General features: G+C 69.2%; 43 protein-coding genes, 1 tRNA gene and 1 pseudogene (1 of these 45 running past the window's edge). 19 read left to right on the plus strand and 26 right to left on the minus strand.

Annotated features, from left to right (window positions below):
• Window positions 1-212, plus strand: a pseudogene (locus tag AC1DYK_RS02770) (methyl-accepting chemotaxis protein); the annotation flags it as partial.
• A 9-nt stretch (window positions 213-221) separates the two neighbouring features.
• Here the strand turns inward: AC1DYK_RS02770 and AC1DYK_RS02775 are convergent.
• From AC1DYK_RS02775 to AC1DYK_RS02790, 4 genes are all read right to left on the minus strand, one after another.
• Window positions 222-2687 carry a DUF6351 family protein gene (locus AC1DYK_RS02775; protein WP_478164865.1) on the minus strand — a complete coding sequence of 822 codons (2466 nt, stop codon included), beginning with the start codon at window positions 2685-2687 and terminating at the stop codon, window positions 222-224.
• Between the two features lie 300 nt (window positions 2688-2987).
• The gene (locus tag AC1DYK_RS02780; RefSeq protein WP_478164866.1) at window positions 2988-3914 is read right to left on the minus strand and encodes a DUF2950 domain-containing protein; all 927 of its coding nucleotides are present in this window, start codon (window positions 3912-3914) and stop codon (window positions 2988-2990) included.
• Window positions 3915-3927: 13 nt separating this feature from the next.
• Window positions 3928-5499 (minus strand): DUF3300 domain-containing protein, encoded by a 1572-nt coding sequence (locus AC1DYK_RS02785; RefSeq protein WP_478164867.1) that lies wholly within the window; start codon window positions 5497-5499, stop codon window positions 3928-3930.
• Between the two features lie 524 nt (window positions 5500-6023).
• A complete protein-coding gene (locus AC1DYK_RS02790; protein WP_478164868.1) occupies window positions 6024-6926 on the minus strand; it encodes a LysR family transcriptional regulator in 903 nt (300 codons plus the stop codon).
• A gap of 108 nt (window positions 6927-7034) precedes the next feature.
• Here AC1DYK_RS02790 and AC1DYK_RS02795 point away from each other — a divergent pair, with 108 nt between their 5' ends.
• From AC1DYK_RS02795 to mmsB, 4 genes are all read left to right on the plus strand, one after another.
• A complete protein-coding gene (locus AC1DYK_RS02795; RefSeq protein WP_478164869.1) occupies window positions 7035-8555 on the plus strand; it encodes a CoA-acylating methylmalonate-semialdehyde dehydrogenase in 1521 nt (506 codons plus the stop codon).
• 231 nt (window positions 8556-8786) lie between these two features.
• On the plus strand, window positions 8787-9941 hold the full coding sequence (locus AC1DYK_RS02800; RefSeq protein ID WP_478164870.1) for an acyl-CoA dehydrogenase family protein: 1155 nt from the start codon (window positions 8787-8789) through the stop codon (window positions 9939-9941).
• Window positions 9938-11053: an enoyl-CoA hydratase/isomerase family protein gene (locus AC1DYK_RS02805; protein WP_478164871.1), complete on the plus strand. Its 1116-nt coding sequence runs from the start codon at window positions 9938-9940 to the stop codon at window positions 11051-11053. The genes AC1DYK_RS02800 and AC1DYK_RS02805 overlap by 4 nt, the downstream gene beginning before the upstream one ends.
• A 37-nt stretch (window positions 11054-11090) precedes the next feature.
• Complete coding sequence (gene mmsB, locus AC1DYK_RS02810) at window positions 11091-11981, plus strand: 3-hydroxyisobutyrate dehydrogenase (protein WP_478164872.1); 891 nt, start codon at window positions 11091-11093, stop codon at window positions 11979-11981.
• A 50-nt stretch (window positions 11982-12031) separates the two neighbouring features.
• Here the strand turns inward: mmsB and AC1DYK_RS02815 are convergent, their stop codons facing one another.
• Window positions 12032-12724, minus strand: a complete 693-nt coding sequence (locus AC1DYK_RS02815) for a hypothetical protein (protein WP_478164873.1) — start codon at window positions 12722-12724, stop codon at window positions 12032-12034.
• A gap of 147 nt (window positions 12725-12871) precedes the next feature.
• Here AC1DYK_RS02815 and AC1DYK_RS02820 point away from each other — a divergent pair, with 147 nt between their 5' ends.
• Window positions 12872-14605 carry a dipeptidase gene (locus AC1DYK_RS02820; protein WP_478164874.1) on the plus strand — a complete coding sequence of 578 codons (1734 nt, stop codon included), beginning with the start codon at window positions 12872-12874 and terminating at the stop codon, window positions 14603-14605.
• 19 nt (window positions 14606-14624) lie between these two features.
• Here AC1DYK_RS02820 and AC1DYK_RS02825 read toward each other — a convergent pair whose 3' ends face one another.
• The 11 genes from AC1DYK_RS02825 to AC1DYK_RS02875 all read right to left on the minus strand — a co-directional run bounded on the left by AC1DYK_RS02825 (window position 14625) and on the right by AC1DYK_RS02875 (window position 28223).
• Window positions 14625-14945 (minus strand): chaperone modulator CbpM, encoded by a 321-nt coding sequence (locus AC1DYK_RS02825; protein ID WP_478164875.1) that lies wholly within the window; start codon window positions 14943-14945, stop codon window positions 14625-14627.
• Between the two features lie 5 nt (window positions 14946-14950).
• Window positions 14951-15910, minus strand: a complete 960-nt coding sequence (locus AC1DYK_RS02830; RefSeq protein ID WP_478164876.1) for a DnaJ C-terminal domain-containing protein — start codon at window positions 15908-15910, stop codon at window positions 14951-14953.
• Between the two features lie 21 nt (window positions 15911-15931).
• A complete protein-coding gene (locus AC1DYK_RS02835; RefSeq protein WP_478164877.1) occupies window positions 15932-16546 on the minus strand; it encodes a histidine phosphatase family protein in 615 nt (204 codons plus the stop codon).
• Window positions 16547-16571: 25 nt separating this feature from the next.
• Window positions 16572-18149 (minus strand): phospholipase D family protein, encoded by a 1578-nt coding sequence (locus AC1DYK_RS02840; RefSeq protein WP_478164878.1) that lies wholly within the window; start codon window positions 18147-18149, stop codon window positions 16572-16574.
• A 61-nt stretch (window positions 18150-18210) separates the two neighbouring features.
• Complete coding sequence (locus AC1DYK_RS02845) at window positions 18211-18849, minus strand: CDP-alcohol phosphatidyltransferase family protein (protein WP_478164879.1); 639 nt, start codon at window positions 18847-18849, stop codon at window positions 18211-18213.
• Between the two features lie 123 nt (window positions 18850-18972).
• Window positions 18973-21369: an acylase gene (locus AC1DYK_RS02850; RefSeq protein WP_478164880.1), complete on the minus strand. Its 2397-nt coding sequence runs from the start codon at window positions 21367-21369 to the stop codon at window positions 18973-18975.
• 76 nt (window positions 21370-21445) lie between these two features.
• A complete protein-coding gene (locus tag AC1DYK_RS02855) occupies window positions 21446-22204 on the minus strand; it encodes a glutamine amidotransferase (protein ID WP_478164881.1) in 759 nt (252 codons plus the stop codon).
• A gap of 51 nt (window positions 22205-22255) precedes the next feature.
• Complete coding sequence (locus AC1DYK_RS02860; RefSeq protein WP_478164882.1) at window positions 22256-23665, minus strand: GTPase/DUF3482 domain-containing protein; 1410 nt, start codon at window positions 23663-23665, stop codon at window positions 22256-22258.
• Entirely contained in the window at window positions 23662-25044 is a 1383-nt protein-coding gene (locus AC1DYK_RS02865; protein WP_478164883.1) for a DUF2868 domain-containing protein, read from the minus strand. Before AC1DYK_RS02865 ends, AC1DYK_RS02860 begins: the two co-directional genes overlap by 4 nt.
• A gap of 321 nt (window positions 25045-25365) precedes the next feature.
• Window positions 25366-27249, minus strand: a complete 1884-nt coding sequence (locus AC1DYK_RS02870) for an ABC transporter ATP-binding protein (RefSeq protein WP_478164884.1) — start codon at window positions 27247-27249, stop codon at window positions 25366-25368.
• Between the two features lie 86 nt (window positions 27250-27335).
• A complete protein-coding gene (locus AC1DYK_RS02875; protein ID WP_478164885.1) occupies window positions 27336-28223 on the minus strand; it encodes a LysR family transcriptional regulator in 888 nt (295 codons plus the stop codon).
• Window positions 28224-28314: 91 nt separating this feature from the next.
• Between AC1DYK_RS02875 and AC1DYK_RS02880 the strand changes: the two genes are divergently transcribed.
• A complete protein-coding gene (locus AC1DYK_RS02880) occupies window positions 28315-29136 on the plus strand; it encodes a DODA-type extradiol aromatic ring-opening family dioxygenase (RefSeq protein WP_478164886.1) in 822 nt (273 codons plus the stop codon).
• Between the two features lie 30 nt (window positions 29137-29166).
• Window positions 29167-30045 (plus strand): alpha/beta fold hydrolase, encoded by an 879-nt coding sequence (locus AC1DYK_RS02885; protein WP_478164887.1) that lies wholly within the window; start codon window positions 29167-29169, stop codon window positions 30043-30045.
• Window positions 30046-30060: 15 nt separating this feature from the next.
• Here the strand turns inward: AC1DYK_RS02885 and AC1DYK_RS02890 are convergent, their stop codons facing one another.
• Window positions 30061-30996, minus strand: coding sequence for an aldo/keto reductase (locus tag AC1DYK_RS02890; protein ID WP_478164888.1), 936 nt, complete (start codon window positions 30994-30996; stop codon window positions 30061-30063).
• 154 nt (window positions 30997-31150) lie between these two features.
• Here AC1DYK_RS02890 and imuA point away from each other — a divergent pair, with 154 nt between their 5' ends.
• The 3 genes from imuA to AC1DYK_RS02905 all read left to right on the plus strand — a co-directional run bounded on the left by imuA (window position 31151) and on the right by AC1DYK_RS02905 (window position 36968).
• Window positions 31151-31948 (plus strand): translesion DNA synthesis-associated protein ImuA, encoded by a 798-nt coding sequence (imuA, locus tag AC1DYK_RS02895; RefSeq protein WP_478164889.1) that lies wholly within the window; start codon window positions 31151-31153, stop codon window positions 31946-31948.
• A 187-nt stretch (window positions 31949-32135) separates the two neighbouring features.
• Window positions 32136-33416, plus strand: coding sequence for a Y-family DNA polymerase (locus AC1DYK_RS02900; RefSeq protein WP_478164890.1), 1281 nt, complete (start codon window positions 32136-32138; stop codon window positions 33414-33416).
• 276 nt (window positions 33417-33692) lie between these two features.
• Complete coding sequence (locus AC1DYK_RS02905; protein WP_478164891.1) at window positions 33693-36968, plus strand: error-prone DNA polymerase; 3276 nt, start codon at window positions 33693-33695, stop codon at window positions 36966-36968.
• Here the strand turns inward: AC1DYK_RS02905 and AC1DYK_RS02910 are convergent.
• From AC1DYK_RS02910 to AC1DYK_RS02920, 3 genes are read right to left on the minus strand one after another with little or no spacing between them, the layout of a single operon-like run.
• Window positions 36965-37978 carry a S1C family serine protease gene (locus AC1DYK_RS02910; RefSeq protein WP_478164892.1) on the minus strand — a complete coding sequence of 338 codons (1014 nt, stop codon included), beginning with the start codon at window positions 37976-37978 and terminating at the stop codon, window positions 36965-36967. The genes AC1DYK_RS02905 and AC1DYK_RS02910 overlap by 4 nt on opposite strands.
• A 7-nt stretch (window positions 37979-37985) precedes the next feature.
• Window positions 37986-38363: a response regulator transcription factor gene (locus AC1DYK_RS02915; RefSeq protein WP_478164893.1), complete on the minus strand. Its 378-nt coding sequence runs from the start codon at window positions 38361-38363 to the stop codon at window positions 37986-37988.
• Window positions 38360-39241 (minus strand): S1C family serine protease, encoded by an 882-nt coding sequence (locus tag AC1DYK_RS02920; RefSeq protein ID WP_478164894.1) that lies wholly within the window; start codon window positions 39239-39241, stop codon window positions 38360-38362. The genes AC1DYK_RS02915 and AC1DYK_RS02920 overlap by 4 nt, the downstream gene beginning before the upstream one ends.
• Before the next feature lie 194 nt (window positions 39242-39435).
• On the opposite strand from AC1DYK_RS02920, the gene AC1DYK_RS02925 reads away from it, so the two are divergent.
• A complete protein-coding gene (locus AC1DYK_RS02925) occupies window positions 39436-39630 on the plus strand; it encodes a hypothetical protein (RefSeq protein ID WP_478164895.1) in 195 nt (64 codons plus the stop codon).
• A 66-nt stretch (window positions 39631-39696) separates the two neighbouring features.
• Window positions 39697-40611 carry a hypothetical protein gene (locus AC1DYK_RS02930; RefSeq protein ID WP_478089114.1) on the plus strand — a complete coding sequence of 305 codons (915 nt, stop codon included), beginning with the start codon at window positions 39697-39699 and terminating at the stop codon, window positions 40609-40611.
• A gap of 41 nt (window positions 40612-40652) precedes the next feature.
• Here the strand turns inward: AC1DYK_RS02930 and AC1DYK_RS02935 are convergent, their stop codons facing one another.
• From AC1DYK_RS02935 to AC1DYK_RS02945, 3 genes are all read right to left on the minus strand, one after another.
• Window positions 40653-41228, minus strand: coding sequence for a hypothetical protein (locus tag AC1DYK_RS02935; protein ID WP_478164896.1), 576 nt, complete (start codon window positions 41226-41228; stop codon window positions 40653-40655).
• Window positions 41209-41610, minus strand: a complete 402-nt coding sequence (locus AC1DYK_RS02940) for a GreA/GreB family elongation factor (protein WP_478089112.1) — start codon at window positions 41608-41610, stop codon at window positions 41209-41211. Before AC1DYK_RS02940 ends, AC1DYK_RS02935 begins: the two co-directional genes overlap by 20 nt.
• A gap of 329 nt (window positions 41611-41939) precedes the next feature.
• The gene (locus AC1DYK_RS02945; RefSeq protein ID WP_478164897.1) at window positions 41940-43061 is read right to left on the minus strand and encodes a glycosyltransferase; all 1122 of its coding nucleotides are present in this window, start codon (window positions 43059-43061) and stop codon (window positions 41940-41942) included.
• Between the two features lie 265 nt (window positions 43062-43326).
• Here AC1DYK_RS02945 and AC1DYK_RS02950 point away from each other — a divergent pair.
• Window positions 43327-43400 (plus strand) — tRNA-Gly (locus tag AC1DYK_RS02950).
• A 150-nt stretch (window positions 43401-43550) separates the two neighbouring features.
• Window positions 43551-44048: a hypothetical protein gene (locus AC1DYK_RS02955; protein ID WP_478164898.1), complete on the plus strand. Its 498-nt coding sequence runs from the start codon at window positions 43551-43553 to the stop codon at window positions 44046-44048.
• Window positions 44049-44508: 460 nt separating this feature from the next.
• On the opposite strand, the gene AC1DYK_RS02960 is transcribed toward AC1DYK_RS02955, so the two are convergent.
• Window positions 44509-46740 (minus strand): LTA synthase family protein, encoded by a 2232-nt coding sequence (locus AC1DYK_RS02960; protein ID WP_478164899.1) that lies wholly within the window; start codon window positions 46738-46740, stop codon window positions 44509-44511.
• Window positions 46741-46876: 136 nt separating this feature from the next.
• Here AC1DYK_RS02960 and AC1DYK_RS02965 point away from each other — a divergent pair, with 136 nt between their 5' ends.
• From AC1DYK_RS02965 to AC1DYK_RS02980, 4 genes are all read left to right on the plus strand, one after another.
• The gene (locus AC1DYK_RS02965) at window positions 46877-47860 is read left to right on the plus strand and encodes a response regulator (RefSeq protein ID WP_478164900.1); all 984 of its coding nucleotides are present in this window, start codon (window positions 46877-46879) and stop codon (window positions 47858-47860) included.
• A gap of 2 nt (window positions 47861-47862) precedes the next feature.
• A complete protein-coding gene (locus tag AC1DYK_RS02970; RefSeq protein WP_478164901.1) occupies window positions 47863-51999 on the plus strand; it encodes a CHASE domain-containing hybrid sensor histidine kinase/response regulator in 4137 nt (1378 codons plus the stop codon).
• An 89-nt stretch (window positions 52000-52088) separates the two neighbouring features.
• On the plus strand, window positions 52089-54713 hold the full coding sequence (gene alaS, locus AC1DYK_RS02975) for an alanine--tRNA ligase (protein ID WP_478164902.1): 2625 nt from the start codon (window positions 52089-52091) through the stop codon (window positions 54711-54713).
• A 35-nt stretch (window positions 54714-54748) separates the two neighbouring features.
• Window positions 54749-55732, plus strand: a complete 984-nt coding sequence (locus AC1DYK_RS02980; RefSeq protein WP_478165003.1) for a 2-dehydropantoate 2-reductase — start codon at window positions 54749-54751, stop codon at window positions 55730-55732.
• 136 nt (window positions 55733-55868) lie between these two features.
• On the opposite strand, the gene AC1DYK_RS02985 is transcribed toward AC1DYK_RS02980, so the two are convergent.
• The gene (locus AC1DYK_RS02985) at window positions 55869-56609 is read right to left on the minus strand and encodes a transporter substrate-binding domain-containing protein (protein WP_478164903.1); all 741 of its coding nucleotides are present in this window, start codon (window positions 56607-56609) and stop codon (window positions 55869-55871) included.
• 41 nt (window positions 56610-56650) lie between these two features.
• A protein-coding gene (gene tcuC / locus AC1DYK_RS02990) for a tricarballylate/proton symporter TcuC (protein WP_478164904.1) crosses the window boundary here: on the minus strand, window positions 56651-57671 show its 3' portion. It continues 287 nt past the right edge of the window; the window shows 1021 of its 1308 coding nt (coding positions 288-1308); the start codon falls outside the window, past its right edge; its stop codon occupies window positions 56651-56653.

The following is a 57671-nucleotide window of genomic DNA, read 5'->3' on the forward strand; positions in this document are numbered from 1 at the left end:
TGGGCGAGATCACCGCCGCCAGCCAGGAGCAGACCTCGGGCATCGAGCAGATCAACCAGGCCATCACGCAGATGGATCAGGTGACCCAGCAGAACGCCGCCCTGGTGGAAGAGGCCGCGGCCGCCGCCGCCTCGCTGCAGGAACAGGCGGGCAGCCTCTCGCGGGTCGTCGGCGTCTTCCAGCTGGGCGGTCCGCAACGCGCGCGTGCCTGACCCCCGCGCTCACCCGGCAGCGGGCCGCGCCTGGTCCGGTTGCGTGTAGTCGCACACCCCCTCGGGGAAAATGCGCCTGAGCTGCTCGACTTGCTGCGCACTGGGCGCCGAATTGCCATAGGTGCCGTCAGCCAGGGCCTGGTCCAGCGGCTTGAGGGCGCAGCGGTAGATGCCGCCCTCGATGGGCGCACCGGCCACGGTGCGCGACGTGCCGTAGAGCGGGAAGGCCTGCGTGCACGCGCCCGCGGGCTGGCTGTCCAGGATGCCGCCCCACACGCCGGCCCCCGCGCTCATGCGCTGGCCCTGCAGGTCGAAGCAGGCGTCCACCGCCTCGGCCGGCTTGTTGCCAGTGATGCCGCCCGCGGGGTTCCTGCGCATGTTCGCGAGCCACTCGTCCATCACGTCGAGTGCTTGCATCGACTGGCTGGCCTTGGGCGTGCCGGGCATGGTGTTGGTGAACCACACGACCAGGTTGTCGCTGTGGCCCATCTTCTGGAGCACGCGCCGGCGCACGGCGAAGGACTGGTGGCTGTTGTGCATGTCCAGCTCGCGCTCCATGTACTGGCGATGATCGATGGCCGGTACATCCAGGCGCCCCGTGAACACATGGCCCGAGGTGTAGGCCGCCCGCATCGCGATCGGGTCGCCCGCCGTGCGCGGCGCCGGCGCATCGGCCGCGGCCAGCCGCATGTTGCGCCGGCTCCAGGGGTCGAAATAGCCGGCCTGGGTCAGCGCCTTGCTGATCTCGGCCTGCGTCGTGCCGAAGAAGGGGAAGCCTTCCTGCACCATGGCGCTCGGATGCTTCCAGCCGCCCACGTGCCAGTTCAGGTGCACGAACTCGTCCATCGCGATGTGGCCCGCCAGCAAGGACTTGAGGCCGTACTGCACGCCCACGTTGTCCCAGGTCGGCCGGGCCGCGTCGTTGGCGTCCACGCCGTAGACGTTGCGCAGGTCGTCGTAGTGGGTCCAGCGGATGGCCGCGATGTCGCTCTGCGGCTCGTACAGCTGCTGGTTGGGCGCCTGGCCGTACCAGGGGTTCATCGACAGCGGCGTGAGGCCGCGCCAGGCCGGCACGCACTCGGTCGTGCCCTTGGCGGTGCTGTAGCCCAGCGCGATCTTCAGCGGCGCGAGCGCATCGTTCACGCGCGTGTTCGGCCCGCCGTCGGGGTTCTCCTCGGCATTCATGCCCACCAGCCAGCTGCGGTTCTTGGTCACGCGCCACTTGCCGTTGGCGCGGTCGGTCGCGTCCATGTAGTGCTCCAGCAGTTCGCAGTCGCCCACGTGGATGGTTTGCGTGACCATGTCGGGGTAGCTCTGTACGGGCAGCAGGCCGTCGAGCACGCCGGGGTTGTTCTGCGCGATCACGTACTGCTGGATCGCGCCGCCCGAGCCGCCCAGGCCGACGGTGTAGAGCGGCACGCCGTAGCGCTCGATGAAGCGCTCCTTGGTCATCATCGCGGTCTCGCCGGCCAGGTTCATGTTGTAGTGCGTGCCGGTGTTGTTGCCGCTGGAGTGCACGATGGCCCAGCCGCGGCCGAGCACGTCGAGGTTCATCGAGCCGCCATGCACCGTGCCCTGGCTGTGGCCGATGGCCACGCCGCCCTGGAACCAGTACAGCAGCTTGCCGTTCCACAGCGAGGTGTCGGTCTGCGTGCCGTTGTCGGCCGCCGGCATGGGCGCCAGCATCGCGATGCTGTAGAGGAAGCGGTTGATGCTGCCGATCTCGCGCCGCACGACGAAGTCCACCGTGCGCCCGTCCGCCAAGGTCGCCTGGGCCATGTCGGACGGCCGCGAGCCGTCGGCCGGCAGCGGCTTGAGCCCGCCCGCCGTGCTGCGGTACTGGTAGCTCACGAAGGTATCGATCGAGCAGTCGCGGCTGTAGCCCAGCAGGGTGCTCTGGGCATCGCGCACCGGGTAACCCGGCGGCGAGGCGCTGTCCACCCGCGGCTGCCTGCCCACCGCCCCCTGGATCGTGGTGCAGACGAAGGGCGTCTGCTGCGGCCCGGTGAACATCGGGCCCGTGATCGGGTGGTTGGTCAGGGTGAGTTGGTCGCGCGGCTGGCCATTGCCGCTCCGATGGCGGACTTCCAGCGTGTTGGCCCCCAGCTTCAGGCCGCCGATCACGCCTTCGAGGCCGGCCGCGGTTTCGGCGAGCGTCACATCGAGGCGCATGCCGTTGAGCCACAGCTCGAGCTGGTCGCGCAGGCCCGGCGCGGCGCGCACCTCGATGCGCGCATCGCCGCCCGAAACGTACTCGGGTGCGCTCGACAGCACGCGCAGGCGCACGCTGTTGCCGTTCTCCTTGTCGTTGGGCACCTTCGCCTGCTGCGCGGTGTCGCTCTCGGCGCTGACTTTCGCACTGCCCGTGCCGGCGCTGACGCCCGATCCGGAGCCTCCGCCACCGCTGCCCCCGCCGCAGGAAGCCAGCAGCACTGCACACGCGGCCCATGCGGCCGCCAGACCTTTGGATGTCATTGCGTCTCCTCGGGGCCCACAGGCCCTTGTTGTTGTTGTTGCCCCAGCCGGACGCGCCGGCCCTGAGCTGCGGATCGCCCGCGTACGGACGCGGCGGCGCAAAGATTAGACCTTTTTGCATCGCATGACCATAGGCCATAGGCGCTGGCTTCGAGGCCGTCCGACATCAGAGGCGACCATGAAACACCACCCACAGAGACGTTGACCCGCAACGCTTGACAACTTTTCGCCGGCACACACAAGGGAGCGGCGAATGACTCGGCTTCCAGGTGAAGAGGTATCGGGAACGCGAGCCCCTGATCAACCGCCAGGCGCGTCGACCTTGCGCCAGCTTGCATCCGGGTTGAAGCGCGTCATGGCCTGGGCAGCGGTCTCGCCGCCGGGGCCGAGGTCCTTCTCGTACACCACGCCGTCGTGGTTGACGATGAAACTCATCACGCCCGTGTCGCCGTAGCGGATCGGCCAGGCAATGAGGGCGAATCCGCCTCGCATGCGGTTGCCGATCACGTAGTCGTAGGCGCCACCCGGCGCGTCCTTGCCCTGGGCCTTGAGGATCTTGAAGTGGTAGCCGTGGTAGCCCTCGCCGCCTCTTTGCCCGGCATACAGAGGTCCGAGCGGGCTCAGGTCCTGACCGGTCGCGCCCGGCCAGTAGAGGCCGTCGTGGCTGCCGGGAGAGCTCACGAACTTCTGCGCGTACTCGAGCACGCTGTTGCCGTCGCGGTCCTGCTGCGCGTACTCCTTCTGGGCGTCGAAGTACGCCAGCGCGGCCTGCATCGCATGGAGCTCGTTGCGGCCGATGCGACGGGTGCGCATGGCATCGACGCCCGCTCTCGGGTCGAAGCGCCAGCCGGCGGCGCTCTTCACGATGGGCACGGGCAGTGTCCAGTCTCCGGGGCCGGCGGCGAGCAGCGCCTTGTCCGGCTGTTCGAGCACGACCTTGTGCTGCTTGGCCCATGCACCGAGGAATTCATAGACGTCATCCTGGTCGACGGTGCCCTCCGGCACGAAGCGCCGCCATTCGGGTCCGAGCACGCTGCGCAATGCCTCGACGTCGCTGCGCGACAGGGCATCGACGAAAGCCTGCGCCGCGGCATCGGGCGTGGGATAGGCCTTTTGCGCGAATGAAGCGACCGAGGCGAGCGACAGCGCCACGGAGGCCGCAAGCGTTTTCAGGGATAGGGCGGCGAAGGACATCGTCTGGACTCCCGAACAGGTGGATTGCGTCATGTGGGCCTCCCATTCAGCGACGACCGCCGCCGCCGCCGCCGCGCCCGCCGCCTCCGCCGCCGCCGCCGCCCATGCGGGCGCCGCCACCGCCACCGCCTCCGCCCATGCGTGCACCGCCGCCTCCGCCAGAACTCATGCGGGCGCTGCCTCCACCACCGCCCATGTGCGAACCGCCGCCACCCATCTGTGCCCCCCCGCCTCCGCCCCGGTTCTGTGACATGGACTGGCGACTCGCGTCGCCGCGACTGGCCTGCTGGCGGGTCTGGCCACCGACATCGCCCGAACCCCGCAATGCGTTGTCGCCGCCGCTGTGCTGCGTCCGCGACAGTCCCTGGTCGGCACCACCGCGCCCGCCCGCGCCGCCGCGGTCGCCTGCTCCGGCTCCTGCTCCTGCTCCTGCTCCTGCTCCTGCTCCTGCTCCTGCTCCTGCTCCGCCTCGATCGCCGGCCCGATCACCAGCGCGGTCACCGGCTCGGCTACCGGCCCGGTCGCCCGCGCGGTCACCGGGGCCCGCACCCGCTCGATCGCGGCCGGTGTCTCGCGCAGCCGCCTGCGCGCGCTCGCGAGTGCCCGGGTCGTTGCGCAACTGGTTTCGGCCCTGGGCCGGGTCCATCCCGCGCTGCTGCAACTGGGATTGCGCCTGCTGGCGCTGCGCGTCACGAGCAGCCGTATCGCGTCCGCGGAAATCGTTGCGCTGGTTCGCGCCGGCGACGTCCTTGCCGAACTGTTGCCGGCTTGCCGAGTCCCGGTAGGGAACGCCGCGCCGGTTGCCCGCGTTGTGCTGGAAGTTCGTCTGGTTCGCGGCGAGTTGCCGGTTGGTGTTCACGCTGTTGTAGCGGTTCACGTTGACGTTGACGTTGCCGCCTCCCCAGTTGCAGTTGCCCCAGAGCGCCGCCGTGGCGGCGACACCGATACCGAAGGCGATGCCCGTCGCCAGCGCCGCGCCGGGGTAGTAGCCGCCGTAGTAGCCATAGTAGTAAGGCGCAGGTGGGTAGTAGTAGGGCGGATAGGCCGGATAGGGCCAGGCGCCATACACCACGGTCGGGTCGTACGCCGGCACATACACCACCTCCGGGTTGGTGGGCTCGATCTTGATGATCGTCTGCTGCGTCTGGGGCTCCTGCTCGACGATCACCTTCTGCTGCTCGGTGCTCTTGAGGCTGCCTGTCTTCTGGGCCTGGCCGCGCAGTCGCTGGGCGGAGTCGAGAACGTCCTTGGACGAGGCGAGGAAGGCATCGCCCAGGTTTTGCACCCAATCAGGCTGATCGCCCATCGTCTGCAGCACCTGCGGGAATGCCACGAGCGACTGCACGCTCGGGTCCCAGGGCTGGTTCGCGACCATCTTCAGCGCCGCATCGCCCTTCTGGGTCGGATTCGCCTTCGACCATTTGGCCGCATCGGCGATGTCGGCCGGATAGGTCGAGGCCATCAGAACCTGCGACAGCAGTTCGTCCGGATACAGCGCGATGGGCGCCATCATCTGGTCGAGCTGCTCCCTGGAGAAGTTCGGCGGTGACTGCGCGCCCGTCAGAGCCGGGAGCAACGAAGCGGCGAGCATCACGGCACGCACGAATCGGATGGTCATTGCACGCATATCCCCTCCAGAGATCCAAGATGTTCGCTCTCGACCGAACCAGAAACGGTGAGAGGCCTCTGACACGACGCTGGGGAAAATTGTCTGCCCATCACGCATGCTTGTGAATTGACGTTTGTCAGTTCCTGGACCGGCGCCAGGCACATGGATCGGCCGGTGACGTGGCAATTCGCCTTGATCGACCCGAGTTTCCGGGCGGGCTTCGGCTTCGGCCCAAACCGCGGCCCTCGTACCTAAATGCAACGTCGGTATTTGCCCTCGCCCCTCTCGGCAAGCCGCTTGTGATCGATGAATCGCGGGCACTCACAAGGACCTGCAGCAAGCGCTGGCCTTTGCCGGCGAGGGCAAGGTGCATACCGTGTACAGCGAGGACCGTATCGAGAACATCAACCTGATCCTCGATCGCATGCGCAAGGGCGAAATCGAGGGTCGGGTGGTGCTACGGCTCACCGACGAGCCGTAGTGGCGCGCGCGCGCAAACGCATTGAGGATGCGCTGGGGGCCGCCGCAAGCCTTCAGCCCACCGACCCCGGCGGCATCAACACCTCCCGCTGCGCCACGACCGTCTCGCGCAGGAAATCCCACACCACCTTCATGCGCGCGAGATGCCGCGTCTCGGCCGGCACCGACATCCAGAAGGTGCGCGTGAAGCTGGCCTCGGCCGGCAGCAGCCGGCGCAGCGACTTGTCGCGGCCCGCGATGAAGGCCGGCAGCACCGCGATGCCGGCACCGGCCAGGGCGGCCTGGTGCTGCGCGAGGATGCTGGTGCTGCGCAGCGCGAAAGAATCGGGCTTGTAGAGCTCGTCGAGATACTGCAGCTCCTTGCTGAACAGCAGGTCGTCCACGTAGCTGATGAAGGTGTGGCCGCGCAGGTCTTCGCGGGTGCGGATCGCGCCGCGCCGCGCGAGGTAGTCCTTCGATGCGTAGAGGTGCAGCACGTAGTCGGTGAGCTTGGTCACCACCACGGGCCCGCGCGCCGGGCGTTCGAGCGAGATCACGATGTCGGCCTCGCGCCGCGACAGGTGCACCAGGCGCGGCATGGCGAGCAGGTCGATCACGAGCTTGGGGTGCGCTTGCGCAAACAGCGCCAGCTTCGGCGCCAGCACGACGGTGCCGAAGCCTTCGGTCGCGCCGATGCGCACCAGCCCCGACAGACCCTCTTGCGATCCCGGCGCGGCGCTCTCGACGGCCATGAAGGCGCTTTCCATCGATTCGACCTGCGGCTGCAGCCGCCGGCCGGCCTCGGTCAGGCGATGGCCGTCGGCTTCGCGCGAGAAGAGGGCGGTGCCGACCTGCTTTTCGAGCGCCTGGATGCGCCGCGCCACGGTCGTGTGGTCGACCGCGAGCCGGCGGGCCGCGCCCACCAGCGTGCCCGAGCGCGCCAGCTCGAGGAAAAAGCGCAGGTTGTCCCAATCCATGATCTGCAATTATGCAGATCGGAGGTGCGAATTTGTCTATTGCCATCGCAAAAGTGCAAAGCTAGCATCACCCTGCTGCACCCCTATTCCCCAAGGAGACAAGTTCACATGGACGCCACCACCACGCCCGCGACCCAGGTCGCCACCGTCAAGCTGCTCATCGGCGGCAAGTTCGTCGAGTCGAAGACCACCGAGTGGCGCGACATCGTCAATCCGGCCACGCAGGAAGTGCTCGCCAAGGTGCCGTTCGCGACGCCGGCCGAGGTCGATGCCGCGGTCGCTTCCGCCAAGGAGGCCTTCAAGACCTGGCGCAAGACGCCGATCGGCGCCCGCGCCCGCATCTTCCTCAAGTACCAGCAACTGATCCGCGAGAACATGGCCGAGCTGGCCGCGATCCTCACGGCCGAGCAGGGCAAGACCCTGCCGGATGCCGAGGGCGACGTGTTCCGCGGCCTCGAGGTGGTCGAGCACGCGGCCTCCATCGGCAACCTGCAGCTCGGCGAGCTGGCCAACAACGTCGCCAACGGCGTCGATACCTACACGCTGCTGCAGCCGCTCGGCGTCTGCGCCGGCATCACGCCGTTCAACTTCCCGGCCATGATCCCGCTGTGGATGTTCCCGATGGCGATCGTCACCGGCAACACCTTCGTGCTGAAGCCCTCCGAGCAGGACCCGATGGTCACGATGCGCCTGTGCGAACTCGCGCTCGAGGCCGGCATTCCGGCCGGCGTGCTCAACGTCGTGCACGGCGGCGAGGCGGTGGTCAACGCGATCTGCGATCACAAGGACATCAAGGCGATCTCGTTCGTCGGCTCGACCAAGGTCGGCACCCACGTCTACAACCGCGCCACGCTGGCCGGCAAGCGCGTGCAATGCATGATGGGCGCGAAGAACCACGCCATCGTGATGCCCGACGCCAACAAGGAGCAGACCCTCAACGCGATCGCCGGCGCGAGCTTCGGCGCCGCGGGCCAGCGCTGCATGGCGGTGTCGGTCGCGGTGCTGGTCGGCGAGGCCCAGAAGTGGGTGCCCGAACTGGTCGAGAAGGCCAAGACGCTGAAGATCGGCGCCGGCACCGAGAAGGGCGTCGACGTCGGCCCGCTGGTGTCCTGCGCGGCCTATGAGCGCGTCAACGGCCTGATCGAACGCGGCGTGGCCGACGGCGCAACGCTGGCGCTCGACGGCCGCAAGCCGACGGTGCCCGGCTTCGAGAAGGGCAACTTCGTCGGCCCGACGGTGTTCGCCGACGTCAAGCCCGGCATGGTCATCTACGAGCAGGAGATCTTCGGCCCGGTGCTGTGCCTGGCGAACGCCGACAGCATCGACGAGGCGATCGAGATGATCAACGCCAACCCGAACGGCAACGGCACCGCGATCTTCACGCAGTCGGGTGCTGCGGCGCGCCGGTTCCAGGAAGACATCGATGTCGGCCAGGTCGGCATCAACGTGCCGATCCCGGTGCCGGTGCCGATGTTCTCGTTCACGGGTTCGCGCGCGTCCAAGCTCGGCGACCTGGGCCCGTACGGCAAGCAGGTGATCATGTTCTACACGCAGACCAAGACGGTGACCGAACGCTGGTTCGACGACAGCACCGCCCACGGCCTCAACACCACGATCAGTCTCAAGTGAGCTTAAGCTCGCCCCCAGGTTGCCCGCACTTCGTGTCGGGCGCCCACCCCCTGCCGGGGGCAACACCAGCGGCCCGGCAAAGCCGGTTCCGCGGTGGCACTGTTGCTCCCCCCCAGGTTGGGCTCACTTCGTGTAGCCCGCCCACCCCCCTGCCGGGGGCAACACCAGCGGCCCGGCAAAGCCGGTTCCGCGGTGTTTCCCGATTAGGCTGTGAGCTTTTCGTCGGTTGCCATGAACTTTGAACTTTCGGAAGAGCAGCGCGCCTTTGCCCAGACGGCGCGCGACTTTGCACTGAACGAATTCGCGCCGCATGCGGCGCGCTGGGACGCCGAGGCGATCTTCCCCAGGGAAGCGATCGCCAAGGCCGGCGAGCTCGGCTTCTGCGGGCTCTATGCGCCCGAGAGCATCGACGGCCTGGCGCTGCCGCGCCTCGATGCGACGCTGGTGTTCGAGGAGATGGCCGCGGTCGACCCATCGACCACGGCCTTCATCACGATCCACAACATGGCGACCTGGATGCTCGGCACCTGGGGCGGTCCGGCCGTGCGCGAGCGTTGGGGCGCGGACCTGACCAGCGGGCGCAAGCTGGCCTCGTATTGCCTGACCGAGCCCGGCGCGGGATCGGACGCCGCATCGCTCAAGACGCGGGCTGAATTGCAGGGCGGGGAGTACGTCATCAACGGCGGCAAGGCCTTCATCTCGGGCGCCGGGTCGACTGATGTGCTGGTGCTGATGGCGCGCACCGGCGGCGGCGGCGCGGGCGGCATCTCGGCCCTGGCGGTGCCGGCCGATGCGCCCGGCATCCGCTACGGCAAGAAGGAGCACAAGATGGGCTGGAACAGCCAGCCCACGCGCACCATCGATTTCGACAACGTGCGGGTGCCGGCCGAGAACCTGCTGGGCAGCGAGGGCGAAGGCTTCCGCATCGCGATGAAGGGGCTCGACGGCGGGCGCATCAACATCGCGACCTGCTCGGTCGGTGCGGCGCAGGGCGCGCTCGACGCCGCCCGGCGCTACCTGCACGAGCGCCAGCAGTTCGGCAAGCCGCTCGCGAGCTTCCAGGCGTTGCAGTTCAAGCTGGCCGACATGGCGACCGAACTGGTGGCTGCACGCCAGATGGTGCGGCTGGCCGCGAGCAAGCTCGACGCCGGCCATGCCGACGCCAGCACCTATTGCGCGATGGCCAAGCGCTTCGCGACCGATGCGGGCTTCAATGTCTGCAACGACGCGCTGCAACTGCACGGCGGCTACGGCTACCTGAGCGAATTCCCGCTGGAGCGGCTGGTGCGCGACGCGCGCGTGCACCAGATCCTCGAAGGCACCAATGAAATCATGCGCGTGATCGTCGCGCGCAAACTTCTCGAAGGCGATTGCGATATCCGATGACTGACTCCGTCGTTCTCTTCAACGAAATCCAGGCCGCCAACGGCAAGCGCTTCGGCGTCGCCACACTCAACGCGCCGGCTTCGCTCAATTCGCTGTCCGTCGCGATGGTGCGTCTGCTGACGCCGAAACTGCGCGAATGGGCGGCCGATGCGAACATCGTCGGCGCGCTGCTCGATGCGGCCGGCGAAAAGGCCTTCTGCGCCGGCGGCGACCTGCGCCAGCTCTACCAGACGCTGCTGGACTGCGGCCCCGAGCGCAACGCGTACGCCGAGCGCTTCTTCGGCGAGGAATACGAGCTCGACGATCTGATCCACAACTTCCCGAAGCCCTTTCTCTGCTGGGGCCACGGCATCGTCATGGGCGGCGGCGTCGGCCTGATGGCCGGTGCCTCGCACCGCGTGGTCACGGCGCAGAGCCGCGTCGCGATGCCCGAGATCAACATCGGCCTGTACCCCGATGTCGGCGGCAGCTGGTTCCTGCGGCGCATGCCCGGGCGTGTCGGCCTGTTCCTCGCGCTGACCGCCGCCCCGCTCAATGCCGCGGACGCGCTCTTCTGCGGCCTGGCCGATCTGCTGGTGCCGCACGAGAACAAGGCGCAGGTGCTCGAGGCGATCGCCTCGGCCCCATGGCAGGCGGAATCGCAGGCCGACCGTGCCACGCTGTCCCGCGTGCTGGCGCAGGCCGGCGAGGGCGCCGCGTTGCCCGCCTCGAAGCTGCGCGAGCACTTCGACACGATCAATGCGCTGATGGCGGGCGACGACCTGCTCGACATCGCCAAGCGCCTGCGCCATCTGCAAAGCGACGACCCATGGCTGCAGACCGCGGCGAAGACCTTCGCCAAGGGCGCACCGAGTTCTGCGGCGCTGAGCTTCGCCCTGTGGCAGCGCGTGCAGCGCATGTCGCTGGCCGAGGTGTTCCGGCTCGAGTACTGGGCCTCGCTGGGTTTCTGTGCCCACAAGGATTTCGCCGAGGGCATCCGCGCCGTGCTGATCGACAAGGACCGCAACCCGAAGTGGAACCCCGCCACGCTCGAGGAGATCACGCCGGCCTTCGTCGAAGACCATCTGCGCCCGCGCGGCGAGATGGCGCCCGAGCTGGTCGGGTTGACCTGAAGACGAACACGCATTTCCACAAGAACGGAGACACGACATGAAGATTGCATTCATCGGCCTGGGCAACATGGGCGGCCCGATGGCCCTCAATCTGCAGAAGGCCGGCCATACGCTGAGCGCCTTCGACCTCTCTGCCGAGGCCTGCAAGAAGTTCGCGGCCGAGGGCCTGCCCATTGCCGCCTCGGCCGCCGCATCGGTGGCCGGCGCCGAGGTGGTGATCAGCATGCTGCCGGCCAGCGCGCACGTCGAAGGGCTCTACCTCGGCAGCGACGGCCTGCTCGACAAGATCGCCCCCGGCACGCTGGTGATCGACAGCAGCACCATCGCGGCCGCGACCTCGCGCAAGCTGGCCGAGGCGGGCGCCAAGCGCGGCGTGGCGGTGATCGATGCGCCGGTGTCGGGCGGCACCGGCGGCGCCATCGCGGGCACGCTGACCTTCATGGTCGGCGGTTCGGAGGCCGACCTCGAACGGGCCCGTCCGGTGCTCGAGAAGATGGGCGCCAACATCTTCCACGCGGGTGCCGCGGGCGCCGGCCAGACCGCCAAGATCTGCAACAACATGCTGCTCGGCATCCTGATGATCGGCACCTCCGAGGCCATCGCGCTGGGCGTCGCCAACGGGCTCGATCCGAAAGTGCTGTCGGAGATCATGCGGCGCAGCTCGGGCGGCAACTGGGCGCTCGAAAAGTACAACCCGCTGCCGGGCGTGATGGAAAACGCGCCGGCCTCCAAGGGCTATGCGGGCGGCTTCGGCACCGACCTGATGCTGAAGGACCTGGGCCTGGCGCAGGAGAACGCGGCCGCGGTGCGCGCTTCGACGCCGCTCGGCGGACTGGCGCGCAACCTGTATGCCGCGCACAGCCTCGGCGGCCATGGGGCGCTGGACTTCTCGAGCGTGATCAAGCTGGTGCAGGCGAAGCCGGCCTGAGCGGGCCCCCCGGCTCCCTCAAGCAGGGCCTGCAGGTCGGTGGCCGGACTTCAATAGCCCAGCGTCGGGTTGCGCCGGGCCTGGTCGCGCCGGCGATCCTCGCGCACGGCGTCGCAGCGCGGATGGCGCGTGTACGCCGGCTGGTCGCAATGCGCGGCCTCGCAGCGCGCGGCGGAGAAGAAGTTGAGGTTTTCGCAACCGCGCCGAGGATCGAGGCCCGCCCTGGGCGTCGGCATGGCGACGCGCGGCGGCTGGCGGTGCAGGGGCGGCGCGGGCGCTGTCGTCGGCGCGGCCGAGCCTGGCGGCGCTGCAGGCGGGTCGGCGCCCACCTCCGACTCGCCCGCCGCCAGCGACGATGGCAGCGGCACGGGTTCCGGACCCTGGGGGTCTTGCTGCCGCGCAGACGCCGCGGGCGCGGGTGGTGCGACCACGGCCTGCGCGGCGTCGGATGCGGGCGGCGGTGGGACCTTGCGCGTCACATGGGCGACCCAGCCCCCGAAGCCGAGCGCGGTGGCGAGCAGCAGCAGCCCGAGACCGATCCAGAAGCCACGCGATTCGTTCGGCTGCACCGCCCGATCCTGCCTGGCACTCGGCTCCGGCGAGCCGGTCAGCCTTTTCGGTCGCACGGCGTCCAGCAGGGAAGGCCCGGTGGCGGCGAAGCGGGGCAGCTTGCGGGCACAGCCGTGGCAGAAATTTGCGGCATCGCGGTTCTCGGTTTGGCAAGTGGCGCAGATCACCGGCATCGGAACTCCTCGGGTGGCGGGGGCAAGCCGTACTTTCCACATTCGGCCACTTGATGTCTGCCAGCCGGCGCCTACGTGGTCCGGCACGGCCGGTGCCGGCCGTAGACTTGCAAGCCTGTACCCCACCTTCGACTCCGGACCCTCGCCATGAACCGATCGACCCTTTGCGCCATCTCGATGGGCCTGGCGCTGGCCCTCGCTGCACCGGTGCTCGCCGACACCCTCAAGAAACCCCAGCTCGAGCGCCTCGCCGCGACCCAGCAGGCGGCGCCGTCGGCGAGCTTTCGCGCCTTCCTCGCGCAAGCCGCGAAGGCCGATCCCAAGCTCCGGCCGAGCATTGCAGCCTATGAAGCGAAGCGGCCGCTTTCGGGCGACGACCTGACGCAGATCGCGCGCCTGCTCGGCCTCTACAACCGGCTGCACAACCAGAAAGCCGTGCTCGCATCGATCGAGGCGATGGTGGCGATTCCGACCGTTCGCGACGACAAGGTGCCGCCGCACGAGAGCCCGCAGATCATCGAGTTCGGCCGCCTGATCGAGAAGATGGCCAAGGACTTCGGCCTGCAGTACCGCAATGTCGACAACCGGATCTTCGAGGTCAAGCTGCCGGGCCGCGGCCCCGACGAGTTCGGCATCCTGACCCACGCGGATGTCGTGCCGGCCGTGGCCGACGAGTGGGTGCTCGACGACGGCACCCGCCTCGACCCCTTCAAGATGACGCGCGTGGGCGACACGCTGTACGGTCGCGGCACCATCGACGACAAGGGTTCCATCGCCGCGGTGCTGTATGCGATGAAGGCGGTGAAGGAAAGCGGCCTGCCGCTGGCCCGCACCATCCGCCTGATGATCGAGACCACCGAGGAGACCGGCGGCGACGGCATGAAGTACTACCGGGCGAAGACGCCGCTGCCCGAATACAACATCGTGCTCGACAGCAAGTACCCGGCGGTGGTTGCCGAGAAGGGCTCGGGTGCCCTGAAGGTCTTCTTCCCGGTCGAGGAAGCGGACGGCAGCGGCGCGGCGCGCACGGCCATCACCGCGATGGCCGGCGCGTCGGCAGCCAATGCGGTGCCTCAGACCGCGACCGCCACGCTGAAGGGCGGCGATCTGGCGCAGGTGGCGACGAGGCTGGAATTCGTCAAGGGGCCTTTCCTGCAGAAGTATGAAAGCCAGGGCGGCAGGTTCGGCATCGACATCGCGAAGGGCGCCGACAGCATCGAGGTGAAGGTCACGGGCGTGTCGGCGCACGGCTCGCGCCCCGAGGAGGGCATCAACCCGCTGCCGCGGCTCGCGCTTTTCCTGCAGGAGTCCGGCGTCGTGACGGCGGGCAATCACTACACCAAGGCCGTCAGGTACCTGGTCGACCTCTATGGCACGGGCTACCTCGGCGAAAAGATGGGCGTGGGCTACAAGGACGACTTCATGGGGCCGCTCACGATGTCGCCCAACCTGATCCGCGAGAAGGACGGCAAGCTCGAAGTGACCGCCAATGTGCGGATGCCGCGCGGCAGCACGCCCGAGCAGCTGACCGCCAGCATCAAGGAAAAGATCAACGCCTGGGCCGCGGCGAGCCAGGCCCGGGCCGAGATCGACTACCAGCAGGGCGACTGGATGGCGCGCGACCCCAAGGGCGCGTGGCTGTCGACGCTGCTGAACATCTTCGGCGACACCACCGGCCTCGAAGCCCTTCCGGTGCCGACCGCGGGCAGCACCACCGCCAAGCTGATGCCCAACGCGATCAATTTCGGTCCGGCCATGCCGGGCAAGAAGTACACGGCGCACAACGCCAAGGAATACAAGGAGGTCGCGGACCTCGATGCGGACATGCAGATGTTCACCGAGATGCTGGTACGGATCGGGAACCTGAAGACGATGCAGTAGCCGGGCCGGGTGGGCGCCCTCAGATTTCGCGCCCCAGGCCCTGCGCGTGCAGCACGGCCTTCAGGCGCCGCACCTCGTGCTCCAGGTCGAGGATCAGCGCCGCCGCCTCGAGGCCGACGCCGAAGTCGCGCTCCAGCCGCCGGGCTTCGAGCGCGGATTGCAGGTCGCTGCCGTGGAAGCGCCAGTCGTCCGGTTGCTCGGCCGGCGTCCGCGATTCGATGATGCCGACCTCCACCAGTTGAACCACCCATTCGATCTGCGCGCCGCAGGCATGCGCGAGTTCGCTGGCGGCAAGGGGGTGCGAGGCGCTCAGGGTCGTGATGGACACAGAGGAAGTCATGATCGTCACACTCCGAGATGGCGGCGCGGATCGAAGGGCGCGGCCTGTGCGAGTTGCTCATAGGCCTTGCGCGCGGCCTCGGTGCTGGCCGGGGGCAAGGCGATCTCCAGCAGCAGATACAGATGGCCCGGCGGCTTGCCCGGCAGGCCGCGCTCCTTCAGGCGCAGCTTGAGTCCGTTGCGCGCATTGGGCGGCACCGTCACTTCGACCACGCCGCCGCCCGGCGTCGGCACCTTGACCTGCGCACCGAGCGCGCCTTCGGTCGGCGTGATCGGCAGCGTCATGTAGAGGTCGCGGTCCTCGATCCGGTACAGCTTGTGCGGCGCGATGCGCACTTCGAGATACAGGTCGCCCGCAGGCTCGCCGCCATGTCCGGGCATCCCCTGGCCGGCGAGGCGGATGTACTGGCCCGGGCGGACGCCGGCCGGGATCTTCACGCTGAGCGTGCGGGTCTTGAGTTGGGGGCGGCCATGGGCGTCGATCTCCTGCGAGCGCAGGGAGATCTCGCGCTCGGCGCCGTTGAGCGCATCCTCCAGCGTGATCTCGATCGCGGCGTGGTGGTCTTCGCCGCGCGCGCGGTAGTGGCGGCGCTCGGCGTCGCGACGCTCGGCGGCGCCGAACACCGACGAGAAGAACTCGCTGAAGTCCGCATGGTCGGCCGGGCCCTGGTTCGGGCCGCGATGGAACTCGAAGCCTTCGTCCCAGCCGGGCGGCGGCTGGAAGCTGCCGTCGGGACTGCCGCCGCGCGCCACGTGGTCGGCAAGCTGGTCGTAGGCGGCGCGCTTCTCCTTGTCGCGCAGCACGTCGTTGGCCTCGTTGACGTCGCGCATGCGCTGCTCGGCGTCGGCTTCCTTGCTGACATCCGGGTGGTACTTGCGCGCCAGCTTGCGGTAGGCCTTGCGCACCTCGTCCTCCGAGGCTCCGCGCTCGAGGCCGAGTGTCTTGTAGTAGTCCTTGAAGTCCATGGTGGATCCGCGAAGTGGGCTTCAGGCGATGGCGGCGTCGCCGTCGACCTGCTGCAGCAGTGATCTGACGCGCCATGCGGCGCCGTCCCGTTCGAAGCGCAGCGGCTGCGCGTTGCCCATCAGGCCCAGGTCGACCGGCACGCCGAGCAACGCCGCCAGCACGTAGAGCGAGCCGCCGTGCGCCACCACCAGCACCGGCGCCGGCTGCGCCAGCGCCTGTTCGAGCGCGGCGCGCTTTCGCTCGACGAACTCGGGCAGGGCCTCGCCGCCCTCGGGCGCGCAGGCCCAGTCGATGTGGGCGGAGGAACTGCCGATCAGCGCGCCGAAGTGGCGCTCGCGCAGCCCCTCATGCACCAGCGGCGCGATGCCGTGCGGTGCCGATACGGTGTGCGCGGTGGTCAGCGCGCGATGCACGTTGCTGCTGACGATGCTGCGGATCGGCTCGCCGGCCAGCAGCTCGGCGGCGCGTGCCGCCTGCTGCAGGCCCAGTGCGCTGAGCGGCTCGTCGGCCGCCTGGAAGATGCGGCGCGCATTGCACTCGGTCTGGCCGTGGCGCAGGAAGTAGAAGTGGTCGCAGGCCGGGGCGAGCGGATGCGCTTCGGCGAGGGTGGCGAGCAGGCGGAGGCCGGGATTCATCGATTTCGGGTCTCGGGGTGAAGGGTTACAGCAGCCACTCGAACGGCAGCGTCTCGAGCAGTTCGATCCACGCCCGCTTGAGCGCGCCGGCGCCGGGCTCGGTGGTGTAGCGGGTCTCGCCCTGCGGGGTGCGGTCGATCCATTCCATGCCATGCCCATCCGGCTGGATGCGCACTTCGTAGGCCTTGGCCGGGACCGCGGTGTCGAGTTGCTCGGCCAGTCGGCTCGAGAGTTGCGGGCTGTCGATGATCACGCCCATCTCGGTGTTGAGCCGCGCCGACCGCGGGTCGAGGTTGAAGGAGCCGACGAAGATCCGCTCGCGATCGACCGCGAAGGTCTTCGCGTGCAGGCTGGCGGCCGAACTGCCGGAGCTGCCGCTTCCCGGCAGGCCCCGGGCCTTGCTGTCTTCCTTGTCCGGCGGCGGCACCGCGTCACCGGGCTTCAGCTCGTAGACCCGGACGCCGCCTTCGAGCAGTTCCTTGCGGTACTTGGAGTAGCCGGCATGGACCGGGCTGACGTCGGTCGCCGCGAGCGAGTTGGTCAGCACGCGCACCTTCACGCCCGATCTGGCCATCGTCACCAGCGACCGGGTGCCGTCCTTGCCGGGCACGAAGTAGGGCGACACCAGGTCCAGCTCGCGCCTGGGATGGCCGAAGGCCGCCTCGAGCTGCGGCGACATCTGCAGGTCGCGGCGATGGGTCGGCTCCAGCACCTTGGCCGGGTTGTCGTGGATCACGTGCGCGGTGGTCCAGTCGAGCGTGAGCCGGCCATCGTCGAGTTCGCGCACCAGCGGGGTCTGGCGCACCGCCTCGCGGTAGCGCAGCGCCTGGGGGTCCTGGTGCAGGGTGTCCCATCCCGCCTGCAGTTCGGCGCGGGCGTTCGCGGGCGGCGGTGCGAGCAGGCGCGCGGCCGGGTAGGCCGAGGCGCTGTTCCAGTACAGGTCGAAGGCGCTGGAGACCTCGCGCACCACGGGCCCGACCGCCATCACGTCGAGGTCCTGGAAGCCCAGCTCCATGTTGGCGCCGAAGTACTCGTCGCCGATGTTGCGGCCGCCGACGATCGTCAGCTGGTTGTCGGCGGTGAAGGACTTGTTGTGCATGCGCCGGTTGACGCGCGAGAAATCGAAGGCGAAGTCGCTGACCCGGAAGCCCCGGTTCGCGAACGGATTGAAGAGGCGGATCTCGATGTTGGGATGGGCGTCGAGTGCGGCCAGGGTCGGGTCGAGCCCGCTGGTGTTGGCATCGTCGAGCAGGATGCGCACGCGCACGCCGCGCTCGGCGGCCTGCCAGACGGCCTGCCACATCAGCTTGCCGGTGATGTCGTTGCGCCAGATGTAGTACTGCAGGTCGAGGCTGCGATCCGCATGGCGCGCGAGCAGGATGCGGGCGGCGAAGGCATCTTCCGCCGCCGCCAGCGCATGGATGCCGGAGCGTCCGGGATGGGCCGACACGGCTGGGCCGAAGGCCTTGGCCAGTCGGGTGTCGCTCGTGCCGGCGACGGCCTGGGTCTCGGTCCGGTCGACGTTCGCGGGCAGGCTGGAACAGCCCGTGACGAGCAAGCCGAGGAGGAAGACGATGAGGACGCGTGATGCAAAGGTGGACACGGCGCGTTTCCCGCAAAGAGTTCGGCCATTCTAGGCAGATCGGGGCCGGGCCCTGGCGCCGCTACAGCTTGGGAATGTGCAGCGTCTTGCTGACCATCAGCGTGCCCGAGAGCCCGAACAGCAGGGCGAGCGGGTGCAGCATCCAGGGCCCGATCATCCAGGCGCCGCCCCAGATCGCATCGCCGATGCGGCCCTGCCAGGCGGCCAGCGCCAGCACGCCGACCAGGACCACGCTGGTCGGAATCGGCGTGCCCTCGAAGTACTTGACCTTGTCGGCGCCCTCGGAGAGCGCTTCGGCGGTGACGTTGTAGCGCGCCAGGCGGCTGACGCCGCAGCAGACGAAATAGATCAGCAGCACGCAGTCCCACCCGCCGTCCAGGCCGGCGGCGAAGGCCAGGGCGGCCGGCAGCACGCCGAAGGAGATCACGTCGGCCAGCGAGTCGAGTTCGCGGCCGAGCGCCGAATGGGTCTGCCGCCAGCGGGCGATGCGGCCGTCGAAGACGTCGAACACGAACGCGGCCGGCGCCAGCGCCGCCGCCCAGAGGAAGTGCGCGAGCGACTGGCTGCGCATGTAGGCCATCGCGAGAAAGATGGCGCCGACGCCGCAGGCCGCGTTGCCGAGCGTGAACGCATCGGCCAGGTGGAAGCCGCGGATCATCGAGAAGTGCTTGCGCGCGGGGGCGGGGGCTGGAGTGGGCATGGTGGCTTCCGTGGACAAACTGCGACGCACCCGAGCGTAACCGGGCGGACGCGGGAAGTTGCATTCCGATGCCGCGCGGGAGGCCGGTTTCGAAAGGCCCCTCCGCGCCCCGGTCTTGCGCGCTCAATAAGCCAGCTGCAGCGGCGCACCCACGCGCTGCGCCTCGATGTCGGCGCGGTGGAAGGGCAGCGGATGCCATTTCTTGGCCGAGAACAGCGGCAACTGGTCGTAGGCGTGCGGCGACGCCGGATCGCTGCTCTGGCCATAGGTCAGCAGGGCTTGCGCCACCGGGCCGCGCTCGTCGAAGCCCACGGTCTGGATGTAGCTGCTGCCGTAGTTGATGTTGTAGCCCTTCGGGTCGAGCGTGGCCTGGCCCTGGCTTTCCACCTTGTTGAGCACGCCTTCGAACTCGTCGCCGCCGGGGATCGTGACCTTCTGCCCGCGCACCATGCGCGCCTGCACCACGGCCAGCGGAGCGTCGACGGCGAAGCCGGCCACGCGCACGATGCCGACCGCATCGCCGAGCGCCTTGAAGACGGCATCGCGCGTGGCCGGCGTGGCCATGTCGAGGCCGCTGGGCGTGACCACCGGACGGGCCGGATCGAAGGGCACGCGCCAGACCTTCGGCACCTCCTTGGCCTTGCGCCAGAATTCGCGGAACAGCGGCGCGCCCTTGGAGGCGCTGTTGCTGGTCCGGTCCCAGGCCGCGAGCACGCGGCAGCCCTGCGCCTGGTCCGGCGTCAGCGCCGCGACGTTGGCGCCGCAGGCCGCGGCGAGATCGTCCATCACCAGCATGCCGGCGAGGTTCCTGTCGCGGAAGATCACGCTGCGCAGCTCGGCGCCGCCCATCTTGTTGCCCGCGAGGCCGTCGCTGCCGGCGAGCCGGCCCTCGATTTCCATGATGCCGCTGCGGGTGCGCAGCCGCTGCGCCGTGCCCGTGAAGCCGACCAGCGACGAGATGCCGGCCGGCGGCGCGATGCGCGGATTGCTGAGCCAGAAGCTGTCGTTGCTGTTCTGCACCCAGTCCGGCGTCACGATCACCGGCATGCGCGCCGGCGGGATCGCGCCTGGCATCGCGGCGGCGCGGTCGCGCGTCCAGGCGCAGGCCGAACGCGAGCCGTCGAGCACCGGCAGGCCGGCCGCGGCGAGCAGCGCAGCGGCGGCCGGCGACGGGGCGCAGGACTTGAGCAGTTCGGCCGACACGTCGGGCACCACGGACAGGTCGGCGTACATCGCATTGCCCTCGCGGTCGGCCGCCAGGGTGTTGATCCACGGAATGCCCTGGTTGCCCATCGCGGCGCGCAGCTCGGCCACGTTGTGCGCCAGCGCCATCTGCATCCAGCTCTGGGCCGAGCGCGTGTTGAGCGTGTTGACGTCGCGGATCGCGTAGGCCTTGGTGGCGCTCCAGTCGAGGCCGGCGCGCGGCATCGAGATGACCGGCCCCCACTCGGTGGCATAGAAGGTCTTCTGCGCCGGTGGCGTGCCGGCCTTGGCCGAAGCGGCCGGCAGCACGACAGTCTTGGCGGTCATCTTGCGCGGCTGGCCATCCACGATGTAGACGGTCGGGTCGGCCGGGTCGAGCTTCAGTTCATAGAGCGTGAAGCGCTTGCCGGTCGAGACGGTGTGGGTCCAGGCCACGTCCTTGTTGAAGCCGATCGACACCACCGGGCTCAGGCCGCCGGTCGCGCCCATCACGTCGAGCTTGCCCGGGATCGTGAGGTGCAGCTCCCAGAAGCGGTTGGTGCCGGTCCACGGGAAGTGCGGATTGCCCAGCAGCAGGCCGCGGCCGTCGGGCGTGGCGTTGCGGCCGAAGGCCCAGCCATTGGAGCCGAATTCGCCGCCTTCGGGATTGGCGTTGAAGCTGTGGCGCGAGATCTCCGCCACGGCCTGCGGCAGGTCGACCGGGGCGGTCGAGGTCTTGGTCCCCGGCGCCGGCGGCGCGGCGGCCAGCACCGCACCGGCCAGCGCGCCGATGCCGCCCTGGATCATCGACATCTCGGTGGTGCGCGCCAGGTCGGCCTGCGTCATCGGCCGCACCCAGGGCTTGCCGCGGCAGGCCTCGGGCAGGCCGTTCGGACCGGCGTCCTGCAGATAGCGGTTGTAGCCGGCGACATAGCCGCGCAGCGAGGCGCGCACGTCGGGCTTGAGATCGGCGGCGGCGCGTGCGAGCGCGGCGTCGTCCATGTGCGCGCGGATGAACAGGTCGATCTGCGCGTTCGGCGCGCGGCCCAGGCCGAGCTCGCCCGTGCCTTCGGCGCCGAGGAACTGCGAGCGCTCGCCGCGCACGGTCAGCAGGTGCTCGGCGGTCTGGCAGACGTTGTCCTGGGCATGGGCGTAGCCCACGCCGTAGGCGACGCCCTCGTAGTCGGGCGCGGTGATGTGGGCAATGCCATAGGTGGTGCGTTCGATCGTCACGCTGCGCGTGCCGGGGGCCGGCGTGCTGGCGCAGCCGGCGAGCAGGGCAGCGAGCGCGAGGGCAACGGCGCTGGAGGCGCCGGGAGCGCAGCGCGGACTTGTCATGGCATTCATGTATCGAGGCTTCGGAGTGGAAACGAGCCGTCGATTACATGTTGCGGGCCCCCGACCGCGATACGTGCTAACCCGGGGGCGCTGTCGCCAAGGCGTCGTGGGCTTCGGCGATGCGGGCGAAGCGGCCGAGCAACTGTGCCGCCGCCGCGGTGGCGGCCACGCGTTCGCGCAGCGCCGCCGGGTCGCTGCCTTCGGCGCGCAGCGTGTCGGCCAGATGGTCGACGTAGCCGCGCATGATCTCGGCGTCGAATTCGGGGTGGAACTGCAGGCCCCAGGCGTTCTCGCCGACCCGGAAGGCCTGGGTCGGCTCGAAGGCATTGCCAGCGAGCCGGACGGCGCCTTCGGGCAGCCGCAGCGCGCTTTGCCGATGCACGACCTGGGCCTCGAAGCGGGCCGGCAGGTCGTGCATCAGCGCATCGGCGGCGGCCTCGGGCCGGAGCTCGACTTCGACCGTGCCGATCTCCAGGCCGCCCGGGTGATCGCCGGCTTCGCCGCCCAGCGCATCGGCCAGCAACTGGTGGCCGAAGCAGACGCCCAGCACCGGCGTGCCGTGGCCGACCAGCTGTGCGAGCCAGGCGCCGGTGGCCTCGCTCCATGGCTCGCGGTGCGAGACCATCGCATGCGAGCCGGTCACGATGGCGCCCGAGATCTCGGTGGGCGCGGGCAGCGTGTCGCCGCGGCGCGGATCGAGCACCACCACCGGCAGCCGGGTGTCGCCGAGGCCGGCCGCCATCCAGTGTTCGAAGTCGCCGCGCTGTGCGCGCAGGGCGTCGAAGGTGTCGCCGACCTTGACGATCGCGAGCGGGCGAGGGGGGATGTTTTCCATCCCGCCATGATGCCGGATTCCGTCCGTGTGTCAGGTGGGCGGGCAGCGGCCTCAGCTGTTTTCCAGTGCCTCGATGGCGGGCGGAACGCGCCGCGCGACCGCCGCCACCAGGTCCTGCCGCTGCGGCGCCTCGCGCCAGCGCAGGCGCGTGCCGGTTTCCCATTCCGGGTGGCTGCGTGCCGGCTGCGCGGCGCGCACCAGGTCCGCGAGCGCGCGCTGGCCCGCCGCCGCCGGCTCCCTGGCGCCGGCGGCGATGCGGTCGACCGCGGCATGGCCGCGCTGCTCGAGCGCGCGCAGCAGTTGCAGCTGCCAGGCCGCGAGCACGAACAGCACGCGGTCCTCGACCGTCAGCTCGTGGAGGTCGCGCAGCTTGTTGGCCAGCTTGCGGCCCAACGGCCCCAGGCCCTGGGAGACCGCGCCACCGATGGCGCCGCCCAGCGCCGCGCCGGCGCCGAGCGAGAGGCCGGCCAGCGCGAGGTCCGCCACCACTCCGGCCGCGGCGCCCACCGCCACGCCCTTGCCGAGCAGGATCCCGGCATCCTTCATCGCCTCGGGATGGAAGAAGTCCATCGCCCACCGTCCTTCGACCAGCGGCAGCGGCGACTCGTCGGCGTCGCCTTCGCGAAAGCCATAGAGCGCCAGCAGGTCGTCGGCGCAGCGCTGCGCCTTGTCGAAGACGGTCTTCTGCAATGCGGCGATGAGCCGCTGCCGGGTCGGCGGGTCGGCGAACTCGCCGGCCGAAACGGTGCGTCGCATCGATGCGGCGTCGACCAGCAATTCGGCAATGCGCCGGCCCGCGGCGTCGCGGCGCTGCGCGAACTCGGCGTCGAGGAAGGCCGCCACCCGATCGAGTGCTGCCCGCCGGTCGCGCAGCAGGGTCGCGAGGTCGCGGTAAAGCTCGTGCTCGGCGCCGACGAAGGGGGCCGCCGCATCGAAGCGCACCACCACATGCAGCCCGTAGGCCGACAGCAGTTCCTTCCACGCCGCCTCGCGGCTGGCGCCATCGCGCACGAAGTTCAGCACCGGCAGCACCGGCCGCGCACAGGCGTTCAGCAGTTCGATCTCGGCGCGGAACTTGGGCAGCACCGGCTCGCGCGCATCGATCACCAGGAAGGCGGCGTCGACCTCGAGCAAGGCGCGCAGCACCTTCGCCTCCTGCTCGAACACGCCATGCGCTTCGGGGTCCTGCAGGAACAGGCGGATGCGCTCGGGCGGCGTCGCGGCCTTGTCGAGCGCATCGATGAGTTCGCGCAGCGCGACCGCATCCTCGAGCCCGGGGGTGTCGAAGAAGCGCACGGCCGCCGCGCCGTCGACTTGCAGGTCGACGGCTTCGACGTGCCGCGTGGTGCCGGGGCGCGCCGAGACCTCGCCGAAGTTCACCCGGCGCGTCAGCGTGCGCAGCAGCGAGGTCTTGCCGGCGTTGGCATGCCCGACCACGGCGATGCGGATCGGCGCCGTCATGCCCAGCCGTGCAGCACGGCCTCCGGTGCGGCGTCGGCGCACAGGCCGTCCAGGCCGACATCGGCCAGCCAGGCCTGCCAGCGCAGGCGGGCCGCATCGTCCGCCGCGGCGCCGAGCAACCACAGCCGGCATTCGCCGCACAGGGCCATCACCTCGCGCACGAAGCGCTCGGTGCCGCGGTCCGGGCTGGACGCCGCGCGGCAGCCGATGAGGACCCGGCGTGGCCGCAGACCGGCCAGTGTGTCGAGCAGTTCGCGCCGCTGGGCCGCACTGCCGTCGATCCGCAGCGCGCGCATGCCGGGGATGTCGAGTCCGGCGGGCGGCCAATGCTGTTCCGGGGTCAGTTCGAACCCGATCGCGACCAGGGTGTCGAGGGTGTCGCCGGCCGACAGGTGCGCCGGCGCGCCGTGAGGGATGCTGCCGGGGTCGGCATCGACGATCTGCCGCGGCTCGAGGGCCTCGAAGCGCGTCAGCAGCCGATGGAAGTAGGGCTCCGACAGATCGGGTCGCAACGCCTTCCGGCGTGCCAGCCAGACGGCCGCGCTGAGCAGCGCGCAGGCCAGCCGCGGCAGCAGTCCATAGACCACGATGCAGCCCGTGAGCCAGAGCGCCCAGGCGCGCTGGCCCGACGCCGCGGCGAGCGGCGACAGCACGGCTTGCGCATCAGGCACCGGGAAGCCCAGCCAGGCCGGCGCCCGCCCCAGCCACTGCACGCTGTGCACGAAGAAGGCCGGATCGAGGATGGTGGTCTCCCAGTTCAGCGTGTAGTTGCGGAATGCGAGCGCGAACAGCAGCGCCGCGAGCACCACGGCGAACGAGAGCGTCCAGACCGCATGGCTCACGAAGCCCAGGGCCCAGGGCAGCAGCCGGGCGCGGGCCAGCAGCCGTGTCGCGGCGCGCAGCAGCACCGGAGCCTGGCCGTGCTGGCCTCCGGCCACCCGGGTCGTGAGCGTGAGCCAGAACCAGCCGAAGGAGGCCCGGAAGGCGCCGAGCGGCACGACGAGCCCGACGAGCCACAGCAGCAATGTGAGCAGGTGCAGGCCCAGCAGGCTGGCCAGCGCCACCACGACGTTGATCCGCCGCTCGCCGCCGCCCAGCACGTTGCCCGCGATGCTGAGGCCGGCGACGACGACCAGCGCCACCAGGCCCAGCAGCACCCAGGGCGCCCAGGCGCGTGCGCGCGACAGCTCGCCCTGCAGCCCGACGCGCCGGCCCAGGATGCGCGCGCGCTCGGCGATGCGGCCCGCGGTGTCGGGTCGCAGGCTCATCGCCTCGCGCACGGCTTGCGCGTCGTCGAGCGGGCCGGACTCCTCGATCAGCTTCACCGCCTCGGTGATCGCCGCATCCTGCAGCGTAGAGTGGGGCGCAACAGGATTCAACGGCTTCCTTCATATCGGGGAACAGGTCCGGCGCACCGGGGGGAGCGCGAAATTATGCCCGGCGATGCCCAGCCCTCGCCCCATGAAGAACGGGGTCGCAAGCGACCCCGTGAACCGCCACAGGAGAGCGCAAGAGAGGAAGCGGCGTTTTCAGCGCAGACCGAAGAACGAGAGCACGGCAACCACGACGACGACCAGACCGACGATGTAGATGATGGAATTCACGGTGGAAACTCCTCTGGGTTGAAGACCCCTCCACTGTGCCGGTTCGCCGCGATGTCGATGTCGGCGGCCGTCACGGCCGGCTGTAGGACTCCCGAGTCAGACCGTCGACGGCTCCGCCGCCATCGCATCGCTTTCCTCGTCATCGTCATCGTCGCCGTCGCCCAGGAAGCCCCCGCTCTGGTGCGCCCAGAGCCGTGCGTAGAGCCCGCCCTTGGCCAGCAGCGTCCTGTGATCGCCTTCCTCGACCACCCGGCCGTTGTCGAGCACGATCAGCCGGTCCATTGCCGCGATGGTCGACAGCCGGTGCGCGATCGCGATCACCGTCTTGCCCTCCATCAGGCGGTAGAGGCTGGCCTGGATCGCGGCCTCGACTTCGGAGTCGAGCGCGCTGGTGGCTTCGTCCAGCAGCAGGATCGGCGCATCCTTCAGCATCACGCGGGCGATCGCGATGCGCTGGCGCTGGCCGCCCGAGAGCTTCACGCCGCGCTCGCCCACGTGCGCCTGGTAGCCGCGCCGGCCATTGGCGTCGCCCAGCGTCTGGATGAAGTCGTGCGCCTCGGCGCGCTCGGCGGCGGCGCGGATCGCGGCCTCGCCGGCATCGGGCCGGCCGTAGGCGATGTTGTCGGCCACCGAGCGATGCATCAGCGAGGTGTCCTGCGTCACCATGCCGATGTGCGCGCGCAGGCTGTCCTGCGTCACGTGGGCGATGTCCTGGCCGTCGATCAGGATGCGGCCGCTCTCCAGGTCGTGGAAGCGCAGCAGCAGGTTGACCAGCGTCGACTTGCCGGCCCCCGAGCGGCCGACCAGGCCGATCTTCTCGCCGGGCCTGACGGTGAGGCCCAGGCCGTCGATCACGCGGCGGCCGGCGTCGCCGTAGCGAAAGCTCGCATGGTCGAAGCGCACCTCGCCGCGCGGCACCACGAGCGTCTTCGCATCCGGTGCGTCGAGCACGGTGCGCGGCCGCGACAGCGTGTTCATGCCGTCCTGCACCGTGCCGATGTTCTCGAACAGGCTGGTCATCTCCCACATGATCCAGTGCGACATGCCCTGCAGCCGCAGCGCCATCGCGGTGGCGGCGGCCACCGCACCGACACCGACGGCGCCCTGCGACCAGAGCCACAGCGCCATGCCCGCCATGCCGGCGGTCAGGCCCATGCTGAGCGTGTGGTTGACGATCTCGAAGGCGCTCACGAGCCGCATCTGGGCATAGCCGGTGCCCATGAATTCCTTCATGGCCGAGCGCGCGAAGCCGGCCTCGCGCTGGGTGTGCGAGAACAGCTTGACGGTCGCGATGTTGGTGTAGGCGTCGGTGACGCGGCCGGTCATCGATGCGCGTGCGTCGGCCTGCGCCTTGCCCACTTTGCCCAGGCGCGGCACGAAGAAGACCAGCGAGCCGATGTAGAGCACCAGCCAGACCAGGAAGGGCAGCATCAGCTGGCGGTCGAGCACCGCCGCCAGCACGATCATGGTGGCGACGTAGACGACCATCGCGACCAGCACGTCGGCCAGCACGAAGATGGTCTCGCGCACCGCCAGCGCGGTCTGCATGACCTTGGCCGTGATGCGGCCCGCGAACTCGTCCTGGTAGAAGGCCATGCTCTGGCCGAGCATCAGGCGGTGGAAGTTCCAGCGCAGCCGCATCGGCAGGTTCACCGCCAGCGTCTGGTGCTTGACGATGGTCTGCAGCGCCACCACGCCGATGCTCGCGACGAGCGCGATGCCCAGCCACATCAGCGTGGTGCCGCGCTCTTCCCAGAGCCGCGCCGGCACCTGGCCGCCGAGCCAGTCGACGATGCGCCCGAGCATCGCGAACAGCAGCGCCTCGAAGGCCGACATCGCGGCCGTGAGCGCGGCCATGGCGGCGATCTTGCCGCGCAGGCCCTGGGTGCAGGCCCAGAGGAAGGCGAAGAGGCCGCGCGGCGGCAGCGCGGGTTCGGCGGCGGGATAGGCGGGAAGAAGTTTTTCGAAGTAACGGAACAAGCGGGGAGTCTCCAGTGAGGCGTCACTGTACCGGCGGGCAGGGCGTTGCGCACGGGCAAGGGTTTGCGGCGCGCCCTTCGCGCGGGCTAGGAGGCGCCCAGCCGCTCGCCGACGAAGTCGATGAAGCTGCGCAGCTTGGGCGCCATGTACTGCCGGCTGGTATAGACCGCGAACAGCGTCACCGCCGGGGCCGCGTAGTCCGGCACCAGCCGCACCAGCCGGCCCTGGGCCAGGTCCTCGTCGACCAGCCATTCGGGCAGGAAGGACATGCCGATGCCGGCCCGCACGGCATGCAGGGTCAGCGTGGTGTCGTCGGACCTCATCACCGGCTGCAACCGCAGCGGCGCCTGGCGGCCACGGCCATCCTTGAGTGCCAGGCCCTCGATGCTCACGTAGCTCGGCACGATGGCGTCGAGCTTCGCGAGGTCGGCGGGCACCGCGGGCATGCCGGCCCGCGCGATGCACTCCGGCGAAGCGACCAGATGGAACTGCAGCCGGCACAACGGCCGTGCGATCAGCGCCGGGGAGGGCTCCTGCGTGGCGCGCAGCGCGAGGTCGTAGCCGTCGGCCGCGAGATCGACCTTGCGGTTCTCCAGGTGCATGTCGACCAGCACCTCGGGGCAGCGTTCACGGTAGCCGGCCAACACGTCGGCGAAGCGCGGCGTGGCGCACCACACCGGCGCGCTGACCTTCAACTGGCCGCGCGGCGCGTCGTTCTTCTGGCCGATGGCGTTTTCCGCGGCATCGAGCAGATCCAGCGCGCGGCCGCTTTGCTCGTACCAGGCCCGGCCGGCCTCGGTCAGGCTCAGGTGCCGGCTCGAGCGATGCAGCAGGCGTGCGCCCAATGACTTTTCCAGCTGCGCCACATGCTTGCTGGCCATCGGCGCCGAGATCGCGAGCCGCTCGGCGGCGGCGACGAAGCTGCCCGACTCCACCACCTCCCTGAAGACGCGAAGACTGGTCAGGCGGTCCATCGATGATTTCCTCCTGGGAAATGAATCGATGAATCCTAGCCTATCGATTTCTTGAAGGGAAATCCTTAGACTGGCGCTCAAGGAGCATTCCATGAGCACCCTGTCCACACTGCCCACCTATTTCATCTCGCACGGCGGCGGGCCCTGGCCCTGGATGAAGAAGGAGATGGGCCATGCCTACGACCAGCTCGAAGCCGCCCTGGCCGACATGCCGCGCCAGATCGGCCGTACGCCGGCCGCCATCCTGATGGTGTCGGCGCATTGGGAAGAGCCCGCGTTCACCGTGATGGGCAACCCGCGCCCGCCGATGATCTACGACTACGGCGGCTTCCCGGCCCACACCTACCAGGTGCACTACGACGCGCCCGGCTCGCCCGAGCTCGCACGCCGCGTGCAGTCGCTGATCGAGGCGGCGGGCCTGCCCGCAGGGCTCGATGCCGAGCGCGGCTTCGACCATGGCACCTTCTCGCCGATGGCCGCGATCTATCCGAAGGCCCAGGTGCCGGTGGTGCAACTGTCGCTGCGGCGCGGGCTCGATCCGGCCGAGCACATCGCGCTCGGGCGAGCCATTGCCCCGCTGCGTGACGAGAACGTGCTGATCGTCGGCAGCGGCCTGAGCTATCACAACCTGCGCAACTTCGGTCCGCAGGCGCGCGATGTGTCGAAGGCCTTCGACGACTGGCTCGACGAGGCGGTGGTCGGCGCGGCGCCCGGCGATCGCATCGAGCAGCTGCTTCACTGGTCCGCTGCGCCCGCGGCGCGCATCGCGCATCCGCGCGAGGAGCACCTGATCCCGCTGATGGTCGCGGTCGGTGCCGCCGAAGGCGAGGCCGGCGAGCGCATCTATCACGAGGACGCGTTCATGGGGGGCATCTCGGTGTCGAGCTTCCGCTTCGGAAAGGCGCAGGCCTGAGCTTGGGCCACTGCGCGGCACAATCCACGGGTGCCTTATTTCTCGACCTTCGATCCCCAGGCCGAAGCCGACGCTCTCGGCCTGATCGCGCGCATCGACGCGCTGTCCACCCATCACGATGCCGTGCATGACGGCGTGCGCGTGCGCTGGCGACGCTTCGGCGACGATGCCACGCAGCCGCCGCTGGTGCTGCTGCATGGCGGCCATGGCAGCTGGATGCACTGGCTGCGCAACGTCGAGGCGCTGTCGGCCTCGCGCACGCTGTGGCTGCCCGACCTGCCGGGTTTCAATGAATCCGACGCGCCGCCCGAGCCGCCGGCCGGCCAGGCGGCGGTCGATCCATTGCTCGACGCGCTGTCCGGAACGCTGGCCAGCCTGGTCGGTGCGCAGGCCGAGATCGACCTTGGCGGCTTCTCGTTCGGCGGCCTGATCGCCGCCAGGTTCGGCCAGCGCCGCGGCCGCATCCGGCGCCTGGCGCTGATCGGCAGCGGCGGTCACGGCACGCTGCGGCGCATGACGGTGGAGATGGTCAACTGGCGCGCCGCCGAGGACCGCGACCAGGAGCGCGCCGCGCTGCTGCACAACCTTGCCGCGCTGATGCTGCACGACCGGGCCGCGATCGATGCGCTGGCCTTCGCGATCCACGATATCTCCTGCCACGGCACGCGTTTTCGCAGCAAGGAGGTCTCGCTGGCCGGTGGGCTGCAGGCCGCGCTGGATGCGATCGGCGGGCGCCAGTTGCTGTTGTGGGGCGAGCACGACGTGACCGCGCAGGCGCGGTCGGTGGTGGCGCAGCTCGCCGCGGATCATCCGGGGCGCGAAGGCGTGGTGATCGAGGGAGCCGGGCACTGGGCCCAGTTCGAGCGGGCGGACGAGGTCAACGCGGCGCTGCTGCGGTTTCTGGCTTAGGCCTGTTCACAGACCCTAGATCCGCAGCGAAGCTTCATGGCGCCGCCAGAAGGCCGCGTCCGGAAACGAACCCGCACCGGCTGCCGCGTTGTCCGCCATATGCACCGGCCGGCCGGTGCCGGGAATCGTGCAGGTCACGGCGGGGTGGCTCAGCACGAACTTGAGCAGCACCTGTGCCCAGCTCGTGCAGCCGATCTCGGCGGCCCAGCCGGGCAGGGGCTTGTCGCGCAGTTGGCGCAGCAGTCCGCCGCCGCCAAAGGGCAGGTTGCCGATCACGGCCACGCCGCGCTCGGCCGCCAGCGGCAGCAGGCGCTGGGCCGCCTCGCGCTGGTCGATCGAATAGTTGATCTGCAGGAAGTCGAGCTTCTCGGCACGCAGCACCGCCTCGACCTCGGCATGGGCCGACGCGGTGTAGTGCGTGATGCCGATGTAGCGCACGCGACCCTGGTCCTTCCAGCCGCGCAGGGTCTTGAGGTGGGTGCGCCAGTCGACCAGGTTGTGCACCTGCATCAGGTCGATGCGATCGGTGCGCAGGCGCTCGAAGGACTGCTCCATCTGCGCGATGCCGGCATCGCGGCCGGTCGTCCAGACCTTGGTGGCAAGGAAGGCCCTGGCGCGCTGGTTCGACGCCGCCAGCAGGTCGCCGGTCACGGCTTCGGAGCGGCCGTACATCGGCGAGCTGTCGAGCACCGTGCCGCCGGCGACGAACAAGGCATCGAGCACGCCCGCAAGGCGCTGGTATTCGGCGCTGCCGGCAGCGACGTCGAAGCCGATCCAGGTGCCGCAGCCGACCACGGGCAGGGCTTCGCGGGTGGCGGGGATGGGGCGGGTGTTCATGCGCTTGGCCTCCCGGGGTTGCGCTGCCGCGCGCATCGGCAATGTGGCGCAGAGCGATAGGGCGACGCCCAGGCGCAGCAACTGGCTGCGGGTGAGGGCGGGTGCGGTGGGCATGGAGGGCTCAGGTCAGGGCCGACATCTGTGAGGCAGATGGTGATCGATTGACTGGAAACTCGTGCCAATGCCCCTGCGCCCAGGTCGGCATGGAAATAAAAAACGCTGGCGGATCGCAAGAATACTGTATAAAAATACAGCCATTCGATCCATCATGGGCCTTCCTTCCCTCGACTCTTTTTCCTCTTCCGCGCGCCACAAGATGTGGCGCGGGGATGAGCTGGGCGTGGCCGACGCGCAGGTCGTCGGCACCGGCCATGCCGCGCTCGATGCGCAACTGCCCGGGGGCGGCTGGCCGGTCGGGGCGATGACCGAATTGCTGCAGTCTTCTCCCGAGGCGCATTCGTGGCAGCTGCTGCTGCCTGCGCTCGCACAAGCCGTGCAGGGAGGCACCGGCCCGGTGGCGCTGATCGGTGCGCCCCACGAGCCTTTCGGGCCCTCGCTGGCGGCGGGTGGCCTGCCAGTCGAATCGCTGTTGTGGATCCGCAGCGAGGCGTCGGCCGCGCGGCTCTGGGCCTGCGAACAGGCGCTGCGCTGCGCCGACGTCGCTGCCGTGCTGGCATGGCTGCCGCAGGCGCGGGTGGGCGAGTTGCGGCGGCTGCAATTGGCGGCGGCGCAGCACGAGTCGCTGCTGTTCGTGTTCCGGCCCGCGACGGCGGCTGCGTCCACCTCGCCGGCACGCTTGCGGCTGCAACTGGCCACCTGCGAGGACGACCCTGCGCAGATCGACGTCCACATCCTCAAGCGCCGCGGCCCGCCGTTGGCTTCGCCGATCCAGCTGCCGGCACGCAGCGACCGCATGACGGCGCTGCTCGCCGCGAGCCAGTTGCGGCGCAAGCTGCGTCGTCAGCAGGAGAGCGCGGCGCAGGCGCCGGCAGGTGCCAAGGTGGTGCGCCTCGAATTCCATCAGGAACAACGACATGCACTGGATCGCATTGCGATGGCAGCCTGAACTGGCCCCCACGCTCCCCACTTCGTATGGTTCGCTGCCCCCCGAGGGGGCCGCAGACCGCCTTGGGGCGGCCCGGCGCCGGTCTGAACTGGCCCCCACGCTCCCCACTTCGTGTGGTTCGCTGCCCCCCGAGGGGGCCGCAGACCGCCTTGGGGCGGCCCGGCGCCGGTCTGACCCCGAGGCCGAGGTGCAGCCTCCGTCCGCCGAGGCGCTCGGCTGGTGGGCCCTGCAGTTCACGCCGCGCGTCGCCTGGGTCGATGAAGCGCTGTTGCTCGAGGTGTCGGCTTGCGAGCGCTTGTGGGGCGGGCGGCTCGGCCTGATGCGCCAGATCGTGCACCTCAATCCTGCGGCGCCGGTGCGCGTGCGGCAGGCCCAGGGCGCGACCAGCCTGGTGGCGCTCGCGCGGCTGCGGATGTTCGCGTGCGGCCGGCAGCCTCCGGCCGAGCTGCCGGGGGGCTTGCCGCTCGACACGCTGAGCGCCGCGCGCGATCACCTCGACGTGCTGGCGCACCTCGGCTGCCGCACCTGGGGCGAGGTGGCGGCGCTGCCGCGCGGCGGCCTCACGCGCCGCTTCGGCAAGGACCTGCGCGCGGCGCTCGATGAGGCGTGGGGCTTGCGTCCCGAAAGCCATCGCTGGCTCACGCTGCCCGATGTGTTCGAGCAGAAGCTGGAGCTGCCGGCGCTGGCCGAGGGCGCCAGCGAACTCATGTGGTCGGCCAACCGCCTGCTCGCGGCGCTGCAGATCTGGCTGCGCGCGCGGCAGCGCGGCGCGGTGTCGCTCGAGCTGCAATGGACGCTCGACCTCAAGCGCTTCAATGGTGTCGACTTGCCGCCGCACCAGCAGATCACGGTCCGCACGGCCGAACCGACGCAGGACATGGCGCACCTGCGCCGCCTGATGGCCGAGCGGCTGGCGCTCACGACCCTGGCGGCGCCGGCGAGCTGGTTGCGCCTGCGCACGCTCGAAACCACGCCCTGGGCCGGTGCGAGCACGAGCTTCCTGCCCGAGGACAACCGCAAGGGCGACAAACTGCACGAACTGGTCGAGCGGCTCAGTGCCCGGCTCGGGGCGCAGCAGGTGCTGGTGTCCGCGGCGCAGGCCGATCACCGGGCGGAGCGCATGCAGGCGTGGCAACCGGCCTTGCAAAGGAAGACGGCCACGCCGCCATCGCCATCGCAGCAGCAGCCTGATGCGCTCTACCCCGCATGGCTGCTGCCCGAACCCCAGCGCCTCGAGATGGATGGCGAGCGCCCCTGCTACCGGGGGCCGCTGCGCAAACTGATCGGCCCCCAGCGGGTGGAGGCCGGCTGGTGGGGCGGCGTGCAGGATGGAGGCCGGCCCGCGGTGCGGGACTACTACGTCGCGGAGAGTCCCGAGGCCGGCCTGGTGTGGATCTTTCGCGAGCGTTCTGCCGCCTGTTTCACGGCGGGCGAGGTGCGCTGGTATCTGCAAGGTCTCTATGCCTGACATGTGGCTCGCCCCCAGGTTGCCCGGCACTGCGTGTCCGGGCGCCCACCCCCTGCCGGGGGCAACACCAGCGGCCTGGCAAAGCCAGTTCCGCGGTGTTTCACCAACGGGCCTGGATGCGCCGGCCAATCAAAGACAACGCTGTGCTTGTTCTCCGGCTGCGCGCAGCGCGCCCGTTCGTGGGCAGTCGCGGAACCGGCTTCGCCGGGCCGCTGACTGCGCCCCCGGCAGGGGGTGGGCGGGCTACACGCAGTGAGCCCAACCTGGGGGCGAGCCATGAAATACGCCGAGCTGCATTGCCTCACGAACTTCAGCTTCCAGCGCGGCGCATCGACGCCCGAAGACCTGGTGGAGCGCGCCTATCAACTGGGCTACGCGGCGCTCGCGATCACCGACGAGTGCTCGGTGGCCGGCGTGGTGCGCGCCTATGTCGGCCTGCGCGATCTCCCGGCCAAGCTCGACGCCTATGAGCTTGAGCATCCCGAGGAGCCGCCGATCCCGCGCTACCCGGATTTCCGGCTGCTGTTCGGCAGCGAGTTCCGCTTCGAGCGCTTCCGGCTGGTGGTCATCGCCAATGACCTCGAAGGCTGGGGCAATCTCTGCGAGTTCATCACCGCGGCGCGCAATACCGAGCTGCCCAAGGGCGAATACCGCGTGAGCTGGAAAGGCAGCGACATGGCCTCGCTGCAGCACTGCCAGATTCTTTTCGTGCCGGACCGAAAACCCGGCGAGGCGGCCGACGCCGATGCGCTGCACGACGACCTGATGGCCGCCAAGGCGCTGTTCGAAGGCAGCCTCTGGCTGGCCCTGGAGATGCTCAACGAACTCGACGACGACCTCTGGTTCGTCACGCTGTTCGAAGCGGGCCGGCGTGCCGGCGTGCCGCTCGTGGCAGCCGGCGACGTTCACATGCATTCGCGCCAGCGCAAGCCGCTGCATGACGTGCTGACCGCGGTGCGCGTGGGGAAAACCGTGGCCGAATGCGGCTTTGCATTGCAGTCCAATGCCGAGCGTTATTTGCGGCCGCGCGTGCGGCTGGCCGGGCTCTATGCGCACGGCATGCTCGCGAACACCCTCGCAGTGGCCGATCGCTGCCGCTTCGATCCCCAGGTGATCCGCGAGAACTACAAGTACCCGCTCGAAAGCGTGGGTTGCAACGAGACACCGGCACAGACGCTGGCACGAAAGACCTGGGAAGGCGCGCTCGAGCGATACCCGCTCGAAAGATATGCCTCGGGCATTCCCGAGCGCGTGTGCCGGCAGGTCCGGCGCGAACTCGATCTGATTCATGAACTCGGGTACGAGATGTTCTTCCTGACGGTGGAAGACATCGTGCGTTTCGCGAAGCAGGAAAAAATCCTTTGCCAGGGCCGCGGCTCCTCGGCCAATTCGGCGGTCTGCTACTGCCTCGGCATCACCGCGATCGATCCCGACACGGGCAACCTGCTGTTCGAGCGCTTCCTGAGCCGCCACCGCAACGAGCCGCCCGACATCGACGTCGACTTCGAGCACCAGCGGCGCGAGGAGGTCATCCAGTACATCTACAGGAAGTATGGCCGCGAGCGGGCCGCCATCGCCGCGGTCGTGATCTGCTACCGCGCGCGCAGCGCACTGCGCGACGTCGGCAAGGCGCTTGGCATCGATGCGCGGCTGGTCGACGAATTCGCCAAGGACCATTACTGGTTCGACGAGACCGTGCTGGGCGAGCAGTTGCAGGCGGCGTCCGAGCGCGTGGGCGTGCAGGAGGACGAACTCAAGCTGCGCCAGTGGATCGATCTCACGCGCGCCCTCAAGGGTTTTCCGCGCCACCTGAGCCAGCACGTCGGCGGCTTCGTGCTCACCCACACCCGGCTCACGCGGCTGGTGCCGGTGGAAAAGGCGTCGATGAAGGACCGCTCCGTCATCCAGTGGGAAAAGGACGACCTCGAAGCCATGGGCATGCTCAAGGTCGACGTGCTCGCGCTGGGTATGCTCAGCGCCATCCGCCGCAGCCTCGATCTCATGAACCGCTGGCGCGTCACCGCGCTGCAGATGCACCAGATCCCCTACAACGACCCGCAGGTGTTCGACATGATCTGCGACGCCGACACCGTCGGCGTGTTCCAGATCGAGAGCCGGGCTCAGATGTCGATGCTGCCGCGACTCAAGCCGCGCACCTACGAAGACCTGGTGATCGAGGTCGCGATCGTTCGCCCCGGACCCATTCAGGGCGGCATGGTGCATCCCTATCTGAAGCAGCGCGAGCGCTTGAACCAGGGGCTTGAGATCCGCTACGAGAAAGAGGAACTGCGGCCGGCGCTGGAGCGCACGCTGGGCGTGCCGATCTTCCAGGAGCAGGTGATGCAGATCGCCATGATCGCGGCTGACTTCACGGCCGACGAGGCCGACCAGCTGCGCCGTGCCATGGCCGCCTGGAAGCGCAAGGGCGGCCTCGAGAAGTTCCACGACAAGCTCGTGACGGGCATGACCGGCAAGGGGTATCCCGCCGCCTTTGCCGAAGCGATCTTCAAGCAGATCCTCGGTTTCGGCGACTACGGCTTTCCCGAAAGCCATGCGGCCAGCTTTGCGCTGCTGGTCTGCGTCAGTGCCTGGCTCAAGCGTCACGAGCCTGCCTGCTTCCTGGCCGCGCTGCTCGATGCCCAGCCGATGGGCTTCTACAGCCCTTCGCAGCTCGTTCAGGACGCGCGGCGCCATGGCGTCGAGGTGCGGCCGGTCGATGTCATGGCGAGCGACCTCGACAGCACGCTCGAAGCGCGCGCGCCCGATGCGCCGCGGGCACCGCCCGGCACCGAGGCGCGCCATGCCGAACGCCTGGGCAACGCGAACCCGCCTGCCGTGCGCCTGGGCCTGCGCCGCGTGTCAAGCCTCAGCGAGGCCGGCGCCAAGCGGCTGCTCGCCGCCCGCGCCCAGGCGCCTTTCGCCAGCACCGAAGACCTGGCGCTGCGCGCCGAACTCGACGGCAAGGACATGGCCGCGCTGGCCGCGGCCGATGCATTGATGTCGCTCTCGGGTCATCGCCGCCAGCAGGTGTGGGATGCGACCGCGCAGCGCCGGGCGCCCGCCTTGCTCAAGGGCGTGCCGATCGACGAGCCCGCATTGCAATTGCCCGCCGCCCCCGAGGGCGAGGAGATCGTCGGCGACTACGCCTCGCTCGGCCTCACGCTGCGCCGCCATCCGCTCGCGCTGCTGCGCTCGCGGCTGGCCCGCATGAACCTGATGAGCGCGGAGCAGTTGCGCCCGCTGCCCAGCGGCCGGACCGTGCGGGCCTGCGGCATCGTCAAGGGGCGCCAGCGGCCGCAGACCGCCAACGGCACCATCTTCGTCACGCTCGAGGACGAGACCGGCAACGTCAACGTGATCGTCTGGAACCACGTGGTCGAGGCCTGGCGCGAGCCGCTGCTCAAGGCGCAGCTGCTGGCGGTGCAGGGCACCTGGCAGCGCGACGTCGACAGCGGCGGCGAGGTGCGCCACCTGGTGGCGACCGGCTTCAGGGACCTCACGCCACTGCTCGGGCGGCTGGCGGAAAGCAACAAGAGCCGGGACTTCCATTAGGGCCGGTGGGCGCGATGTCCGGAGGTCGCGTTGCCGGGCCGCTCCTGGGCCGTCACCGTCCGCGTGATGAGCCGGCCTTCCCGCAGCAGCGACACCTCCACGGGCCGCCCGATGCGGTCCGCGCCCAGCAGCCGCAGCAGGTCGTCCGCGCCCGCCACCGCCACGTCGTCCAGCGCGACGAGGATGTCGCCTACGCGCAGGCCCGCGAGGTCCGCCGCGCCGCCGGCCTGCACCTCGCCGATGCGCACGGCGTGGGCACCCGAATGAATCGCCAGTGCCACGCGACGCGACAGGGGCACCGTCTGCGCCGCGATGCCCAGATGCGCGCGCCGCACGCGGCCGTGCGCGACGAACTCGCCGATCACGAAACGCGCCGTGTTGCTGGACACCGCGAACGCGAGTCCCTGGGCGCCGGCGATCATGGCCGTGTTGATGCCCACCACCTGTCCCGATGCGGCCACGAGCGCGCCGCCGGAATTGCCCGGATTGAGCGCCGCATCGGTCTGGATCACGTCGTCGATCAGGTGCCCGCTCTGCGAGCGCAGCGAACGGCCCAGCGCCGAGACGATGCCGGCCGTGATGGTCGATTCGAAGCCCAGCGGATTGCCGATGCCCACGACCAGATGGCCGCGCTTGAGCCGCTTCGAGTCGCCCAGCGTCGCGGTGGCGGCGCCGCGCGGAAGCGCCACGCGCAGCAGCGCGAGATCGGTGGCGGGATCGTCGCCGAGCACCTCGGCTTCGCTGTCGCCGGCGTCCGCGAGGCCGATGCGCACCCGGCGCGCACCGCCGACGACGTGGCTGTTGGTCAGCACCAGCCCGTCGCCCGCGATCACCACGCCCGAGCCGAGTCCGCCGCGCCGGCCGGCCGTGCCGCCCTGCACACGCACGACGGCCGGGCCGACGCTGTCGGCCACCGTCGCGACCGCGTGCGAATAGGCGTCGATCAGTGCTTCCTGGGTCGGCTCGCAGTCGCTGCTGCCGGTGGAAGTCGGTGCGTTCTGGTCGAGCATGTGGGCCTCAAAGATGGATGACACCCTGCCGGACCGCCTGCGCCACCGCATCCGTGCGGCCGGTGGCATCCAGCTTGTCGAGCAGCGAGCCGACGTGAAACTTGGCGGTGTGGACCGAAATTCCCAAGCGCCGCGCGATGACCTTGTTCGATGCGCCTTCGGCCATCAGGGCCAGGACTTCGAGTTCCCGCCGTGTCAGCGCCATGTCGGCGTCGGCGCCGGCCATCGGCTCCGCGGGCACCACGACGACGTCGGCCGGCTCGCCTTGCCGTGCCACGCGCAGCCCGGGCATGTCCGCCAGTGACGCGACGAGCCGCTCCGACAACTCGGCGTCGGCGACATCGACCGCGATCACGATCGGCTCCGTGAGGCTCGTCCGGCTCAATCGGCGGGCCTTTCCCCGACAGTGACCTGCGCCTCGACCGGTTCGCCGGCCCGCCTCAGCGACAGTGTCACGACGGAACCGACGCTGGCCGGACCCAGCGCGCGCAGCAGCATCTGCACGCTGCGCACCGGCTCGCCGTCCCAGGCCAGGATCACATCGCCCTGGCGCAGTCCGGCCGTCGCGGCCGGTCCGTCGCGGTCGAGGCCCATGACCATCGCGCCGATGCCGTCGGGCTCGACTTTCACCTGCTGGAGGCCCAGGCCCAGGTAGCCTCGCGGCACCCGGCCGTGGGCGGCCAGCTGCGCGGCCACGCGATCGATCGTCGCGCCCGGGATCACGAGCACGCGCCGCCGCGGACCGAAGACGCTCATGCCGATGGCCCGGCCCCGCGCATCGAGCGCCAGGCCGCCTTCGGCAATGCGCCGGATCGTCAGCCCGAGTTCGATCCGCGCGTCGATCTCGCCGCCGCGCAGGCTGCGCCACGCGGGGGCCGACAGCGAGACCACCCCGGCCGCCGCGACCGGTGTTCCGGCGAAGGATCCGACCGCCAGCGCGATGGACCCGGCGCGCACCGGGGCCGCGTCGAAGGCGATCGGCGCAGGCGCGGTGCCGTCGATGCGCAGCAGGGCGATGTCGGTGCCGGCATCCCGCCCGACCAGCGTGGCCCGCGCGCCGGCGCCGCCCGGCAGGACCACCATCACGTCGGCGTCGTCAGGAAGCGACTCCTCGCAGGTGGCGATCAGCCCGTCGCGCCAGGCAAACCCGCTCGAGCGCGAACGCCCGGCGTGCACGGCGACCACGCTGGCGGATGCAGCGGCCACCGCCTCGGCCATTGCCGTGGACAGGTGTTCGAGAGATGAAGAGATCGTGTCGGCCATGGGGACTCCTTAGATGGCTTCATTGTGGGAAGCCACAAGGGCCGGCGCTACTGCCCGGATGGGCAGGGTTGTCCCGCGCGGATGCGTTTCGAGGCGCTTCCATCCATTGATGTTTTCACCGCATCAATGCAACACCTCGTTTTCATCGAAGCAAGAGCGGCATCGGCCTAGCATCCATGCACGAGGTGGCAGTCATGATCCCGGACTTTCAAGGTACGAGCTTCGAAGGCGACGGCGAGGGCGAGGGCGTCGATCCGATCGCCGAGTTCTTCGCGCGCGGCGCCGAGGACAGGTATTGCGGCTGGGACCTGTTCGCCAATGCCGCTCATTGGGCGAGCGTCTCGGCCGGTATCGCGCTGATGATGGCGGCCGGCCTGGGGTTGTTCTAGGGGAGACAAAACGCCTGGACGCAGCGCGGGCTTCGTCCTGTGGCGGCTTTTCGCTAACCTAGCGCGATGACCTCCTTCGCCTTGCAGGGCGCCGGTGCCGGCGCGCCCATCGGACCGCCGCCGCCTGCGCCCGATCTGCCGACACCGCCACCTCCGACACCACCACCGGCGCCCGCGGTGGACCCCCCGCCCACGGATCCGCCGCGGGTCGAACCCGGCGCACCGGCGCCGGTCGCCGACCCGCCGCCCGGCGCCTTGGCGCCCGGCCGGCTGCATGCGCGGCGGCTGCGGGAGATCCATCGCTCGGCGGGCTGGCCGTGCGGCGACGCCATCGAGGTCGACCTGCTGGCCGCGGGGCTGCTCGCGCGCGTGCGTTCGGCGCAGGGCCATGAGACCCTGCGCCTGACCGATGCGGGCATCGCGCAGCTCGCGCGCACGCTGGTCGTCAACCGGGCCGCGATGTCGCGGCACGAAGCGCTGGTCGAACAGGTCGCGCGCGAGATGACGCGCGCCGGTCGCCTGGCCTGGCGCGGCCTGAGCCTGCGGGCCCGGCTGCCCGGCGCGGCCGAGGGCGACAAGCCGCGCTGGTGCGTGGCCCGGCCCGATGTCTTCTCGATTCGCAACACCAGCGTCGAGGCCTACGCGCAGCCGATCGTGCACGAGGTCAAGGTCAACCGCGCCGACCTGCTGAGCGACCTGCGCAAGCCCGACAAGCGGGCCGCCTATCTCGACCTCGGCGGCGAGTGCTGGTACGTGCTGGGCTGCGACGCCAAGGGACGCCCGATCGGCGAGCCGGACGAGATCCCCTCGGAGTGCGGCGTGCTGGTCGCGCAGCAGGGTCGGCTGGTGGTGGCGCGCTCGGCCGTGCACCGTGCCCTGCCGCGGATGCCGTTCCCGGTCTGGATGGCGCTGGCCAAGGCACAACCCGTGACGGGCTTCGACGACGACCTGCAGGACCTGCTGACCGGCTTCGATGAGTGAGCCGCCGTCCGCTCGGCGCCGCGCGCTCGGCCGGCCCGGGCTCAGGCGCGCTCGGGCGCGTAGCGCAGCAGCCAGATCCACAGCGCCGCGGTGCCGCTCGTGAGTTCGCGCAGGAACGCCGGGTAGCCCAGCAAGTCGGCCAGGCGCACTTCCGCGCGCAGCACCACGCAGTCGGTTTGCAGGTCGTTTTCCAGGATGATCGCGTGCCGGCGCACCAGTTCTTCCAGCGCGCGCACCGCCTGCACCCGCGGCACCTGGGCGCGCACGAACATGAGGGGCTGCAGTGGCCTGCCGCCTTGGCGGTCGGGCACGCCGTACACCTGGGGCGCGTCGAGCTTCACCGACGCGCCGTGCGCCTGCACGATGAACGCCACCGCCTGTTCCAGCGCGTCTTCGTGCGCGGCGCAGATCGTGATGCGGTCCTCGTCGTCCACCAGCAGGCAGCACTCCGGCTTGGAGAGCCATTCGAGCAGGCCGCTTCGCCTCAGCGCCGCCAGTGTCTCGGGGGCCGCGGCCAGCGACTGGCGCAGGGGATAGCGCGCCAGTTCGTCTTCATCGAGGGCGCGCGGCGCGCTCGCTGCCGGAGGATCCGCCCAGTCAGGTCGTGTAGTCGCCATGAGCCTCTGGCTGGAAGAGGATCTCGGCCACCCGGGCGCCGCCTTCGTCACCGCCGGGCATCTGCCATTTCGCGGTGGCGCCGGCTCGCAGGCCGATCAGGCCGGTGCCGACCGGCGACAGCACCGAGACGAAGCCGGCGGCGGGTGCGGCGTCGCGCGGATAGCAGAGCGTCAGCTCCTGACGCTGCCCCGAATGGGCGTCGACGATCGAGAACTGCGAATACATCGTGATGACGTCTGGCGCGACGTCGCACGAGCGCACCACATCGGTCGCGTCCAGCAGGTCCTCGAGTTCGGGAAGGGACTTGCCGTCGATCAGTTTGGCCAGGCGAACGTGATCGAGTTCGGTGAGCATGCGCTCTCCGTGAATTTTTGCAGGCATGAAGCACTCCAGTCGAATGCGACCGGCCCCGATGAGTGGGGCGGTCGCGACAGCGCGGGGCAGAGGCCCGGCGATCGATGGTTTGCGCTAGAAGGGAGAAAGAGGGGATCGCCGGGCTGAGGAGTCTGCGGCCGGCTCGCGCGGTTCCAGCAGCGTCGCCCCGTTGCCGAATGCGGGCGCGCGAAGGCCTGCCGCAAAAGCGGAAGGCACTGCGGCGCGGCAGTCGGCGGGATGGGGGACCGGGAAGACCATGGGGCGGATTGTAGGCGGCGACGGGCGGTTGGGGCGCGGGAACTTGCAGCCGTGGTCGCGTGGATGCGCGCAGTCGTTCACGAACCGGCACTCAGCGTGGCGCCGCGCTGGCGCTGGATCGTGTCTTCGATCGCCTTCCGGATCCGCTGAAAAACCTTCGGGTTGCTGAATGCCTGCACCGAGGCGCGAACGGCATCGGCGGGCGGCAGCAGCGAGCGGTCGTCGACCAAGGCCTGGATGCGGGCGGTCAGCGCGGCGTTGTCGCCCACCGGGTAGAGCCAGCCGTTGTGTCCCGTCCGGATGATGTCCGAGGGGCCGGACGAACAGTCGCTGCTGATGCAGGGGATGCCGCGCGCCATCGCCTCGATCAGCACCATCGGAAAGCCTTCGAAGGCGGAGCACAGGACGAGGAGGTCGGCCTCGTCGAGCGCCGCCCAGGGATCCGGTTGCCAGCCCGACCATTCAATGCGTTCGGCGATGCCCAGCTCGACCGCGAGCGCTTTCAGCCGGGGGCCGTCGCTGTCGTGGAAGCCGGCCCCGACCAGTTGCAGCCGCCAGTCTCCCCGGACCTCGGCGAGCGCGCGCAGCAGGTCGTCGGTGCGCTTCTGTTCGCCCACCATGAGACGGCCGACGTGGGTGATCCGCAGCGGACCTTGCTTCGAGCGCGCGATCCTTGCGACCGATTCCATGCGGGTGCCGTTGTTGACCAGATGGACGCTGTCGGGCCGGACGCCGTCGAACGCCGAGATCGCCTCCGCGATCGGGCGGCTGATGCAGATATGGCCGTGTGCATGTCGAAACAGGCGCGTCTGCTGCTTGAGCACGTTCGAGAAATGCAGCCAGGCCATGACGGGCCGCTTCAGGCGAGCCAGCGCGAGCGCCACTCTGACCAGCGCAATGGTGGAGCCATAGATCACCACCACCGCGTCGGGCGGATGCTGTCGGCATGCGCGGATCACCGCGGGCAGGCCCCAGACCATCTGCCGCTTGAGTGAGGTCGAGCCGTTCTCGATTTCGCTGTAGGCCAGGCCCCGGTGCCAGCTACCGTCGACCGTGCTGGCGCACAGCGCGAGCACCCGGACGTGATCCCCGTTGGCCTGGGCTTCCTCGGCCAGCGATCGCACGCAGGTTTCGATGCCACCGCGGCCGGACAGGGTGCCGACGACGACAAGAATTTCCATCCGCTGCTTCCAATCCATGTCCATGTTGTGAAGGAGAAGTCTTGCGCGAGGGGCAAGATCCTTGCGCCATCGGTTGGGCGCTCGGTGTCCTTACATTTTGTATCTTGTGGATGAAGAAAGTAAACATAAAGGCCTCTCGCATACCGTGAACTTTTGATCGCCGACGCCCCTTTTCGCGGGTTCAGGCCGCTTCGCGACGAGGCTGGCGCGGCCATGGCGCTTGCCGTGTCGGCCGATCCGCGCCGGAAGGCATCAGGAGCCGCGCTAGAATCCTGGGCGGTCCGCGGGTGTAGTTCAATGGCAGAACGGCAGCTTCCCAAGCTTCATACGAGGGTTCGATTCCCTTCACCCGCTCCAACATGATTTCCATGCCAGTCCGCTGAACTCCATGAGTTCCACAGTCACGGGCTATGGGTCCGACACTGCGGCTGGATTTGTTGCCGAGGTGATGCCTTTGCACAGGACACCACAGGCCGGTCGCCGCCCGTAACAAGAATTGGTAACCCGATGATCTCTGAAGCGCGAGCGAAGGGGTCGGGCGCGCCAGCACGGTCGGTTGCCGCCGACGATGCGGCCATGATTACCACGCGACTGGCGCCTCTGTTCTTCGTCTCCGGCGTGGCTGCCCTGGTCTACCAGGTCTGCTGGCAACGCCTGCTGTTCTCGGCCTTTGGCGTCGACATCGACTCCGTCACGATCATCGTCTCGGTGTTCATGCTCGGCTTGGGGCTGGGCGCATTGGTGGGCGGAAACCTCGCCGATCATCGCCCCGCGCTGGTGTTGCGCTTCTTCGCGGTGGCAGAACTGGGCATCGGTGCCTTTGGGATGTTCAGTCCAGCCCTCATACGTGCCACGGGTGATGCCTTTGTCGATGCATCCCAATGGCAAATAGTGATCGCGAATTTTCTGCTGTTGCTGATTCCAACTTGCCTGACGGGCGCCAGGTCATTGCACAGTACCCGCAGGTGGCAGGCTTGCTATCGGATTCGCGCGTCAATATCGTGATTGACGACGGACGCCGCTGGATGCGTCGTCACAAGGATGAAGCCTTTGATCTGATCGTCCAGAACACCACCTGGTCGTGGCGAGCGTATTAGGCAAACCTTTATCTACGCAAGCAAGTCGGACTTTTTTCGATCCATCGCCACTGCGGAGCAGGCCTTCCGGGAACTGCGCCTTGACGGGGCGGCCGTGTTTGCAGAGTCTGCCTATCTATCCGGCGGGCTCGCCAGGCATATGATCGATGCACCGTTCGTGTCGCACGACAAGCAGTTCGCAGAAATGTCGGAGTCGCCCGGACTGATCACGGACCAGAACATGCTTGTCGAACTGGCGCACGGGCTCTGGCGTTATCGCTTGCCGCGCTTTTACCGCGAAGTGGACAGTGTGCGTGCGCGGCTTCACAGATAGTGACGTCTCCCCCTTGGCCGGTCGACCCGTGAGCCGGAAGTGGGTCTGTATTCGATCAATCACCTCGCGCTGCCGTCACTCGGCCGTTCGGGGTGCTTGCGATGGAGCGGGGATCCGTCGAGTGGGCGTTGCCCGGCACGCCATACATGGCGAGTTCGGCGTTCACCTTCCATTCGAGCATGTCCTTTCGGATATCCGCCAACTCGCGAGGATCGACATCCTTGAGTGCGTGTGCCTCAGTGGGGTCCGTCTCGAGGTCATACACTTCCATCGGATAGCGATCGAAGCTGTAGATGTATTTGCGTCGGCCTTGACGTGCCCCCAGAAAGGTCCATTCGACACTGCTGCTGAAATAGAGGCGGCGATTCGGGTCCACGGGCGACAACAAGGACGTGCCAGGCAGTTTGACGTCCTCGAGGCGATAGCCAAGCAGTTCGATGAGCGTCGGTACGATATCGATCTGCTGTCTGCTGCCGCCGATCCTGCCGTTGGGCGCGATCAAGCCGGGCGCGTAAAGAATGGCCGGCACGCGGACTCCCTGTTCGTAGATGGCATTGAAACTCTGCTTCAGACCGTGTTCCCCGAAGATCTGGCCATGGTCGCCGAGAAACACGAACACTGTTTCATCGAGGACTCCAAGCTCTGCGTAGCCTTGCATGAGCTTTTCCATCACGCTGTCGATATAGCGCAGACAGTTGTAGTACGAGGTGAGGACCGGATCATTGACGCCTTCAAACTTGATCTTCTCCCATGAGTCCGGTGTCGTGTAGTCGTGGTGCCCGACGTTCGTCATGATCGTGGTCATGAACGGACGTCCTGCCTTCTTCTGCGCCGCCGTCCACTCCATGATGGGACTCACCATGACTTCATCTGCCAATCCAAAGTAGTTTGCGTTCTTCATGCCCGGTTGCATGAGGTCCTTGCCTGTCACGATCGAGTCGAAACCCAGCGCCTCGAGCAATTCGGTGTCATTGAATATTTCTCTGACGGTCGTCGCAAAGTAGCTCGTTGCATAGCCAAGTTCGTGCAGCGTCGTGGGCAAGCCGCGCAATACGGGCGCAGCTTTTTTCCGCTCCTCCGCCCATATCGCTGTTCCTTCGTTTGTGACGGGATACTGGCCGGTCAACACCGCCACCCAGGCGGCGGCAGTGCGCGGAATGACCGCATTCATGTCCTCGACTTGCGCTCCCTTTTCAGCGAGCTGTTTCAAGAACGGCGTGGTCGCAATTTCGGGTGAGTGAAGCGTCGTCGAAACGGCTCGCACCGACTCCATCATCACAATGACGATGTTTCGTTTGTGAGTGGAGCCCGTCGGGGTCAGTTTCATGCTTGAACTGTTCCACCGGGCCTGGCCCGTCCGCCCGTACTCTTCGTAAGCGCGTGCGCGGATTTCGTCCGCGGGTGACGGCTTCATGGTCCTGACGAGTGCGGAAACGACCCCCTCTGTATGGCGCTCCACCTCCAGAAAGCCGACGATCGGCGTGGGGACGAAGGCCGCCGCGGCAACGATCCCTGCCATGCCGAGCGCGGCGTCCGGAGGCCACCCCTGTCGCAGAGGAGGCAGGCGACGCATACGCCAGGCCCAGACCGTGGGCAGGACAATGGCTGTCAGGACAACGATGGCCCGGAAGGGCGTGGTTTCGGCATTGACCAACGGCACCATGTCCCTGATGTTGGTCGCGGCAAACACCAGGACTCGCGAGTTCGTGGGCTGACCCATGGCGAGCTGGTAGACATAGTCGATGCCCACCAGCACGCAAAGCAAGACAACGATCGCTTGAATGATGCGAACAAGCCAGCTTCGCAGTCCCGCGGGCGTGACTTGCAGAAGTGCGCCGACCACCAGCACCATGGCTGCGACGAGGATGGCATCGTTCCAAATGCAGGCGATCACCATCCAGCCTTGTTCGACCGCGGTGGTCGTCCACCTTGACACCGTCTGAACGAGGCTCTCGGAGCCTTTGGCAAGCACGCTCGACAGTGCCAGCGCGAACATGAACGCCGCCGCCATCGGCACGATCAGAAAACGACGGGACGGGAAGACCAATCGCTGCACCGCGATCGCCGCCAGCAAGGCCAAGACGAAGCGCAGGGACGTAAATCCCCATAACCACCGAAGCACGGTCCATGGACTTGAGGGATCCAGCTCGCTCCCAAGAAACGAAAACGCGAGGAAGACTTTCGCGGCCTTCGACAGACACAGCAAGATGGCCAACGGTGTCACCATCAGCCATGCCAGGCGCCAAGGACTGACAGCTTGCGCGCGCGATCGAGATGCGTCGTCCATCAACGTTCGTCTTTGTCTTCATTGCACATTGTCACGATCGTGTAATAAATTTGCCTTATCTGTCAATCGACGATTTCGAGCCCGACCTTCGCCGCATCCTCCGCAGCGACGGCTTGGCTTCCGGCAGAATGCCGCGATGAAGAAACCAGCGGTCGAGGGGAGCCTCCTTCTCGTCGACGACGACCCCACCATCATCCAGCTGCTGAGCCGGATGCTTTCGAACTACCCGACCGTCCGGTTCGCGACCAGCGGTGTCGATGCGCTGCGGCTTTGCAAGGAGGCGATGCCCGACCTGATCCTGCTCGATGCGCAGATGGGCGACATGAGCGGCCTGCAGGTTTGCGAGGCCCTCAAGGCCGACGTTGCGCTGGCCGATGTGCCGGTCATCTTCGTGAGCAGTCACCAGGAGTCCGCGCTCGAGGTGGCGGTGCTCGAGATGGGCGCGGTCGACTTCATCCGCAAGCCTTTCGAGGCGCCGCAGGTGCTGGCGCGCGTCGGCACCCAGCTGAAGCTCAAGCGCCTGGCCGACGACCTGCGCCGGCTCTCCAGGATCGATGCGGCGACCGGGCTCGGCAACGACAGCGCGCATGCGGAGCAACTGCAGCGCGAGATCCTGCGCGCGGCCGAGGCCGCCGGGCCCATCGCGCTGGTGCTGCTCGAGCTGGATTTCTTCGCCTCCTATGAAGCGCTCTACGACCGCAAGGCTGCGGAGGCCTGTCTCGCCGCGGTCGCCGATGCCCTGCGGCGCAGCACCCGCCGGCCCGGCGATTTCGCGGCGCGCCTCGGGCGCGACCGCTTCGCGCTGATCCTCGCGGACACGGCGGCCGACGATGCGCTCCATGTCGCCAATCGGGCGCTGCGGGCCGTGGAGGCGCTGGACATCGCTCACCAGGGCTCGGCCGTTTCGCGCCATGTGACCTGCAGCGCCGGCGTCGCCTGCCTCGATGCCGCCGTGCCTGGCGAGCCCGACGCACCGGCTGCGGACGACCGCCGCGCGGCGCTCGAACGTGCCGCCGAAGCGGGCCTGGCCCAGGCGGTGCAGGCCGGTCGGGCCCAGGCGGGCCTGGCGATCCCCGCGTTTGCTCAGGCGGGGACGGACGCGGTCGGCGAGGCCGATTGAGCATGTCCACGTCGCTGCGGGCGTCCGCGCGCTCGCTGGCGTGGCTGGCCCTCGGCCTCGGCGCGGCCGCCGGCGCCGCATTCCTGCAAGTCGGCTACAACGAGTCGCTGGCACGCACGCGCTTCGACGCCTTGTCGCGGCGGGCCGTCGATCAGGTGGCCGCGCGCATGCACGCGTTCGAATCCGGATTGCGCGGTGCGCGCGGTGCGGTGATCGCCGCCGGCGGGGATGCCGGCATCACGCGGCTGCGCTTCGCGCAATACAGCGCGTCGCAGGACATCGAACGCGAGTTCCCCGGCTCGAACGGCTTCGGCTTCATTCGCCGCGTCCCGGTCGACCAGGAGGCCGCATTCGTCGCCGCCGCCCGGCTCGACGGCAAGCCCGATTTCCGGGTCCACCAGCTCGGGCCCAACGACGGCGAGCGCTACGTCATCCAGTACTTCGAGCCCTCCGATTCCAGCATTCCCGCGATCGGACTCGACATGGCCTCCGACCCGCGCCGGCGCGCCGCGGCCGAGCGCGCCATGACGACCGGCGAGATCGTGATGTCGGCGCCGATCACGCTGCTGCGGCGCGGCGATGCGCCAAAGTCCGTGCTGCTTTTGCTGCCGGTCTACCAGGTCGAATCGCAACTCGCGGCGCTGAAGCAGCGCCACCGCCGGTCGGCGCCCACGCGCGGGACGCGCGCCGAGACGATCGGCTGGATCTACACGCCGCTGGTCCTCGACGAGGTGCTGAAGGGGTTCGACTTCCAGGACGGCCAGTTCGCCATGGCGCTGGCCGATGCGGGGGACGACGGCAGGCCCGATCGCTTCTTCGTGTCGCCGCAGGTGCCGGCCGCCGGCGCCGGCGGGCTCCGGAACGTGCTGCCGCTGGCGCTCTACGGGCGCACCTGGCAGGTGGAGATCGTCGCCAAGCCGCTGTTCCTGAAGCAGCTCAACCTTCGCAGTCCCTGGGCGGTGTTCCTGATCGGCGCGACGCTGGCGACGCTCTTGGCGCTGCTGTCCTTCATCGAGCAGGTGACCCAGCGCCGCAAGCGGCGCGAGAGCGAGCAACGCTCGCGGCTGGCCGCGATCGTGGCCAGTTCCAACGACGCCATCATCGGCTGCGGGCTGGACGGCAAGATCACCGAATGGAATGACGCGGCGGGCAAGATCTTCGGCTACTCCGCCGACCAGGCGCTTGCGCACCCCACCCAGGCCCTGCTGATGCCGCCGGAGTACCGGGACGAGGAAGAGTCGCTGCTGCGGCACGTCGCCGAAGGCCGATCGGTCGCCGCCTTCGAGACCTTACGGCGGCACCGCGACGGCTCGCCGGTGGCAGTTTCGGTGGCGGCCGCCCCGATCCGGTCGGCCGACGGCCGGGTGGTGGGCGTAGCGCAGACCGTGCGCGACATCACGCACGAGAAGGCGACCAAGGCGCACATCCTCGAACTCAACGCCACGCTCGAGCAGCAGGTGAGCGAGCGCACGGCGCAACTGGTGGCGCTGTCGACGCGCGAGCGGGCGATCCTGGCCCATGCGGCGAGCGCCATCATCGCGACCGATGTCGACGGCGTGGTCAGGCTGTTCAATCCCGCCGCCGAGGCCTTGCTGGGCTACGCGGCGGCCGAGGTCGTGGACCGGGCGAAGATGATCCGTTTTCACGACGCGGCCGAAGTCCATGCCCGCGCCGAGGCGCTCGGCGCCGAGCTGGGCCGCCCGCTCGAGGTCGGCGAGGTCTTCGCCCGCGCGCCGGACGCTGCCCGCGGGCATCCCGGCGAGTGGACCTACGTGCGCAAGGACGGCAGCCGCGTCGCGGTGCACCTGAGCGTGAGCCCGCTGCGCGACGCCGCGAACGCGGTGATCGGCTTCATCGCGATCGGCTCCGACCTGTCGGAGCGCAAACTGGCCGAAGAAAAGCTGCGCAGCAACGAGCGCTTCATGCGCATCGTCACCGACAACATCCCGGGGATCGTCGCCTACTGGACGCTCGACATGCGCTGCACCTTCGCCAACAGTGCCTACCGGCGCTGGCGGGGGCTTGCGCCCGAACAGATGATCGGCACCACGCAGCGGGAACTGCTGGGCCCCGAGCAGTTCCGCATCAACGAGCCCTACATCCGCGCGGCCCTCGCCGGCAAGGGCCAGCGTGTGATGCGCACCCGCGTGCTGGCCGACGGATCGACGGCGCACTACTGGCTGCACTACATTCCCGATCGCGACGAGCAGGGCGTCGTGCAGGGCTACATCTCGGTGGCGGTGGACGTGACCGACATGCGACGTGCGCAGGATCAGCTCGAGGCCCTGAATCTGGCGCTCAAGGAACGCAGCGCGCAGGCGGAGTCGGCGAGCCGGGCCAAGAGCGAGTTCCTGGCCAACATGAGCCACGAGATCCGCTCGCCGCTGAATGCGGTGATCGGCCTGGCCTACCTGTTGCGCCAGACCTCGCTGGACGAGACGCAGCGAGACTTCCTGCAAAAGATCGATGCCTCCAGCAACGCGCTGCTGGGCGTCATCAACGACATTCTCGACATCTCGAAGATCGAAGCCGGCGAGATGGCGCTCGACGAATCCGGGTTCGACTTGCGCGAGTTGCTCGAGGGCGTCATGGCCATGGCCTGCGTGAACGCCCGCGACAAGGGCATCGCGTTGCGACTGGAAACCGAGGACGGGCTGCCGAGGCAGCTGCGCGGCGACCAGGCGCGGCTGCGCCAGATCCTCGTCAACCTGATGAGCAACGCGGTCAAGTTCACGGCCGCGGGGTCGGTCTGTCTCGGCGTGAAGGTCGAGAAGCGGCAAGGCCAGCACGCGCAGCTGCGCTTCACCGTGCTCGACACCGGCATCGGCATCGAGTCCGAGTTGCTGGGCCGCGTCTTTGCGCCCTTCATCCAGGCCGATTCGTCGACCACGCGGCGCTTCGGCGGCACCGGGCTGGGGCTCACGATCGTCAAGCAGCTCACCGAGCTGATGGGCGGTGAACTCGGGGTTGCCAGCACGCCGGGCAGCGGCAGCGAATTCTGGGTGGTGCTGCCGCTGGAGATCGCCGCCGACGCGGTGGCGGCGCCCACCGGCGACATGCTGCCGCCGGAGGGAGGCGCCGCCTCCGATCAGGACCTGTCGCGGATCCGGGTGCTGGTGGTGGACGACGGCCCGGTCAACCTGCTGGTCTGCCAGAGCATTCTTGCGCGCGCGGGCGCGCAAGTCGGCCTGGCGAAGGACGGCCGCGAGGCAGTGGACATGCTGCGGGCAGGGCCCGGGTCGTTCGACCTGGTGCTGATGGACGTTCACATGCCGGTCCTCGACGGCAATGAAGCGACGCGGCTGATTCGCCGCGAGCTCGGCCTCGCGGCCTTGCCGGTGATCGCGTTGACCGCGAGTGCCCTGGTGGCCGAGCGCGAGCGGGCCTTCGAGGCCGGCATGAACGACTTCGTGAGCAAGCCCTTCGATGCCGAGGCGCTGGTGCGCACCGTGCGGCGCTGGGTGGAGCGGGCGCGCGGCGGCGGGACGCTCGAAAGGCCAGTGTCGCCGGCAGTCGATGTGCGGCTGCCCGCGGACTGGCCGGTCATCGAAGGCATCGACACCGTGGATTCGTTCCGGCGGCTGCAGGGCGATCGCGGGCTGCTGGCCAGCGCGCTGCGCCGGCTGCTCGCCGAATTCGCCGACCTGGCGCAGGAGGAGGGCGCCGCCGGCCGCGCGGACCCGGCCGCGGCGCTGGCCGCGCGGCTGCACAAGCTGCAAGGCAGCGCCCGCACCATCGGCATCGACGCGGTGGGGCGCCACGCGGCCGAGGCCGAAGCAGGGCTGCAGGCTGGCGACCCGCAAGCGCAGCAAGTGCGGGTGGCATTGAGCGCGCTGGCCGGGGCGCTGCGCCGGCTGCAGCTTGCGGTGCAGCCGTTCCTCGAGACCGCCGCCGGTGGGACGCAGGCCCATGGCACCGCGCCGCCCGGCCCTGAAGCGCTCGCGGCCTGGATCGGCGAGCTGCGCCGGCAGAGCGTGGGTGCCATGTCCCGCTTCGACGAACTCGCCCCGTCCTTGCGAACCCACCTCGGGGCAGAGCGCTTCGCGGCGCTGGAACGCGCGGTGCAGCAGCTTCAATTCCAGCGCGCGGTCGAGATGCTGGAGGGTGCCGAAGCGGCCCGCCAGCCCCCAAACCTATAATCGAAGGCTCCAGCAGATCAAGCAGTCAGGTGGGTTCGATGCAGGGGCTGCCCCCAACCGGCCGCCTTCGCACAAGCCAAGAACCCAAGATGAGCCAGCCCACCTTCAGCGTCGCCGACATCCGCAAGTCGTTCCTCGATTTCTTTGCGACCAAGGGCCACACCGTCGTGCCCTCCAGCTCGCTGGTGCCGGCCAACGATCCGACCCTGATGTTCACCAACTCCGGGATGGTGCAGTTCAAGGACGTGTTCCTCGGCACCGACCGCCGCCCCTACGTGCGCGCGGCCTCGGTGCAGGCCTGCCTCAGGGCCGGCGGCAAGCACAACGACCTCGAGAACGTCGGCTACACGGCGCGCCACCACACCTTCTTCGAGATGCTGGGCAACTGGAGCTTCGGCGACTACTTCAAGCGCGAGTCGCTCAAGTGGGCCTTCGAGCTGCTGACCGAGGTCTACAAGCTGCCGGCCGAGAAGCTCTGGGCCACGGTCTATATCGAGGACGACGAGGCCTACGACATCTGGACCAAGGACATCGGCCTGCCGCCCGAGCGCGTGGTGCGCATCGGCGACAACAAGGGCGGCCGCTACATGTCCGACAACTTCTGGATGATGGCCGACACCGGCCCCTGCGGCCCGTGCAGCGAGATCTTCTACGACCACGGCCCCGGCATCGCGGGCGGCCCGCCCGGCAGCCCGGACGAGGACGGCGACCGCTACATCGAGATCTGGAACAACGTGTTCATGCAGTTTGACATGCAGCCCGACGGCAGCGTGAAGCCGCTGCCCGCGCCCTGCGTCGACACCGGCATGGGCCTGGAGCGGCTGGCCGCGATCCTGCAGCACGTGCACAGCAATTACGAGATCGACCTGTTCGCGGCCCTGGTCAAGGCCGCATCGCGCGAGACCGGCGAACCGGATCTGGGCAACAAGAGCCTGCGCGTGATCGCCGACCACATCCGCGCCACCGCCTTCCTGGTGGCCGACGGCGTGATCCCGTCGAACGAAGGGCGCGGCTACGTGCAGCGCCGCATCGTGCGCCGCGCGATCCGCCACGGCTACAAGCTGGGCCAGAAGAAGCCGTTCTTCCACAAGCTGGTGCCCGACCTGGTGGCGCTGATGGGCGACGCCTATCCCAAGCTGCGGGCCGACGAGAAGCGCATCACCGACACGCTGAAGGCCGAGGAAGAGCGCTTCTTCGAGACCCTGGCCAACGGCATGGAAATCCTCGACGCCGCACTGGCCGGCGACGCCAAGGTGCTGTCGGGCGAGGTCGCCTTCAAGCTGCACGACACCTACGGCTTCCCGCTCGACCTGTCGGCCGACGTCTGCCGCGAGCGCAGCGTGGCGGTCGACGAGGCGGGCTTCCATGCCGCGATGGAGAAGCAGAAGGCCGCGGGTCGCGCCGCGGGCAAGTTCAAGATGGAGCGCGCCGTCGAATACACGGGCGCGGGCAATGCCTTCACCGGCTATGAGCATCTCGAGGAAAAGGCGACGGTGGTCGCGCTCTACTTCGAAGGCGCGCCGGTGCAGCAGCTGGCCGAAGGCCAGCCCGGCATCGTGGTGCTCGACACCACCCCGTTCTATGCCGAGAGCGGCGGCCAGGTCGGCGACCAGGGCGTGCTCGCCGCCGAAGGCGTGCAGTTCGGCGTCGAGGACACGCAGAAGATCAAGGCCGACGTCTACGGCCACCACGGCACGCAGACCCAGGGCACGCTGAAGGTCGGCGACAGCGTCGCCGCCCGCGTCGACACCGAACGCCGCGCCGCCACCATGCGCAACCACAGCGTCACCCACCTGATGCACAAGGCCTTGCGCGAAGTGCTGGGCGAGCACGTGCAGCAGAAGGGCTCGCTGGTCGATGCCGACAAGACGCGCTTCGACTTCGCGCACAACGCGGCCGTCACGCCCGGGCAGATCCTCGAGATCGAGCGCCGCGTGAACGCCGAGATCCTGGCCAACCAGGCGACCCAGGCGCGCCTGATGGACATGGAGTCGGCGCAGAAGACCGGCGCGATGATGCTGTTCGGCGAGAAATACGGCGACACGGTGCGCGTGCTCGACATCGGCAGCAGCCGCGAGCTCTGCGGCGGCACGCACGTTTCGCGCACCGGCGACATCGGACTCTTCAAGATCACCAGCGAAGGCGGCGTGGCCGCGGGTGTGCGCCGCATCGAGGCCGTGACCGGCGCCAACGCGCTGGCCTATCTGCAGCAGCTCGAATCCACGGTCCAGACGGTGGCCGCGACGCTCAAGACGCCCGCCTCCGAGCTGCAGGGCCGGCTCACGCAGGTGCTGGAGCAGGTGAGGGCGCTGGAGCGCGAAGTCGGCTCGCTCAAGGGCAAGCTGGCCTCGTCCAAAGGCGACGAACTGCTGGCGCAGGCGATCGACGTCAAGGGTGTCAAGGTGCTGGCGGCCAGGCTCGACGGCGCCGACGCCAAGACGCTGCGCGACACCATGGACAAGCTCAAGGACAAGCTCAAGACCGCGGCCATCGTGCTGGCGACGGTCGAGGGCGGCAAGGTCCAGATCGCGGCCGGCGTCACGGCCGACACCCTGGGCCGCGTGAAGGCCGGCGAACTGGTCAACTTCGTCGCCCAGCAGGTCGGCGGCAAGGGCGGCGGCAAGGCCGACATGGCCATGGCCGGCGGCACCGATGCGGCCGGCGTGCCGGCGGCGCTGAAGTCGGTGCAGGGCTGGGTCGCGGAACGCGTCTAGCCGTGGCGGACGACGTGGCGGTCGACATCCTCGTGATGGGCGCCGGCACCATCGGCTCGTTCATCGGCGGCCGGCTGGCGGCGGCGAAGGTCCGCGTGACCTTCGTGGGCCGGCCGCGCGTGCTGGGCGAACTGGCGCAGCGCGGCCTCACGCTCACCGATCTCGACGGGCTTCAGGGCCGCGTGCCACCCGCCGAGCTGCATCTGTCCGACGTCGTGCCCGCGGGCATCCGGCCCGCACTGGTGCTGCTGACCGTCAAGAGCGGCGCGACCGCCGAAGCCGCGGCCGAACTCGCTGCCGTCCTGCCGGCCGGCACCACCGTGCTGTCGCTGCAGAACGGCATCTCCAATGCGCGGGTCGCCGCCGAGGCCGGGCCGGGCCTGCACGTGTTGCCGGCCATGGTGCCCTACAACGTGGCCGAGATCGGCCCGGGCGCCTTCCATCGGGGCACGGAGGGCCGGCTGGCGGCGCAGGACGACCCGGCGCTGCGGCCCTGGGTGGCGGTGTTCGAGCGTGCCGGCATCCCGATCGATCTCCATGCCGATCTGCTGCCGGTGCAGTGGGGCAAGCTGCTGTTCAATCTCAACAATCCGGTCAATGCGCTGTCGGGGCTGCCGCTGCGCGACGAATTGCTCCAGCGCGGCTACCGGCGCTGCTTCGCGGCGCTGATCGACGAGGCGCTGGCCGTGCTCGAGCGGGCCGGCATCGCGCCGGCGCAGCTCGGCGCGGTGCCACCGGCGCGGATCCCGCCGATCCTGCGCCTGCCGACGCCATTGTTCCGGCTGGTCGCGGCGCGCATGCTGCGCATCGACGCCAAGGCGCGATCGAGCATGGCGGACGACCTGGCGCGGGGCCGGCGCACCGAGATCGATGTGCTCAGCGGCGAGGTGGTGCGGCTGGCACAGAGCCATGGCATGCAGGCGCCGCTGAATGCGCGGATGGTCGAACTGGTCCAGGCCTGGCCGGCACGCCGCGAGCGCTGGCCGGCGCGGCAATTATTGACCCAGTTGGGGTTGTAACCCCCACGCTCCCTCACTTCGTGTGGTCGCTGCCCCCCGAGGGGGCCGCAGGCCGCCTTGGGGCGGCCCGGCGGCGGCCTGAGCCCCACGCTCCCTCACGTCGCGTGGTCGCGGCCCCCAAGGGCCGGCGCCGGCCTCAAGCCTTCGGCGCCACGCTCGCGCCCTGGATCCGGTGCCGGGCCAGTGCATCGGCCACGAAGCCGCTGGCCTTCATCTCCTCGACGAAAGCGGCCAGGGCGGCGGCGGCGTCGGGACCGCGCGAGACGGGTGTGCCCATGGCCTGCTGGATCACCATGAAGCGACCCGGCAGCAGGCGCAGGCCGCCGTCGCGGGCGGCCTCGGCTTCGAGCACCTGGCGAATGCCCGCCGCCACCTCGGCCTGGCCGGCGCGCAGGCTTTCCATCACGCCCTGGGCTCCTTGCACGCGCACGATCTGCGCCTGCCTGATTTCGCGTGTGAGGAAGAGGTCGTAGGCGCTGCCGCTGCCGACCGCGATGCGCTGCCCCTCCCGGTCCACCTCGTCGTTGCCCCGGATCGCCGAGTCCGCCGGCACCAGGTAGCTGCCTTCGATCAGCACGTAGGGGGCGGTGAAGCGCAGGCCTTCGCTGCGTGCCGGGTCGATGGCAAAGAAGCCGATGTCGGCCTTGTCGTTTCGCACCGCGTCGACGGAGGCGGCCGCCTTCTCGAACACGACCAGCTCGACGCCGACGCCCAGTCGATCGGCAAAGGCGCGCGCCAGATCGATCGAGACGCCGACCGGCTCGCCGCTGGCGGCGTCCCTGTTCGCGAGGATCGGGTTGCCGAGATTGATGGAGGCGCGCAGCGCGCCGGTGGGCGTGAAGGCCGAAACCACGGCCGGGGGGAGGGGGGTGCTCATGGCCCCGGATTCTGCCGCAGCGGGGTCCGCGCTTCGATGCTTCAGGCGACCGAAGCCTTGCGCCCCCTGCGGTAGAGCACCAGCGTCGCCACCAGCCCGCAGGCCGCGGCGACGCTGAGCCACAAGGCCGGCGCCGCCTTGTCGCCGGTCGCCTCGATCAGCCAGGTCGAGATGGCCGGCGTGAAGCCGCCGAACACCGCGGTCGCCAGGCTGTAGGCGAGCGAGAAGCCGACCACCCGGACTTCCACCGGCATCACCTCGGTCAGCGCCACGACCATGGCGCCGTTGTACATGCCGAACAGGAACGAGAACCACAGCAGCACGTCGAGCATGCGGCCGAAGCTGGGCGCCGCCGCCAGCCAGTGCATTGCGGGATAGGCCGTGAAGATGGCCAGCAGCGTGACGGCCAGCAGCAGCGGCTTGCGGCCGATGCGGTCCGACAGCGCGCCGCCGATCGGCAGCCAGATGAAGTTCGTGACCGCCACCAGCAGGGTCACGACCAGGCTGTCGCGCGCGCTCAGGTGCAGCACGGTGCGCCCGAAGGTCGGCGTGTAGACCGTGATCAGGTAGAAGGTGGTGGTGGTCATGGCGACCAGCAGCATTCCGCACAGCACCACGCGCCAGTTGCGCGCCATCGACCGGAACACCTCGCGCGTCGTCGGATGGTGCTTGCGGGCCTGGAAGGCCTCGGTCTCCTGCAGCGAGCGGCGCAGCACGAAGATGCACGGAATGATCATGCAGCCGACGAAGAATGGAATCCGCCAGCCCCAGTCGGACAGCGCGGCCGGCGCCATCAGCTCGTTGAGCGCGAAGCCCAGCGCGGCGGCCAGCACGATCGCGACCTGCTGGCTGGCCGATTGCCACGCCGTGTAGAAGCCCTTGTGGCCCGGCGTCGCCATCTCCGAGAGATAGACCGAGACGCCGCCGAGCTCGGCGCCTGCCGAGAAGCCCTGCAGCAGCCGGCCCAGCAGGACCAGCACCGGCGCGACGACGCCGATCGTGGCGTAGCCGGGCACGAAGGCGATCAGCACCGTACCGCTGGCCATGATGGCCAGCGTGACG

Source organism: Variovorax sp. P2_H12 (genome assembly GCF_056403395.1).

Excerpts from the sequence above, each read along its gene's own strand:
- AC1DYK_RS02775 (WP_478164865.1), bottom strand. The coding sequence starts at position 2,687 with ATGACATCCAAAGGTCTGGCGGCCGCATGGGCCGCGTGTGCAGTGCTG.
- AC1DYK_RS02780 (WP_478164866.1), bottom strand. The coding sequence starts at position 3,914 with ATGACGCAATCCACCTGTTCGGGAGTCCAGACGATGTCCTTCGCCGCC.
- AC1DYK_RS02785 (WP_478164867.1), bottom strand. The coding sequence starts at position 5,499 with ATGACCATCCGATTCGTGCGTGCCGTGATGCTCGCCGCTTCGTTGCTC.
- AC1DYK_RS02790 (WP_478164868.1), bottom strand. The coding sequence starts at position 6,926 with ATGGATTGGGACAACCTGCGCTTTTTCCTCGAGCTGGCGCGCTCGGGC.
- AC1DYK_RS02795 (WP_478164869.1), top strand. The coding sequence starts at position 7,035 with ATGGACGCCACCACCACGCCCGCGACCCAGGTCGCCACCGTCAAGCTG.
- AC1DYK_RS02800 (WP_478164870.1), top strand. The coding sequence starts at position 8,787 with ATGAACTTTGAACTTTCGGAAGAGCAGCGCGCCTTTGCCCAGACGGCG.
- AC1DYK_RS02805 (WP_478164871.1), top strand. The coding sequence starts at position 9,938 with ATGACTGACTCCGTCGTTCTCTTCAACGAAATCCAGGCCGCCAACGGC.
- mmsB (WP_478164872.1), top strand. The coding sequence starts at position 11,091 with ATGAAGATTGCATTCATCGGCCTGGGCAACATGGGCGGCCCGATGGCC.
- AC1DYK_RS02815 (WP_478164873.1), bottom strand. The coding sequence starts at position 12,724 with ATGCCGGTGATCTGCGCCACTTGCCAAACCGAGAACCGCGATGCCGCA.
- AC1DYK_RS02820 (WP_478164874.1), top strand. The coding sequence starts at position 12,872 with ATGAACCGATCGACCCTTTGCGCCATCTCGATGGGCCTGGCGCTGGCC.
- AC1DYK_RS02825 (WP_478164875.1), bottom strand. The coding sequence starts at position 14,945 with ATGACTTCCTCTGTGTCCATCACGACCCTGAGCGCCTCGCACCCCCTT.
- AC1DYK_RS02830 (WP_478164876.1), bottom strand. The coding sequence starts at position 15,910 with ATGGACTTCAAGGACTACTACAAGACACTCGGCCTCGAGCGCGGAGCC.
- AC1DYK_RS02835 (WP_478164877.1), bottom strand. The coding sequence starts at position 16,546 with ATGAATCCCGGCCTCCGCCTGCTCGCCACCCTCGCCGAAGCGCATCCG.
- AC1DYK_RS02845 (WP_478164879.1), bottom strand. The coding sequence starts at position 18,849 with ATGCCCACTCCAGCCCCCGCCCCCGCGCGCAAGCACTTCTCGATGATC.
- AC1DYK_RS02850 (WP_478164880.1), bottom strand. The coding sequence starts at position 21,369 with ATGACAAGTCCGCGCTGCGCTCCCGGCGCCTCCAGCGCCGTTGCCCTC.
- AC1DYK_RS02855 (WP_478164881.1), bottom strand. The coding sequence starts at position 22,204 with ATGGAAAACATCCCCCCTCGCCCGCTCGCGATCGTCAAGGTCGGCGAC.
- AC1DYK_RS02860 (WP_478164882.1), bottom strand. The coding sequence starts at position 23,665 with ATGACGGCGCCGATCCGCATCGCCGTGGTCGGGCATGCCAACGCCGGC.
- AC1DYK_RS02875 (WP_478164885.1), bottom strand. The coding sequence starts at position 28,223 with ATGGACCGCCTGACCAGTCTTCGCGTCTTCAGGGAGGTGGTGGAGTCG.
- AC1DYK_RS02880 (WP_478164886.1), top strand. The coding sequence starts at position 28,315 with ATGAGCACCCTGTCCACACTGCCCACCTATTTCATCTCGCACGGCGGC.
- AC1DYK_RS02890 (WP_478164888.1), bottom strand. The coding sequence starts at position 30,996 with ATGCCCACCGCACCCGCCCTCACCCGCAGCCAGTTGCTGCGCCTGGGC.
- imuA (WP_478164889.1), top strand. The coding sequence starts at position 31,151 with ATGGGCCTTCCTTCCCTCGACTCTTTTTCCTCTTCCGCGCGCCACAAG.
- AC1DYK_RS02905 (WP_478164891.1), top strand. The coding sequence starts at position 33,693 with ATGAAATACGCCGAGCTGCATTGCCTCACGAACTTCAGCTTCCAGCGC.
- AC1DYK_RS02910 (WP_478164892.1), bottom strand. The coding sequence starts at position 37,978 with ATGCTCGACCAGAACGCACCGACTTCCACCGGCAGCAGCGACTGCGAG.
- AC1DYK_RS02920 (WP_478164894.1), bottom strand. The coding sequence starts at position 39,241 with ATGGCCGACACGATCTCTTCATCTCTCGAACACCTGTCCACGGCAATG.
- AC1DYK_RS02925 (WP_478164895.1), top strand. The coding sequence starts at position 39,436 with ATGATCCCGGACTTTCAAGGTACGAGCTTCGAAGGCGACGGCGAGGGC.
- AC1DYK_RS02930 (WP_478089114.1), top strand. The coding sequence starts at position 39,697 with ATGACCTCCTTCGCCTTGCAGGGCGCCGGTGCCGGCGCGCCCATCGGA.
- AC1DYK_RS02935 (WP_478164896.1), bottom strand. The coding sequence starts at position 41,228 with ATGGCGACTACACGACCTGACTGGGCGGATCCTCCGGCAGCGAGCGCG.
- AC1DYK_RS02940 (WP_478089112.1), bottom strand. The coding sequence starts at position 41,610 with ATGCCTGCAAAAATTCACGGAGAGCGCATGCTCACCGAACTCGATCAC.
- AC1DYK_RS02945 (WP_478164897.1), bottom strand. The coding sequence starts at position 43,061 with ATGGATTGGAAGCAGCGGATGGAAATTCTTGTCGTCGTCGGCACCCTG.
- AC1DYK_RS02955 (WP_478164898.1), top strand. The coding sequence starts at position 43,551 with ATGATCTCTGAAGCGCGAGCGAAGGGGTCGGGCGCGCCAGCACGGTCG.
- AC1DYK_RS02960 (WP_478164899.1), bottom strand. The coding sequence starts at position 46,740 with ATGGACGACGCATCTCGATCGCGCGCGCAAGCTGTCAGTCCTTGGCGC.
- AC1DYK_RS02965 (WP_478164900.1), top strand. The coding sequence starts at position 46,877 with ATGAAGAAACCAGCGGTCGAGGGGAGCCTCCTTCTCGTCGACGACGAC.
- AC1DYK_RS02970 (WP_478164901.1), top strand. The coding sequence starts at position 47,863 with ATGTCCACGTCGCTGCGGGCGTCCGCGCGCTCGCTGGCGTGGCTGGCC.
- alaS (WP_478164902.1), top strand. The coding sequence starts at position 52,089 with ATGAGCCAGCCCACCTTCAGCGTCGCCGACATCCGCAAGTCGTTCCTC.
- AC1DYK_RS02980 (WP_478165003.1), top strand. The coding sequence starts at position 54,749 with ATGGGCGCCGGCACCATCGGCTCGTTCATCGGCGGCCGGCTGGCGGCG.
- AC1DYK_RS02985 (WP_478164903.1), bottom strand. The coding sequence starts at position 56,609 with ATGAGCACCCCCCTCCCCCCGGCCGTGGTTTCGGCCTTCACGCCCACC.